This window comes from Microbulbifer halophilus (genome assembly GCF_026183675.1).
Lineage (GTDB): Bacteria > Pseudomonadota > Gammaproteobacteria > Pseudomonadales > Cellvibrionaceae > Microbulbifer > Microbulbifer halophilus.
This window is the reverse complement of sequence record NZ_JAPIVK010000032.1, coordinates 1-51,371: the sequence shown is the minus strand read 5'-3', so window position 1 is coordinate 51,371 and position 51,371 is coordinate 1. Positions and strand designations below refer to the sequence as shown.

Annotated in this window: 40 protein-coding genes, 5 tRNA genes and 2 pseudogenes; 35 read left to right on the top strand and 12 right to left on the bottom strand. The window is 58.5% G+C overall.

Annotated features, from left to right (window positions below; genetic code table 11):
* Nucleotides 1–122: 122 nt before the first annotated feature.
* Nucleotides 123–2,738, bottom strand: a complete 2,616-nt coding sequence (gene acnB, locus OQE62_RS15560; protein ID WP_265722959.1) for a bifunctional aconitate hydratase 2/2-methylisocitrate dehydratase — start codon at nt 2,736–2,738, stop codon at nt 123–125.
* Between the two features lie 315 nt (nt 2,739–3,053).
* Between acnB and OQE62_RS15555 the strand changes: the two genes are divergently transcribed.
* On the top strand, nt 3,054–3,509 hold the full coding sequence (locus OQE62_RS15555; protein ID WP_265722958.1) for a DUF1289 domain-containing protein: 456 nt from the start codon (nt 3,054–3,056) through the stop codon (nt 3,507–3,509).
* Between the two features lie 89 nt (nt 3,510–3,598).
* Here the strand turns inward: OQE62_RS15555 and OQE62_RS15550 are convergent, their stop codons facing one another.
* Nucleotides 3,599–4,525, bottom strand: a complete 927-nt coding sequence (locus OQE62_RS15550; protein WP_265722957.1) for a hypothetical protein — start codon at nt 4,523–4,525, stop codon at nt 3,599–3,601.
* 216 nt (nt 4,526–4,741) lie between these two features.
* On the opposite strand from OQE62_RS15550, the gene OQE62_RS15545 reads away from it, so the two are divergent.
* A complete protein-coding gene (locus OQE62_RS15545) occupies nt 4,742–5,491 on the top strand; it encodes an iron-containing redox enzyme family protein (RefSeq protein ID WP_265722956.1) in 750 nt (249 codons plus the stop codon).
* Between the two features lie 221 nt (nt 5,492–5,712).
* The gene (miaE, locus tag OQE62_RS15540) at nt 5,713–6,333 is read left to right on the top strand and encodes a tRNA-(ms[2]io[6]A)-hydroxylase (protein WP_265722955.1); all 621 of its coding nucleotides are present in this window, start codon (nt 5,713–5,715) and stop codon (nt 6,331–6,333) included.
* A gap of 96 nt (nt 6,334–6,429) precedes the next feature.
* Here miaE and OQE62_RS15535 read toward each other — a convergent pair whose 3' ends face one another.
* The gene (locus OQE62_RS15535; RefSeq protein ID WP_265722954.1) at nt 6,430–6,690 is read right to left on the bottom strand and encodes a DUF3081 family protein; all 261 of its coding nucleotides are present in this window, start codon (nt 6,688–6,690) and stop codon (nt 6,430–6,432) included.
* 75 nt (nt 6,691–6,765) lie between these two features.
* Here OQE62_RS15535 and OQE62_RS15530 point away from each other — a divergent pair, with 75 nt between their 5' ends.
* On the top strand, nt 6,766–7,398 hold the full coding sequence (locus tag OQE62_RS15530; protein WP_265722953.1) for a malonic semialdehyde reductase: 633 nt from the start codon (nt 6,766–6,768) through the stop codon (nt 7,396–7,398).
* Nucleotides 7,399–7,563: 165 nt separating this feature from the next.
* Here the strand turns inward: OQE62_RS15530 and OQE62_RS15525 are convergent, their stop codons facing one another.
* Nucleotides 7,564–8,022: a DUF2269 domain-containing protein gene (locus OQE62_RS15525; protein ID WP_265722952.1), complete on the bottom strand. Its 459-nt coding sequence runs from the start codon at nt 8,020–8,022 to the stop codon at nt 7,564–7,566.
* A 463-nt stretch (nt 8,023–8,485) separates the two neighbouring features.
* Nucleotides 8,486–9,430: a hydrogen peroxide-inducible genes activator gene (locus OQE62_RS15520; protein ID WP_265722951.1), complete on the bottom strand. Its 945-nt coding sequence runs from the start codon at nt 9,428–9,430 to the stop codon at nt 8,486–8,488.
* Nucleotides 9,431–9,561: 131 nt separating this feature from the next.
* On the opposite strand from OQE62_RS15520, the gene OQE62_RS15515 reads away from it, so the two are divergent.
* Both OQE62_RS15515 and OQE62_RS15510 read left to right on the top strand, forming a co-directional pair.
* Nucleotides 9,562–10,227 (top strand): carbonic anhydrase, encoded by a 666-nt coding sequence (locus tag OQE62_RS15515; protein ID WP_265722950.1) that lies wholly within the window; start codon nt 9,562–9,564, stop codon nt 10,225–10,227.
* A 1-nt stretch (nt 10,228) separates the two neighbouring features.
* The gene (locus OQE62_RS15510) at nt 10,229–11,863 is read left to right on the top strand and encodes a SulP family inorganic anion transporter (protein ID WP_265722949.1); all 1,635 of its coding nucleotides are present in this window, start codon (nt 10,229–10,231) and stop codon (nt 11,861–11,863) included.
* Nucleotides 11,864–11,982: 119 nt separating this feature from the next.
* On the opposite strand, the gene OQE62_RS15505 is transcribed toward OQE62_RS15510, so the two are convergent.
* The 3 genes and pseudogenes from OQE62_RS15505 to OQE62_RS15495 all read right to left on the bottom strand — a co-directional run bounded on the left by OQE62_RS15505 (nt 11,983) and on the right by OQE62_RS15495 (nt 14,527).
* On the bottom strand, nt 11,983–13,140 hold the full coding sequence (locus OQE62_RS15505; RefSeq protein WP_265722948.1) for a saccharopine dehydrogenase family protein: 1,158 nt from the start codon (nt 13,138–13,140) through the stop codon (nt 11,983–11,985).
* 112 nt (nt 13,141–13,252) lie between these two features.
* Nucleotides 13,253–13,978 (bottom strand): UDP-2,3-diacylglucosamine diphosphatase, encoded by a 726-nt coding sequence (locus OQE62_RS15500; RefSeq protein ID WP_265722947.1) that lies wholly within the window; start codon nt 13,976–13,978, stop codon nt 13,253–13,255.
* A 55-nt stretch (nt 13,979–14,033) separates the two neighbouring features.
* Nucleotides 14,034–14,527: pseudogene (locus tag OQE62_RS15495) on the bottom strand (peptidylprolyl isomerase).
* A 126-nt stretch (nt 14,528–14,653) separates the two neighbouring features.
* Between OQE62_RS15495 and OQE62_RS15490 the strand changes: the two are divergent.
* The 11 genes from OQE62_RS15490 (at nt 14,654) to OQE62_RS15440 (ending at nt 28,087) form a co-directional block, all read left to right on the top strand.
* Nucleotides 14,654–16,327: a glutamine--tRNA ligase/YqeY domain fusion protein gene (locus OQE62_RS15490; protein ID WP_265722946.1), complete on the top strand. Its 1,674-nt coding sequence runs from the start codon at nt 14,654–14,656 to the stop codon at nt 16,325–16,327.
* Between the two features lie 92 nt (nt 16,328–16,419).
* Nucleotides 16,420–17,802: a cysteine--tRNA ligase gene (cysS, locus tag OQE62_RS15485; RefSeq protein ID WP_265722961.1), complete on the top strand. Its 1,383-nt coding sequence runs from the start codon at nt 16,420–16,422 to the stop codon at nt 17,800–17,802.
* Nucleotides 17,803–17,943: 141 nt separating this feature from the next.
* The gene (locus OQE62_RS15480) at nt 17,944–18,135 is read left to right on the top strand and encodes a DUF3012 domain-containing protein (protein ID WP_265722945.1); all 192 of its coding nucleotides are present in this window, start codon (nt 17,944–17,946) and stop codon (nt 18,133–18,135) included.
* A 15-nt stretch (nt 18,136–18,150) separates the two neighbouring features.
* Nucleotides 18,151–19,593 carry a Wadjet anti-phage system protein JetA family protein gene (locus OQE62_RS15475; protein ID WP_265722944.1) on the top strand — a complete coding sequence of 481 codons (1,443 nt, stop codon included), beginning with the start codon at nt 18,151–18,153 and terminating at the stop codon, nt 19,591–19,593.
* A gap of 61 nt (nt 19,594–19,654) precedes the next feature.
* Entirely contained in the window at nt 19,655–20,374 is a 720-nt protein-coding gene (locus OQE62_RS15470) for a DUF4194 domain-containing protein (RefSeq protein WP_265722943.1), read from the top strand.
* A 135-nt stretch (nt 20,375–20,509) separates the two neighbouring features.
* On the top strand, nt 20,510–24,133 hold the full coding sequence (locus OQE62_RS15465) for an ATP-binding protein (protein ID WP_265722942.1): 3,624 nt from the start codon (nt 20,510–20,512) through the stop codon (nt 24,131–24,133).
* Between the two features lie 259 nt (nt 24,134–24,392).
* Nucleotides 24,393–25,607, top strand: a complete 1,215-nt coding sequence (locus OQE62_RS15460) for a Wadjet anti-phage system protein JetD domain-containing protein (protein ID WP_265722941.1) — start codon at nt 24,393–24,395, stop codon at nt 25,605–25,607.
* A 138-nt stretch (nt 25,608–25,745) separates the two neighbouring features.
* Complete coding sequence (locus OQE62_RS15455) at nt 25,746–26,201, top strand: hypothetical protein (protein WP_265722940.1); 456 nt, start codon at nt 25,746–25,748, stop codon at nt 26,199–26,201.
* 129 nt (nt 26,202–26,330) lie between these two features.
* Nucleotides 26,331–26,810 carry a GAF domain-containing protein gene (locus OQE62_RS15450; protein ID WP_265722939.1) on the top strand — a complete coding sequence of 160 codons (480 nt, stop codon included), beginning with the start codon at nt 26,331–26,333 and terminating at the stop codon, nt 26,808–26,810.
* Complete coding sequence (locus OQE62_RS15445) at nt 26,801–27,547, top strand: methyltransferase domain-containing protein (protein ID WP_265722938.1); 747 nt, start codon at nt 26,801–26,803, stop codon at nt 27,545–27,547. Before OQE62_RS15450 ends, OQE62_RS15445 begins: the two co-directional genes overlap by 10 nt.
* 84 nt (nt 27,548–27,631) lie before the next feature.
* Nucleotides 27,632–28,087 (top strand): hypothetical protein, encoded by a 456-nt coding sequence (locus OQE62_RS15440; protein WP_265722937.1) that lies wholly within the window; start codon nt 27,632–27,634, stop codon nt 28,085–28,087.
* A gap of 269 nt (nt 28,088–28,356) precedes the next feature.
* Here the strand turns inward: OQE62_RS15440 and OQE62_RS15435 are convergent, their stop codons facing one another.
* The 3 genes from OQE62_RS15435 to folD all read right to left on the bottom strand — a co-directional run bounded on the left by OQE62_RS15435 (nt 28,357) and on the right by folD (nt 31,184).
* Entirely contained in the window at nt 28,357–29,379 is a 1,023-nt protein-coding gene (locus tag OQE62_RS15435) for a class I SAM-dependent methyltransferase (protein ID WP_265722936.1), read from the bottom strand.
* 17 nt (nt 29,380–29,396) lie between these two features.
* Nucleotides 29,397–30,089, bottom strand: coding sequence for a 16S rRNA pseudouridine(516) synthase RsuA (rsuA, locus tag OQE62_RS15430; protein WP_265722935.1), 693 nt, complete (start codon nt 30,087–30,089; stop codon nt 29,397–29,399).
* A gap of 246 nt (nt 30,090–30,335) precedes the next feature.
* Nucleotides 30,336–31,184 carry a bifunctional methylenetetrahydrofolate dehydrogenase/methenyltetrahydrofolate cyclohydrolase FolD gene (folD, locus tag OQE62_RS15425; RefSeq protein WP_265722934.1) on the bottom strand — a complete coding sequence of 283 codons (849 nt, stop codon included), beginning with the start codon at nt 31,182–31,184 and terminating at the stop codon, nt 30,336–30,338.
* A gap of 315 nt (nt 31,185–31,499) precedes the next feature.
* On the opposite strand from folD, the gene OQE62_RS15420 reads away from it, so the two are divergent.
* The 8 genes from OQE62_RS15420 to OQE62_RS15385 all read left to right on the top strand — a co-directional run bounded on the left by OQE62_RS15420 (nt 31,500) and on the right by OQE62_RS15385 (nt 37,052).
* Nucleotides 31,500–31,576: transfer RNA gene (locus OQE62_RS15420), tRNA-Pro, on the top strand.
* Nucleotides 31,577–31,595: 19 nt separating this feature from the next.
* Nucleotides 31,596–31,672, top strand: a tRNA-Arg gene (locus tag OQE62_RS15415).
* Between the two features lie 216 nt (nt 31,673–31,888).
* Nucleotides 31,889–31,964: transfer RNA gene (locus OQE62_RS15410), tRNA-His, on the top strand.
* Between the two features lie 207 nt (nt 31,965–32,171).
* Nucleotides 32,172–32,795, top strand: a complete 624-nt coding sequence (gene cysC / locus OQE62_RS15405; RefSeq protein WP_265722933.1) for an adenylyl-sulfate kinase — start codon at nt 32,172–32,174, stop codon at nt 32,793–32,795.
* 337 nt (nt 32,796–33,132) lie between these two features.
* Nucleotides 33,133–35,514 carry a DUF6351 family protein gene (locus tag OQE62_RS15400; RefSeq protein WP_265722932.1) on the top strand — a complete coding sequence of 794 codons (2,382 nt, stop codon included), beginning with the start codon at nt 33,133–33,135 and terminating at the stop codon, nt 35,512–35,514.
* 96 nt (nt 35,515–35,610) lie between these two features.
* Nucleotides 35,611–35,686, top strand: a tRNA-Val gene (locus tag OQE62_RS15395).
* Nucleotides 35,687–35,711: 25 nt separating this feature from the next.
* Nucleotides 35,712–35,788, top strand: a tRNA-Asp gene (locus OQE62_RS15390).
* 772 nt (nt 35,789–36,560) lie between these two features.
* A complete protein-coding gene (locus OQE62_RS15385) occupies nt 36,561–37,052 on the top strand; it encodes a reverse transcriptase domain-containing protein (RefSeq protein ID WP_265722931.1) in 492 nt (163 codons plus the stop codon).
* Here the strand turns inward: OQE62_RS15385 and OQE62_RS15380 are convergent.
* Nucleotides 37,006–37,991 (bottom strand): annotated as a pseudogene (locus tag OQE62_RS15380) (IS3 family transposase); the annotation flags it as partial. The gene OQE62_RS15385 and the pseudogene OQE62_RS15380 overlap by 47 nt on opposite strands.
* An 81-nt stretch (nt 37,992–38,072) precedes the next feature.
* Here OQE62_RS15380 and OQE62_RS15375 point away from each other — a divergent pair.
* The 10 genes from OQE62_RS15375 to OQE62_RS15330 all read left to right on the top strand — a co-directional run.
* Nucleotides 38,073–39,119 (top strand): 1-aminocyclopropane-1-carboxylate deaminase/D-cysteine desulfhydrase, encoded by a 1,047-nt coding sequence (locus tag OQE62_RS15375; protein ID WP_265722930.1) that lies wholly within the window; start codon nt 38,073–38,075, stop codon nt 39,117–39,119.
* A 162-nt stretch (nt 39,120–39,281) separates the two neighbouring features.
* A complete protein-coding gene (locus tag OQE62_RS15370; RefSeq protein WP_265722929.1) occupies nt 39,282–40,151 on the top strand; it encodes an NAD(+) kinase in 870 nt (289 codons plus the stop codon).
* Nucleotides 40,152–40,376: 225 nt separating this feature from the next.
* A complete protein-coding gene (locus tag OQE62_RS15365; protein WP_265722928.1) occupies nt 40,377–42,383 on the top strand; it encodes a GumC domain-containing protein in 2,007 nt (668 codons plus the stop codon).
* Nucleotides 42,384–42,411: 28 nt separating this feature from the next.
* Nucleotides 42,412–44,469 carry a glycosyltransferase family 2 protein gene (locus tag OQE62_RS15360; RefSeq protein ID WP_265722927.1) on the top strand — a complete coding sequence of 686 codons (2,058 nt, stop codon included), beginning with the start codon at nt 42,412–42,414 and terminating at the stop codon, nt 44,467–44,469.
* Nucleotides 44,470–44,550: 81 nt separating this feature from the next.
* Nucleotides 44,551–45,714, top strand: a complete 1,164-nt coding sequence (locus OQE62_RS15355; protein ID WP_265722926.1) for a polysaccharide pyruvyl transferase family protein — start codon at nt 44,551–44,553, stop codon at nt 45,712–45,714.
* A gap of 143 nt (nt 45,715–45,857) precedes the next feature.
* The gene (locus OQE62_RS15350) at nt 45,858–46,763 is read left to right on the top strand and encodes a glycosyltransferase family 2 protein (RefSeq protein WP_265722925.1); all 906 of its coding nucleotides are present in this window, start codon (nt 45,858–45,860) and stop codon (nt 46,761–46,763) included.
* Nucleotides 46,764–47,046: 283 nt separating this feature from the next.
* Nucleotides 47,047–48,711 (top strand): hypothetical protein, encoded by a 1,665-nt coding sequence (locus tag OQE62_RS15345; protein ID WP_265722924.1) that lies wholly within the window; start codon nt 47,047–47,049, stop codon nt 48,709–48,711.
* A 187-nt stretch (nt 48,712–48,898) separates the two neighbouring features.
* On the top strand, nt 48,899–49,768 hold the full coding sequence (locus OQE62_RS15340; RefSeq protein WP_265722923.1) for a glycosyltransferase family 2 protein: 870 nt from the start codon (nt 48,899–48,901) through the stop codon (nt 49,766–49,768).
* 61 nt (nt 49,769–49,829) lie between these two features.
* Nucleotides 49,830–50,597, top strand: coding sequence for a glycosyltransferase family 2 protein (locus tag OQE62_RS15335; protein ID WP_265722922.1), 768 nt, complete (start codon nt 49,830–49,832; stop codon nt 50,595–50,597).
* Nucleotides 50,594–51,371 (top strand): NAD-dependent epimerase/dehydratase family protein (locus tag OQE62_RS15330; protein WP_322746587.1); only part of this gene is annotated, 778 nt, incomplete at its 3' end. The genes OQE62_RS15335 and OQE62_RS15330, both read left to right, overlap by 4 nt.

Below are 51,371 nucleotides of genomic sequence, written 5' to 3'. Positions count from 1 at the left end.
TAAGGGAAAAAGAACCGCCGTTCTTATTTTGGTGAAATATTCAGGTTAGGCCACTGCATAAAGAAACAAAAAAGCCCCGCCGGCAAGGGCGGGGCTTTTCAGTCCGAGTCAGGCTGTCGCGCTTAAACCGCCACTTCCTGAATCTCGGTTGCGGCAATCCGCTTGCCGTCTTCGGCCGATTTCTGGAATTCCTCAATCTGGTCGAAGTTCATGTAGCGGTAGATTTCCGCGGCCATGGAGTTGATGTTTTGCGCATACTCCAGGTATTCGGCCGGGGTGGGCAGTTTGCCGAGGATGGCGCCCACGGAGGCCAGTTCCGCTGAAGTCAGGTACACGTTGGCACCGTCGCCCAGGCGGTTGGGGAAGTTGCGGGTGGAGGTGGACAGTACGGTACTGTTGGCCGCCACCCGCGCCTGGTTGCCCATGCACAGGGAGCAGCCGGGCATTTCGGTGCGGGCACCGGAGGCGCCGTAGATGTTGTAGTAGCCTTCCTCCATCAACTGGTGCTCGTCCATTTTGGTGGGCGGGGCGATCCACATGCGGGTGGGGATGTTGCCCTTGTGCTGGTCGAGCAGTTTTCCGGCGGCGCGGAAGTGGCCGATGTTGGTCATGCAGGAGCCCAGGAAGACTTCGTCGACCTTGTCGCCGGCCACCTCGGACAGCAGGCGGGCGTCGTCCGGGTCGTTCGGGGCGCAGACGATCGGCTCCTTGATTTCCGCCAGGTCGATCTCGATCACCTCGGTGTACTCGGCGTCCTTGTCCGCTTCCATCAGCTCCGGGTTTTCCAGCCACTCTTCCATGGCGCGCGCGCGACGCTCCAGGGTGCGGGTGGAGCCGTAGCCCTCGGCGATCATCCAGCGCAGCAGGGTAATGTTGGAGCGCAGGTACTCGGCCATGGTCTCTTCGGAGAGCTTGATGGTGCAGCCGGCACAGGAGCGCTCGGCGGAGGCGTCGGACAGTTCGAACGCCTGCTCCACGGTCAGGTTTTCCAGGCCCTCGATCTCGAGGATGCGGCCGGAGAAGGCGTTCTTCTTGCCTTTCTTTTCCACGGTCAACAGGCCGTTCTGGATGGCGTAGTAGGGGATGGCATGCACCAGGTCGCGCAGGGTGATGCCCGGCTGCATTTCACCCTTGAAGCGCACCAGCACGGATTCCGGCATATCCAGCGGCATGACGCCGGTGGCGGCGGCGAAGGCCACCAGGCCGGAACCGGCCGGGAAGGAGATGCCCATGGGGAAGCGGGTGTGGGAGTCGCCGCCGGTGCCCACGGTGTCGGGCAGCAGCATGCGGTTCAGCCAGCTGTGGATGATGCCGTCCGCCGGGCGCAGGGAGACGCCGCCGCGGTTCATGATGAAGTCCGGCAGTTTGTGCTGGGTGTCGATGTCCACCGGCTTGGGATAGGCCGCAGTGTGGCAGAAGGACTGCATCACCAGGTCGGTCTGGAAGCCGAGGCAGGCGAGATCTTTCAGCTCGTCGCGGGTCATGGGGCCGGTGGTGTCCTGGGAGCCCACGGTGGTCATCTTCGGCTCGCAGTAAGTGCCCGGGCGAATGCCTTCCACACCGCAGGCCTTGCCCACCATCTTCTGGGCCAGGGTGTAGCCCTTGCCGGTGTCGTTGGGCTGCTCCGGCTTGCGGAACAGGTCGGAGGGGGGGAGACCGAGAGATTCGCGGGCCTTGGTAGTGAGGCCGCGGCCGACGATCAGGTTGATGCGGCCACCGGCCTGCACTTCGTCCAGCAGTACCTGGGAGCGCAGTTCGAACTCGCTCAGTACCTTGCCGTCCTCACTCAGGATCTTGCCGTCGTAGGGGCGGATCTCGATCACGTCGCCCATATTCAGGTCGTCCACCGGCGCCTCGAAGACCAGCGCGCCGGCATCTTCCATGGTGTTGAAGAAGATGGGGGCGACCTTGCCGCCGATGCAGATGGCGCCGCCTTTCTTGTTGGGGACGCCCGGCAGGTCTTCACCGAAGAACCAGAGTACGGAGTTGGTGGCGGATTTGCGCGAGGAGCCGGTGCCGACGACGTCGCCGACGAAGGCCACCGGGTAGCCCTTGGCCTTCACTTCCTCGACCTGCTTCATCGGACCCTTGACGCCCGGCTCTTCCGGCTCCAGGCCGTCGCGCTTCATCTTGTACATGGCCTGTGCGTGCAGCGGAATATCCGGGCGGGACCAGGCGTCCGGGGCGGGGGACAGGTCGTCGGTGTTGGTCTCACCGGTGACCTTGAACACGGCGACCTTGATGCTTTCCGACACCTTGTCGCGCTTGGTGAACCACTCGCCGTCGGCCCAGGACTGGATCACTTCCTTGGCCTTTTCGTTGCCGGCCTTGGCTTTCTCTTCCACGTCGTGGAAGGCGTCGAACATCAGCAGGGTGCCCTTGAGCTGCTCGGCGGCCAGGTCGGCCAGTTCTTTATCGTCCAGCAGTTCCACCAGGGTGACGATGTTGTAGCCGCCGAGCATCATGCCCAGCAGTTTGGTGGCATGTTCGCGGTCGATCAGCGGGGACTCCGCCTCGCCCTTGACGATGGCGGACAGGAAACCGGCTTTCACGTAAGCGGCTTCGTCCACACCCGGCGGTACGCGGTGGGTCAGGAGATCGACCAGTTCCTGTTCTTCACCGGCGGGGGGATTTTTCAGCAGCTCTACCAGGCCGGCCACTTGCTCGGCATCTAGCGGCTTGGGCGGAATACCCTGTTCGGCGCGTTCGGCGACGTGTTTGCGATAGGCTTCAAGCACGGATAAGTCCCTCTTCGTATGTGGGGTGGCACCAACAGCTGGCGAATTCCCGGTCCCTGATATTCACCATCGGAATATTCCTCGGCCGGGATTGTTGCATTCGTGCCGCTGGAGGCGGGGTCGCGAATTCTACAGGAAAAGCCCTGATGCTGTTAAGTTTATTGAAAAATCAATAAGTTAGGCGAATTACCACTATTTGTTTTGCAAATAGTGGTGGGCCACCGGGGGCTTTCCTCCGGAATCCAAACAACATAGTCTACGCGCCACCTTATTTCAGACCGCTGACAGCTTTGTTTCGGCAGATTTGGTTATCCGATGTACAAGAAAGTGCGTACCCCCTGCATTGGCGTTTGCTCCACCGGTATCGGCGACGATGTCTGCCGCGGCTGCAAGCGCTTTGCCCACGAAGTGATCGACTGGAACGCTTACACCGAGGATCAGCGCCGCGTGATCGCCGAACGCCGCGAGGGCTACCTGGTGAATGCGGTGCGCAGCCAGCTGGAGATCGTGGACCGCAACCTGTTGCTGGCCCAGCTGCGCCACCAGCAGATCCGTATTGACGAGGAGCAGAATCCCTACTGCTGGGTGTTTGAGCTGCTGCGCGCCGGCGCCAGCCAGATAGCGGATCCGGCCCAGTATGGCCTGAAGCGGACGCCCCAGGCCCGGGGTGTTTCCCTGGTGGAGTTGCGCCGGCGGATCGATGAGGATTTTTATGCGCTGTCGGTGGCTTACTACCAGCGCTTTGTGGTGCCCGGGTTGCAGAAGACCTGACGCCGGGAGCGTCGAGCCCCAGCTCGGCAGGTGGGCCGCAGGCACGACATTTGCCGCGCCCAACGGCCGATCCCAATCGATTACCCTTCCTATCCCTCCCGCAAAAACACCCGCAGCGCCGGCAAGAGCGGCTCCTTCGATAGCGCCAGATCCCGCCGTTGCCGCCGCCGGCTCTGCGGTGGTTCGTGATCCACGCGGGTAAATTCCGGCAGCCGGCCGCTGGCGTCACCCCGCACCAGCACCGGCATGGCCGCATAGCCCACCTGCCGGTAAGTTTCGCCCTCCCGCGTGCGGAAGATTTCCGCCACCTGCAGGTTCGGCCGGCTCTGCACCTGCACCTGGCGCAGGTCGTCGTGCTGGCTTCTGTGCAGGCCGGCGAGCAACTGGCGCTGGTACTGGATGCCGGTGTCCCCGCCCAGCGGATCCAGCTGTACCAGCTTCTTCTCGCACCATTCCACCGTCACCTTGCGAATCGACTTGCGTGCCTTGATCCAGGACAGGGCGATGGCATCGGGCCTTTCCGGGCACAGCAGCACCTGGCGATAACACTGGCGCAGGTGTGCCCGCGGGTGACCGGCTTCCGCCAGGATATCCCGCAGGCGTTGATCGCGTTCCGGGGCAGGGCGCCCGGACAGTGCGGCCTTGAAGGCCGCCACCGCCTCCGCGAAGGCCTCCTTGTCGCGATTGAGTCGGTGGGCGAGATTGATCGCCTCCGCAGGAACGCTGAGCAGGCCGGGAATTTGCAGTGTGGCGCGCGCGTCGCTGCCCGTATCCATCGGCGAGTCGCCATAATCCAGCCGCGCCATCAGCGCAGCAGCCAGCGCGTAGGGTTGCTCGAAACTGCCGTCCAGCCGCTCCGCGGTGTCGATGGCAAAGTGCGGCTGCAGCAGGTACGGCTGCCAGGCCTTGGGCGATTCCTGAAGCACCTCCAGCGATCGCCGCAGTGCCGCGGCGCTGGCGTGAAGCTGTTCCAGCAATGGCGGGATGGCCGCAGCCAGCCGGTGTTGTTCTGTCATCTGTCGTCTATCCGATGCAATACGGCATCAAATATTAAGCCACTTAATAAGTCGTTATCAAATGACGTTTACTCTACGTCCAGCAAGCCCCGCTGCGCCATCGTCAGGTTGATCAGGGAAGGGGGCTGCCTGTAGGAGCCTGCCCCACCGGCGATTGAGGGCTTGCCGGCGGTCCCGGCTCCCGGAAGGACACTCATCGGCCTACCATTGGCCGGTATGAATCGATCGGAATTCAAAGACGGATTGCTGCGGGTCATGGAGCGCAAGGTCCACTGGGCCTGGCCGGCCTTTACCGCGGGTATGGTGCCGAAGGAACTGCTGCATATTCACCTGGAGCAGGAGTACGCCGTCTATGTGCGGGATTTTCCCGTGTTGCTGGGGCGGGCCTATATCCAGTGCCCGATTGCCCGTGTGCGGCAGGAGCTGGCGGAGAATATCTACGAGGAGGAGACCGGCCGCTTGAGCGACAGCGCCCCGCATCCGCAACTGTTCCTGGAGTACCCGCGCGGGCTGGGGATGAACCTGGACCGCTTCAAACACGTGGAACTGCTGCCGGAGGCGGCCCGATACCGATCGCTGCTCGATGAAGCCACCGGCCACCACGGCTGGGAGGTAGCGACAGCCGTGACCACCCTGTTTCTGGAGGGTACTGAATACGAGCGCGGCGAACTGGATCCCGGTCAGCCGCGGCGCCCCGAGCCGCGCCCGGCGGAACACCCACTGGTGAAACACTACGGCCTGCCGGTGGAGTGCCTGGCGCTGCACCGGGTGCATGCAAAGGTCGAGGGCAGTCACCGCAAGGCGGCTTGGCACCTGATGCTGGACTATGTAGACGAGGGCGCGCGCCCGGCGGTGTTGCGCTGGATGGGGCAGGTGCTGCACGGCTGGCTCGACTACCGAGACGAAGTGGCAGAACACTGTGGCCTGACGCAGATCGCGCAGCATCAGCGGGGCAGGGCGGTGTAATCTCCGGGTGAACGATTCGGGGCAGGCGCGGGCTCCGCCGGTGCGCACGGCGCGCCCTACAGCGGTGGGAGCCTGCAGGCGGCCTCCTACCGATCCGTGCCGTGTAGGGTACGCCGCGCGCACCGTTCCGATGTCGACGCCGGCTGAGGCGCTCTGCCAATCCCGCCCCGACACCGCTATAATCCCGCGCTCTCAGTCACCAGCGATCGCCCGTGTCCCCTATGAGTTCAACCGTTCCCGATCTTCCCGCCATCCACGAATTCCTGCTCTGCCCGACCCCGGACGCCTGGGTGCAGGCGGCGCTGGCCGAACCGGAAATGCTGCTGGTGGATCACGCCAACTGCGAGAAGAAGGCTGCCGGCACGGCACTGAACCTGATGTTCCGCTACCTGGACGATTTCGAACTGCTCAACAAGATGTCGCGCCTGGCGCGGGAGGAGCTGCGCCACTTCGAGCAGGTGCTGGCGATCATGGAAAAGCGCGGTATCGACTACCCGCACATCGGCGCCTCCCGCTATGCGGCGGGTCTGCGGGAACAGGTGCGCTCTAACGAGCCGGGCCGCCTGGTGGACACCCTCATCTGCGGCGCCATCATCGAGGCACGCTCCTGCGAGCGCTTCGCCTGTATCGCCCCGCACCTGGACGATGAACTGCAGAAATTCTACCAGTCGCTACTGAAATCCGAGGCGCGTCACTTCCGCGATTATCTGGCGCTGGCCGGGAAGGCGGCGAATGAGGATATCCAGCCGCGGGTGCAGAAGCTGCTGGAGGTGGAGCGGGAGCTGGTCGAGGGCGGCGACGGCGAATTCCGCTTTCACAGCGGTGTACCGCAACAGCACTGAGTTTTCGAGGGCACCGGGATAAGCCGGATCCCCCTATAGGATGGGCAAAGCGCAGCGTGCCCATCAATGCGGTGGGCCGTCGCAATCACCCGCGCTTCAGTTTCGGTCGATTTTATCCAGCAGATCCACAAACTCCTGCAGATCGTGGGCTTTGCCGTAGTCCACCGTGTATTTGTTGTGAAAAAGGATGGTCAGCTGGACCTTGGGTGTATTGATCATCACCGTGTAGCCGTCGAAGTCGGTGCTCGCGGTAATACCCCGGTAGTGCCAGCCGTCCTCTCTCTTTTCGCCTTTCCGGGTCGCCTTGTCGAACACGCGCAGCGCCTGCTTGATGTCGATTTTGTGCTCTTGTTCCACGCTTCTACCCTTTGGCTGTTGCTGAACACACTATAGTGTCAGACTGCTACCCATATTGTCTGCAAGGAGACCGCCATGGGCGATAATCTGTCCGAATCGTCGCTGAAACAGCTGTTCACCGAAGCGCGAACTCACAGTCACTGGCTGGATAAACCGGTTGGGGACGACATCCTCAAACAGTTGTACGACCTGATGAAAATGGGCCCCACCAGCGCCAACTGCTGCCCGGCGCGGGTCGCCTTCATCAAGAGCAGGGAGGCCAAGGAGCGCCTGAAGCCGGCGCTCAACGGGGGCAATGTGGAAAAAACCATGGCCGCGCCCGTGACCGCGATCATTGCCCACGATCTGAAGTTTTACGAATACCTGCCCAAATTGTTCCCTCACTCCCCGGCGCGGGACTGGTTTGTCGATAACGCCGAGCTGGCGGCCAGTACGGCATTTCGCAACGGCTCCCTGCAGGGTGGTTACTTTATCCTCGCCGCGCGCTCCCTGGGGCTAGACTGTGGCCCCATGTCCGGTTTCGATAATGCCGCGGTGGATCGCGAATTCTTCGGCGAAAACTGCTCCGACCCGGCTTTCCAGCAGGAGCACTCCCCGGAGAGCCATATCAAGTCGAACTTCCTCTGCAACCTCGGCTACGGCGACCCCGACATGCTGCACCCCCGCAGCCCGCGATTCGATTTTGACGAGGTCTGCAGGATTCTCTGAGCCGCCGTATCCCCCGGGGAGGAGGCCATATATGGAGTGAACTCCGCGAAATCCAACAGGGGCGGCCCGGGTTGTTGGACTTCGCGGAGTTCACTCCACCTACGCCCGAGGACTGCAGGGGAAGAGGGAGGCGACCTGCCACCGGCCCGCTTCTCATCGGGCAGGTCACCAGAGAACCGGCTTCGCCACCATCAGAAAAATAATGGCCAGCATCAACGGAAAAGCGATGGCGCCGAGCAGGCACCAGAGCTTCATGATACGCCGGATGGGTGCCGGATCCTCCCCGATGTGTGCGTGGTGACGCAGCCGGTACTGCAGAAAAACCACCGGCAGCCAGAGCAAAAACACCGCGCCGGTCAGTCCGACCGCAATCTGCAGCCAGGCCTGCTGCAGCCACGTTGGATTGATGGCCAGCATTCCACCGGCGCTACCGAGCAGTACAACGATGGCACTGCCGGTAAAAAACCAGTCGGCGGCGACGGTTTCCGCACTGATCCAGCGCATCACGCGCGGATCGCCGCTCAGCCATCCGCGCAATGTGTACCAGGCGATGCCGATACCAGTGCCGAGCACAACGACAGCGCTGATAACGTGCAGGGTCTTCAATAGCAAGTAAATCGACATGAGTGGGGCTGCGTTTTCCTGTATGTGCCGTAGATTGGAGTGAGCGCCGCGAAGTCCAACAGGGGCCTCCCCAGGGATTGTCGGCTTTCGCGGCGCTCATTTCAGTCTACCCCTGTGGATATTGCATGGATTGCAGCTAGTGTGCCGTACGGGAAGTTCGCAAACAGTTCGCTGCGCCAAAACGCCCAGCTCTGCGTTGAGAAAGCTTGAAATAACGCTGCTATTCCAGCGCTTTCTCGCCTTGATCTGAGCGCTTTGGCTGTGCTCCTTTGTTCGCGAACTTCCCGCACGGCACACTAGTGGTCCATGCGGTAAATTCAGTAACACTATTTCTTCGCCACAGGCCCCAGTGCTGCGTTGAAAGAGCTTGAATTAGCGCTGCTAGTCCTGCGCTTTTTCGCCTTGCCCTGGAACCTGTGGCTGTGAGGTAGAGTCACCGAATTTACCGCATGAACCACTAGAATCAATTGCCGGAAACGGCCACCACATCCCCCAGCCGCTGCCTGATCGTTTCCCGCAGGTACGCCGCCAGGTCGCGAAACAGGCGCCGGCCCGGGGCGCTGGCGCGCCATACCAGGCCGTGTTGGCGGAAGATGGGGTTGGCCTTGAGTTCGCTGACATGAAGCGCCTCGGGTTTGTGCATCTCAGAGTGCACATAGAGACCCGGCAGGAAAGCCACGCCCAGGCCCATCACCACCATCTGCCGCAGGGTGTCCAGGCTGGTGCCCTCGTAGTCCCGCTGCAGTTGTGCCCCGAGTTGCTGGCATATTTCCTGCACCTCGTGATGAAAGTGATGCTGCTCCTCCAGTGTCAGTACTTTCTCGCCGCGCAGTTGCGACGGCGTCACCTCGGCCTTTCCCGCCAGCCGGTGGTCCGATGGCACCACGAATTTCAGCGGCTCGGTGAACAGTGGTTCCACTGCCAGCCCGTCGGCGGCCACCGGCAGGGGCAGAATGGCCAGGTCGTAGGCGCCCTCGGCCAGCTCCCGCTGCAGAAGCCGCGGCGGCGCCTCGCGCACATAGAGTTTCAGGTCGCTGTAGCGGGCGTGCAGTTCCGGCAGCACATTGGGTAGCAGGTAGGGGCCCACCGTGGGCGGCACGCCCAGTTTGTAGGTGGCGCCGTGGCCCTGGGCGATGACATCCGCACTGGCGCGGAATTCCCGCATGGCCAGCAGTATCTGGCGCGCCGGATCCAGCAGGTCGCGGCCCTCCGGCGTCAGCAGGGTGCCGGCGCGGGAGCGCTCGAACAGGGAAACCCCCAGAGCGGATTCCAGTGCCGCGATCTGGGTGGTCAGGGCCGGCTGGCTGACCCCCAGTTCCTCCGCCGCGCGGCGGTAGCTGGCCCTGTTGGCAATGGCTGCAAAGTACTGCAGTTGCTTGAGCGTAGGGGTCGATTGAGTGGAAACCACGGCTGCTCCAGAGTCATGAAAGGCTGCTTGATAACTCCAGGTTATCAGCAAATGGTATTTTTTCTTATTGAACTATCAAAAAATAATGATTTCCACTAAATTCAGATCGGTCAATTCACAGAGGAGTTTCCATGGAGCACGTGATTTCAGGGGTGGCCAGGTTCCAGAAGGAGGTCTACCCGGCCAAGAAGGAGCGCTTTCAGAAACTGGCCGACGGCCAGAATCCGGAGGTGTTGTTCATCACCTGTGCGGATTCCCGCATCGATCCCAGCATGGTCACCCAGACCGAGCCGGGGGAGCTGTTTATCTGCCGCAATGCCGGCAATGTGGTGCCGCCCCACAGCAACGAGACCGGCGGCATGACCGCTTCCATTGAGTTCGCCGTGGCGGCGCTGGGCATTTCCCATATCGTGATCTGTGGCCACACCGACTGCGGCGCCATGAAGGGCGCCATCGGGCCGGAGAAGCTCGACAGCCTTCCCCATGTGAAAGAGTGGCTGGGCCACTGCCGTTCCGCTACCGAGGTGGTGCGCGACCGGCACGGCGCGTTGGGGATGGAGCACCTGGACGAGGTGACCTGCGAGAACGTGGTGCAGCAGCTGCAGCACCTGCGCACCCACCCGGCGGTGGCCTCCGGCCTCGCTGCGGGGCGTATCCAGCTGCACGGCTGGATGTACGATATCGGCAAGGGCGAGGTGCTCTACTTCGACGAAGAGAGCCGCAGCTTCAAGCCGATGGACGACGATTACCGGGCCGCCTTCGAGGCCCGTTCCGCAGTGGTGGCCGGGGAGTCCTGAGATGAAGTTTGATCTGTCCAACCTGCGGGGCGACATCACCGGCGGTATCACCGCCGGCGTAGTGGCGCTGCCGCTGGCCCTGGCGCTGGGGGTGGCCTCCGGGCTGGGGCCCATGGCGGGCATGTACGGCGCGATCGTGGTCGGTTTTTTTGCCGCCCTGTTCGGCGGTACCGGTCCGCAGATCTCCGGGCCCACCGGCCCCATGGTGGTGGTGCTGGCGGGGCTCTTCGCGAGTCTTTCCGGCGATGCGGCCCTGATTTTTACCGCGGTGATGCTCGCCGGCGTGATCCAGGTGGCCTTCGGCCTCTTCGGCCTGGGGCACTATATCCGGCTGGTGCCGTACCCGGTGATCTCCGGGTTCATGACCGGTATCGGCGTCATCATCATCATCCTGCAGCTCAACCCGCTGCTGGGGCACGATTCCCCCAGTGGTACCCTCGGAGCCCTCGGCTACCTGCCCACGGCGCTGTCGGACGTGCACGTCATCAACCTGCTGTTGGGGCTGGGCACGCTGGCGCTGGTTTACAGCTGGCCGGCCCGTTTCGGCCGCTACCTGCCGGCGCCGTTGGCGGCACTGATTGCGGGCACGCTGGTGGCCTACTTCGCGCTGGATGTACCGGTGCTGGGCGATATCCCCACGGGTCTGCCGGAACTGCACCTGCCGACATTCAGCGGCGACCAGATGCTCCTGGTGGTGGAGGCCGCGGTGATCCTGGCGGTGCTGGGCTCCCTCGACAGCCTGCTGACCTCGCTGGTGGCGGACAACATGACCCGCGACCGGCACCACAGCAACCGCGAGCTGGTGGGGCAGGGTATCGGCAACACCGCCGCCGGCCTGCTCGGCGGCATCGCCGGGGCCGGGGCCACCATGCGCACCGTGGTCAATATCCGCTCCGGCGGCCGCGGCCGGGTGTCGGGCATGACGCACGCGCTGGTTCTGCTGGCGGTGGCGCTGGGTCTGGGACCGCTGGCCTCCAATATTCCCATGGCGGTACTGGCCGGGATCCTGGTGAAAGTCGGCCTGGATATCATCGACTGGAGCTACCTGAAGCGCGCCCACCAGGGACCGCGCTGGGACCTGATCCTGATGGCGATGGTACTGCTGCTGACCATTTTCGTGGACCTGATCACCGCCGTGGCGGCCGGGGTGGTGCTGGCGGCGCTGAGCTTCGTCAAGCAGGTGGCTAGCCTGCAGATCGAGCGGCTGCGCAACCTGCCGGAGCACCTGGATTCCGACGATGACAAGGCCATCCTCGAGCGCAACGGCGATACCATCGCGCTGTTCGAGTTCAGCGGCCCGCTGAGTTTCGGCGCCGCCGCGGACCTGGGGCACCATGTGCGGGAGCACAGCGAGCCCGGCTCGCGGATCCTGATCCTGGATTTCTCCTCCATGCCTTTCCTGGACCTGTCCGCAGCGCTGGCGGTGGAGACCATTGCCACGGATGCCCGGGACAGCGGCAAGCTGCTCTATCTCGCCGGCATGAACGACGAGGTGCGCACGGTGCTGGAGAAGTTGAACGGCGGGCTGCCGGGGGATGGTCGCTTCCGCGATCGCAGCGAGGCGCTGCGGGTGGCGGAAACGGCCCTCGAGCGGCGCGACGGCGATGCCGGCGGAGCACTGCCGGCGGGCGCCTGATCCGGCATTCGTCCTGTAGGAGCCAGCCCCGCTGGCGATTGGTGCCCGGCCACCCCGGCCGGGCGCTTCCACAGCAGCGCGGGAGCCGGCCCGCCGCCGGGTGACGGGGCTGCAGAGCCTCAGCCCGCAGCCACAACCGGCGCCGAATGCTGTTCACTCGCTACCGGCTCCATTGCGGTGACGATGGCGTGGGGACTCAGCTCGGCGAGTATCTCGTCCAGTGTCAGCAGTTGCCAGCAGGCGCTGGCGCCGATTTTCGTATAATTCCCTTTCAGCATCTTGCGCGCCATGGCGGCCGCGGGCGCCGCGGGGATCTGGGGGCCGTCGCCGTTCAGGCCCAGGATCTGCCAGCGAAAACCCGCCAGGTCGCCGTGCGCATCGGTGCCCTCCAGCCGTATCTGCATACCGCCGTGATCGCTGCCTCCGGGCCAGTGGGCCGCCAGTTTGTGCCCCAGGTCGGCGAGCCAGGGCCGGGTGGCGGGCAGCTGCAGGCGCGCCAGCCGCGCGCAGAGCGCCAGCCCCAACTGCAACAGGCGCGGCTGCACGCCGGTGCCGAAGCGGGCCGTCTGCAGGCCGGGCAGGGCGCGGGGAAACAGTTCCAGGTCCGGTACATCGAAGTTGCACAGCCAGCGCTCGCCCACCGGGTGGGCGATCTGCGCCCGGCGCAGCTGGTCGCCGGCAAAGGTCTCGCGCCACTGGCCGTCCTGCAGCATCGGGAAACCGTCACCGAGGGATTCGAAACCGGCGCGCACCGTGGCCAGGCCGCGGTCGATGCGGTGGGCCGGGGCGATATCCAGTTCCACCGAGTGCACCCGCGGCAGTTGCCCGCTCAGCTCCGCCAGTACCGCGGAGCTGAGCGCCGGCAGGCTGCTGGCGCCGGACACCAGCGGGATTCCCGCCGCCTCGGCGGCCGGCGACAGCCGGTTGAAGTCGCAGACGAAGCGGCGCGCATCGGCGATATCGATATAGGGGGTGCCGGACTCGATGCAGGCGTGGGCCACGCGGTAGTCCTGGTGCTGGAAGGGGCCGGCGCAGTGGATCAGCAGGTCCAGGTGCAGCGCCCTGAGTTGCGCGGCCAGGTTGACGGCGTCGCGATCCAGCCGCAGCCCCTCGGCGAGGCCGGGCAGGCGGGAGGCGCCCAGTTCGGCCTTGAACTTGTCGCGCCCGGCGACAATCAACTGCACATCCGGCTCGCAAGCGAGCATTCGCGCGATGCGTGCACCGAAAGTGCCGTAGCCGCCGAGAATCAGTACGCGTTTTCTGTAGTTCTTGACCATCCTGGTTTTAACCCCGATCCCCGGTAGGGTGCGCCGTGGCAGAAAGTTGCTCCATGCATTTTCTGCATTTCCGCCATCCATGGCGGTCACGCACCGTTAGTCGTCGACGGAATCATGCTATAGGCCAGTGTCGCAATTCAAGGGAATCCTTGTCGGCCTCGATACACCAGCCGGATTCGCCCCAGTCGCCGAGCACGATGCGCTCCGCCGGTTCGCCGTCGAGGGTGAAGGTGTGGCGATCCGGCCTGTGGGTGTGGCCGTGGATCAGGGTGTGGACGCCGTGTTGGCGCATGGCCTTTTCCACTTCTTCCGGTGTCACATCCATGATGTCCTCGGCCTTGCGGCTGTTCATGGACTTGGACGCGGCGCGGATCTGGGCGGCGATCTGGCGGCGCTCGTCGAGCGGCTTGGCCAGCAATGCCTCCTGCCAGTTCGGGTCCCGGGCCTGTTCGCGGAAGGCCATATATTCCTCGTCGCGGGTGCAGAGGCTGTCGCCGTGCATCAGCAGTACCCTCTGCCCGGCGAGCGTCACCAGGCTCGGGTCCGGCAGCAGTGTGGCGCCGGCCCGGTGGGCAAAGTCCCGGCCCAGCAGGAAATCCCGGTTGCCGTGCATCAGGTAGAGCTCCACGCCGCTGCCGCTGTAGCGGCGCAGTTCGTCGGCGACTTCCCGCGCCAGCGGCGCGTCGTCATCGTCGCCAATCCAGACCTCGAAGAAGTCGCCCAGGATGTACAGCGCCCCGGCGCCGGCGGCCGGGCCGCGCAGGAAATCGAAAAACGCCCGGGTGATCTCGGGGCGGTTCTCGTCCAGGTGCAGGTCGGAGATCAGGTAGCTGGTCACGGTACTCTTATCCTGGCCGTCTGGGTACGCGGAGCTGGAGCCTCCAGGGCCCGGCTCACTCCTCGATGGTGACGCCGGTAATCTCGATGGTCTCCAGCGGCACGTCCTGGTGGAAGCCCTTGCTGCCGGTCTTTACGTTCTTGATCTTGTTGACGACGTCCATGCCGTCGACCACCTTGCCGAACACACAGTAGCCCCAGCCCTGCGGGTCCTTGGCTCGGAAGTTGAGGAAATCGTTGTCCTTGACGTTGATGAAGAACTGGGAGCTGGCGGAGTGCGGGTCCATGGTGCGGGCCATGGCCAGGGTGCCGGTGTCGTTCTTGAGGCCGTTGTCGGCTTCGTTCTCGATCGGGTCGCGGGTGGGCTTCTGCTCCATCTCCGGCGTCATGCCGCCGCCCTGGACCATGAAATTGTCGATCACCCGGTGAAAGATGGTGCCGGTGTAGAAACCGTCGCGGCAGTACTGCAGGAAGTTGGCCGCGGTCTTGGGGCCTTGTCAAAGTCCAGTTCGATGGCGATATCGCCGTGAGTGGTATGCAGGCTGATCATAAAACATCCTATTCGGGGTAGTTATGGACGCGGATGATACTCTCTGGCCGCAGTAGTGCAAATTGGACCCGCTGCTAAGCTATAATCCGCCGCTTTGCCGAGCTGTACACAGATATAGAGAATCCTATGACATCCGAGAGCAAGCCCGCTCACTTCCTGCAGAACATCATCCGCGAAGACCTGGCCGAGGGCCGGGTCTCCCGGCTGGCCACCCGTTTCCCGCCGGAGCCCAACGGCTACCTGCATATCGGCCACGCCAAGTCCATCTGCCTGAACTTCGGCCTGGCCGAGGAGTTCGGCGGTGTCTGCAACCTGCGCTTCGACGACACCAACCCGGCCAAGGAAGAGGAGGAGTATGTCGACTCCATCAAGCGCGATGTGACCTGGCTGGGATTCCGGTGGGCCGGCGACATCAAGTACACCTCGGATTACTTCGACCAGCTTCACGACTGGGCCCTGCACCTGATCCGGGAGGGCAAGGCCTACGTCTGCGACCTGTCGCCGGAAGATGCGCGCCACTACCGCGGCACCCTGAAAGAGCCGGGTAAAAACAGCCCCTACCGGGACCGCAGTGTCGACGAGAACCTCGAGCTGTTCGAAAAGATGAAGAACGGCGAGTTCGAAGAGGGCCAGTGCAGTCTGCGCGCTAAAATCGATATGGCCGCGCCCAATATCAACCTGCGCGACCCGGTGATCTATCGCATCAAGAAGATGGCCCATCACCAGACCGGCGGCAAGTGGTGCATCTACCCCAGCTACGATTTCGCCCACGGCCAATCGGACGCGATCGAGGGCATCAGCCACTCCATCTGCACCCTGGAGTTCGAGGATCACAGGCCCCTGTACGACTGGTTTATCGAAAACCTGCCGGTGCCGGCGCAGCCGCGCCAGTACGAGTTCGCGCGCCTGAACCTGAACTACACCGTGGTTTCCAAGCGCAAGCTCAAGCAACTGGTGGACGAGGGCCTCGTGGACGGCTGGGACGATCCGCGCATGCCCACCCTGTCCGGCCAGCGTCGCCGCGGCGTGACGCCGGCGGCGATCCGCAATTTCTGTGAAATGATCGGCGTGACCCGCTCCGACTCGGTGGTAGACGTAGGCATGCTCGACTACAGCATCCGCGACGACCTGGACAAGAATGCGCCGCGGGCCATGTGCGTGCTGGAACCGCTCAAGGTCACCCTGAAGAATTACCCGGAAGGCAAGCGGGAAGTCCTGAGTGCACCCGGCCACCCAGTGCGCGACGACCTGCCGGCCCGCGAACTGCCGTTTACCGGTACCGTGTATATCGAAAAAGCGGATTTCCGCGAGGAAGCCAACAAGAAATACAAGCGCCTGGTGCTGGGCAAAAAGGTGCGCCTGCGCAACGCCTATGTGATCCAGGCGGAGGATGTGGTCAAGAACGATGCCGGCGAGATAGTAGAAGTGATCTGCTCCGTGGACCTGGATACCCTAGGCGAGAACCCGGCGGACGGCGTCAAGCCCAAGGGTGTGATCCATTGGGTGAGTGCCGACGAAAACCTCGACTGCGAAGTGCGTCTCTACGACCGCCTGTTCGACGACCCGGCGCCGGATGCCGGTGGCAAGAACTTCCTCGAGCACGTCAACCCGGACAACCTGCAGGTGCTGAGCGGCTGCAAGGCGGAAATCGGCCTCGCCAAGGCGGAGCCGGAAAAGGGCTACCAGTTCGAGCGCCAGGGCTACTTCTGCCGCGACAGCCACTACGGCAGCGCGGACAAGCCGGTGTTCAACCGCACGATTGGCCTGCGGGATAGTTGGGCCAAGGAACAGAACAAGTAGCCGAACCATGCGGTGCGCGCGGCGCACCCTGGCTGGCAGTATTGAAATTCGACGTAGGGTGCGCCGTGCGCACCAAAAAATTGTGGGAAGAAATGGCTCTACAGCTCTACAACACACTCTCCGGAAAGAAAGAACCGTTTAAGCCCCTGGTGGAAGACCGCGTGCGCATGTACGTCTGCGGCCCCACCGTCTACAACCGCGTGCATATCGGCAACGCGCGCCCGGCGGTGGTATTCGATACCCTCTACCGCCTGCTGAAGCGCAACTACAGCGATGTGATCTACGCGCGCAATATCACCGATATCGACGACAAGATCATGAAAGCGGCGCGGGATCAGGGCGAGGAAATCGGCGCGCTTTCCGCGCGTTTCTCGCAGGCCTACTTCGAGGATATGGCCGCGCTCCACAACCTGGAGCCGGATATCATCCCCTACGCCACCCAGCACCTGCCGGAAATGATCGCCCTGATCGAGCGGCTGATCGAAAAGGGCCACGCCTACGCGGCCGAGGGCCATGTGCTCTTCGCGGTGGAATCCATGAAAGGGTACGGCGAACTCTCCGGGCGCTCCCTGGACGACATGCTCGCCGGCGCGCGGGTCGAAGTTGCCCCCTACAAAAAATACGCCGGCGATTTCGTGCTCTGGAAACCGTCCAGCGACGAAGAGCCCGGCTGGGACAGCCCCTGGGGGCGCGGCCGCCCCGGCTGGCATCTGGAGTGCTCGGCCATGATCCAGAAGCATCTGGGTGAGACCATCGATATTCACGGCGGCGGCCGCGACCTGACCTTCCCGCATCACGAAAACGAGCGCGCCCAGAGCTGCTGTGCCAACGGTACCGACTTCGTGCGCTACTGGATGCACAATGGTTACGTGAACATCGATGGCGAGAAGATGTCCAAGTCCCTGGGCAACTTCCGCATGGTCAACGACCTGCTGGGGCAGTACCCGGGCGAGGTGCTGCGCTTCGCGCTGCTGTCCGCCCACTACCGCTCGGAACTGAACTTCAGTGCCGACCTGCTGGACCAGTCCCAGCGCACCCTGGACACCCTCTACGGCGCCCTGCGGGAGACGGAATCCGTCGCCGCCGCGGAGGCCGACCTGGGCGGCTCCGCGTTTATCGCCGCGCTGGAAGACGACCTGAACACGCCCATCGCCATCAGTGAACTGCACCAGATCGCCAGGGACCTGAACAAGGCCGATGCCGGCGACAGGCCGCAGCTCAAGGCCACACTGCTCGCCGCCGGCGAAATGCTGGGTATACTGCAACAGGATCCGGAAGCCTGGTTCCAGCGGGCTCGCGGCGGCGACGCGGACGAAGCGATCAGCGCGGATGAAATCGAGCAACTGATCGCCGAGCGCGCCCAGAGCAAAAAAGACAAGAACTTCGTCCGCGCCGACGCCATCCGCGAGGAACTGAAAGAAAAGGGTGTAGTGCTGGAAGATAGCCGCGAAGGCACCAAGTGGCGCCGGGAGTAAATACGGCTCCTACAGGCACAATTCCCCCTCTCCCTCCGGGAGAGGGCCGGGGAGAGGGGCGGCCGCCGAAGCCCCCCTCTCCCTAACCCTCTCCCGGTGGGAGAGGGAACTGACCGTCAACCAACAAGAATCCGATACACCATGAAAAAACTCTTCACCCTCACCGTCGCCATCCTCGCCCTGACAACCCTCACCGCTTGCGAACCCGAGCGCGGCTCCGAGGCCTGGTGCAAGAAAATGGACGAGACCCCGAAAGGCGACTGGACCATGAGCGATGCCGGCGACTACACCAAGTACTGCGTGCTGAACCAGAAGCCCGAAGAAAAACAATAAGCGGATTTTATCCCGTTGTTTTTCGATGACCGCTACCAGCACTTCTTCCGCCCCCTCACCGGCAAGTACCGGGAGCAGGTGGTGGAATGCCTGCGCCTGCTCTACGAGCGCCTCTATACCGCCAAGGCGGACTATGGCGAGTCGCTGGCGCGGGAGCAGATACTGGAGATTTTCGGCGAGGCCCTGACCCGCGCGCCGCAGCTGGAAAGCGAGGATGGCGAGGTCGAGCAGAAAGAGGGGCGTTTCCGCAATCTGCGCGAGCAGGCGGTCTGGGTGCTCAATAGCCTGGTGGAATACGGCTGGCTGGAAAAGCTGGTCGACACCGCCACCCTGTCGGTGTCCTATCCCTTCAGCCGCCGCGGCCGCCTGTTAACCCAGCCGCTGGTGGAATTGAACAGCACTCGCGTGCGCACCCGCCACCGCAACACTCGCAATACCCTCAATGCGCTGGAGGCCTTCGGCGGCCGCGGTGAAGTCTACGACCTGATCGACGCCTGGGAATACTCTGAGCGCATCGTCGCCGACTTCACCGATATGATCGCCGAGCTGGAAGAGCGCAAGCGCGAACTGGTGCGGGAAGTGGAGGCGCAGATCCTGGTGCAGCAGGCCACCGACGAGTTCTTCACCTTTATGGAGAGCCGCTTCCAGCCGGACCTCGCCATCCGCCTGTCCGCCGACAGCGTGGAAAAACACCGCGACGCCATCGACCGGGTGATCGCGCAGATCCGGCGCAAGAAGAATACCCAGAAGGCGGACTGGGAGCGCCGCCTGCGCCAGCTGCTGCCGGAGCTGGCGGTGGAGGGGCAATCGATCCTGTGGATGATGCTCGATACCATCGAGGACCGCATGCGCCGTGCCTGTGAAGTCAAACTGCCGGCCCTGCGCCAGGCGCTGCACGGCTTTACCAAACGCGCCGAGATCATCATCCGCCAGCTCAGCTATCTACAGAGCAGCAGCGAGGGCACCTTTTCCGAATGGTGCCAGGAACTCGGCAGCGCCGACGACCGGCGCGAGCTGCTGGAAAAACTGGGCCGGGAAATGTCCACTTTCCAGTTGCGCCTGTTCGACCCCAGGCAGGTGCAACTGTGGCAGCGCAGCCGGCGCCAGCCGGTCAATACCCGGGTGGAAGAGAGCGCGCCGCTGGAGGCGGAAAACCGCCGCGCCATCCTGCTGCAACAGCTGCTCGACCAGGCCTTCAACTTCAACGGCAGCGACCTGCGCGACTACCTGCAGAAGGCCCTCGGCCGCGGCCAGCGTGTCAGCAGCCGCGACCTGCCGCTGGACGACGCCCGCGACCTGCTGGCCATGAGCCACGCTCTGGAAGCGGCCGCGGTCAACCAGAGTGGCGAGGCGCCGGCATTGCGCGTGGCGTTTACCGGCGAGGTGGTTGAAAAGGAAAATGACTACTTCGACAAATTTGACGAGTACTACCTCGAGCTGAACGAAGGCGATTCGTAGGGTGCGCCGTACGCACCGACCGAAAGGGGTAGTTCTGCTTTGTGGTTAGAGAAACAGAATAGTGATTGAACAGGCATTGGAAGAGGCGCTGGCACAGTGCCGTACAACACGCAGTGAGTTCTCCGAACTGCTGGTGCGACTGCTGGACTACGGCGTAATCTGCCGCGACGAGAGCAATGTGGAAACCCTGCTCTACGACCGCTTCCAGCGCTGCGAGCAGCTGCTGCGGGAGTGGCTGCAACCGCTGGGCGTGCGGCTGCAGCACGATTCGCGCTTTCGTTTTATCCGCGTTTACCCGCCGGGTTCGGAAGTGCCGGGCATGCCGGACCAGGAGGACCCGCACCACGGCGGTTTCCGCGCGCGCCTGTCGCAGCAGGAAGTGGCCGCCATCCTGGTGCTGCGGGTGGAATACGACAAATGCCTGCGCGAGGGGCAGGTGGACGAGCAGGGCTGTGTGGCGCTGTCGCTTGAAGCACTGGAGCTGGGCCTGCGCAACCTGCTGAAAATGTCGCTGCCGGAAAAGCTGGCGGAGCGCAAACAGCTGCTGAAAAAACTGCGCCAGCTGCGCCTGATCCAGTTCGCCGGTGAAGACAGCGAGGCCGCGGCGGAGACGCTGCTGCGGGTGCGCCCGACCATTGCCCGGTTTGTCACCGAGGCCACACTGCAGCAGCTGCTAAATCGGGAGCTGGGCGAGCGCGCAGAAGAGGAAAACGAAGAGCAGGAACGAATAACGCCGGACAGCGAGGACCACAGCCTCTTCGCTGAAACCGAAACCGGATAATCGATACGATTAATCACTCAAACGTATCTTGATGTATAGGATTTCGTCATTCCGGCGCATGCCGGAATCCAGGGGGCACTGAACTGGATGCCGGCCTTCGCCGGCATGACGAGTCGACTGGCGCCAGATAAGAATATGTTTCTAAAAAAACTGATCCTGATCAACTGGGGCAATATTCCACAACTGGAATACGACTTCGGCCCCATCAACCTGTTTTCCGGCGGCAACGGCTCCGGCAAGACCACGGCGGCGGATGCCATCCAGACGCTGATGACCGCCGCTCACGACAACCTGTTTACCTTCAACCCGGGGCAGGACGAAACCACCCAGCGCGGCCGCGGCGGCAAGCAGGTGCGTACCCTGGCTTCCTATGTGCTCGGCTGCGACGACGGCAGCTATGCGCGCCTGCAACCCACCGACTGCTATATCGTGGGCGTGTTCTTTCCCACCGAGGGCGAGGACGGCGAGCCGTTTACCGCGGTGATGGGCATCCGCGCCCACCTGGACAGCGGCAGCAAGCCGGCCCAGGCGCGCCAGGATGCGCTGAAATTCTTCGTGATCCCTGGCGAACAGTTGGCGATGAAGGATTTCATCAAGGAATACCGGGATGGCAAACACCTGCTGCCGCTGGACAAGTTCTACAGCGTGGCCGGCAAGCAGTTCGAGAAGGTCGAGCAGTACGACAAGAAAAAGGCCTACCTGCGCCGCCTCTACGGCGCACTGCGCGGGCGCCGCGACGCGGTGCCGGACCGCGAGGCCATGCACGCGGCGCGCACCTTTTCCAACTTCATGGCCTACAAGCCGGTCAAGAGCATCAACGATTTCGTGGCCCAGGAAGTGCTGGAGAAGCGCGACCTGGGCGACGCCATCCGCTCCGTGTCGGAGCTGATGAAAACCATTCACGGCATGGAGCAGGAGGCGCGGGAAATCGTCGAGCGCGTCGATTCCCTGCAACGCATCGCCGAATCCGCCGATCTCTACACCGAACAGTGGAAACAGTTGCGGGTGCAGGAGTACCTGCAGGCCAAACACCAGCAGCTTCAGGTGCAGAAAACCTACCTGGAAGGCAAGAACCGGCAGAAGGAATCGCGCGCGGAGCTGGAGCACAGCAGCCGCGAAATCCGGCTGGCGGAACAGCGCAGCCGCGAACTGAGCGAGCAACTGGTGTCCGTGGAAGCCCAGCGCAAGGGTATCCCCGCGCTGCGCACCAAGGACGAGCTGGACCGCAATATCGCCGACGCCAACCGCGCCCTGGCGGCGCTGGCCAACCCGCTGTCGACACAGCAGAAGACCTTTGCCGCCAACCGCACGGCGGCGGCAGACCTGCTCGAGCTGATCAACACGACCTCGGTGGGCGCGGAAATTCCGGCCTTTGCCGACAAGGGCCTGCTCAAGGCAGTCAAGTCCGCGGCCCGCGCGGAGGACCTGCCGGATCTCCAGAACCTGCTGGGCCACGACTGGATCGACCTGTCCGCGCAGGAATCCCTGCGCGAGCAGGTGGCCGCGGCGGAGTCCCTGCAAAACCGGCTGGTAGAACAGCTGGGCGGACCCGCTTCCGGCGATGGCTCCCTGCGCGAACAGGTCACCGAGCTGGTATCCCGCGGTGAGTTGCGGGTGCAGCAATTGCAGAAGCAGTTGCACCAGCAGGAGAGCCGCATCCACCACCTGCAATCCAACCGCGTGCGCTACCCGCATTCGGTGGAGCAGGCGCTGGCGGCGATCCGCGAGCAGTGCCCGCAGGCGGAGCCGCAGGTGCTGTGCGACTTTGTCGAGGTGCTGGACGAGCGCTGGCAGATGGCCGTGGAGGGCTACCTGGGCGGCGCGCGCTTTTCGATCATTGTCGAGCCGGCGTTCGAGGCCGAGGCGATCCGCATCGTGCGCAGCATGTCCGGCCGCAACAATCGCGCCCGGGTGATCCAGGGAGACAAGGCGCGGCGCGATGCGGAGCGCATGGAGCCGCCAGCGAAGTCGATCGTGGAATTGATGTCCTTCTCCCACAAGACCGCCGAGTACTACCTGCGCGCCTCCTATGGCACCGTGCTGCAGGTGCGCGACGCGGAGGAGCTGCGCGGCACCCGCCGCGGCCTGACCGCCGAGGGCCTCGCCAGCGGCAACTACAGTATGTGGCGCTGCGATATCGACGAGGGAGACCTGGTGTTCGGTCAGGGCGCTCGCGCCCGCGCGCTGGTGGCGCAGCAACAGGCGCTGGAGCAGCTGCTGCTGGAGGCCTCCCAGGTCAACGATCACCAGCGACAGTTGCGCCGCGTCGGTGACGCCGTGCGCGCGCTGGCACCGCTGAAGTTACTGGAATCCGTCGACGCGGCGCTGTCCGCCCAGCGGGAACTGCGCGGCGCCGAGCAGGCGCTGGCCAACCTGGACCTGGACGACGGTATCGAGCTGGAGCGGCAGGCGTCGGAGTTGCACGACAAACTGGAAGCCGAGCGGGAATCCCAGGCCGGCCTGCAGAAGCAGGTGGGCAAGTTGGAGCGGGACCTGGAAAACATCGAGAAACAGCTCAGAGGTTTGTCGACGCAGCTGGATACGCTCGAGGAAACACTGGCCGATTGCGAGGCGGCGGTGCAGCGCATCGTTTCGATCAACCCGGGTTTCGATGCGGAGACCACGCTGCAGAATGCGGATAACCAGGCGGCGCAGGCGGGCCGCGGTTTCGATTTCTCGGAGGATATCGAGGAGTGGCAGGGGCTGCTGCAGAAATACCAGAACCAGTTACTGAACGGCGTGCGGGATTACAACAGCAACTGTAGCACCGGCGACACCCTGGCGTTTGATCCGGATTTTTCCGCCGGCCACAACGAGGGCCAGTTCAAGCTGGTGTGCCAGCTGGTGGAACAGGTGTCGGCGCTGCGCAACCGGCTGAAGAACAACCTGTTGGTGGACCGCCACGAACAGCTCACCGGCCTGAAAAAGTCCTTCAACACCACCTTCGTCACCCACCTGTGTCACGCGATCTACCAGTCGATCAACGACGGCAAGCGGGTGCTGGACGACCTGAACCGGGAGCTGGAGCACCACCGCTTCGGCGCCGACCGCGAGCGCTTCCGCTTCGATTACAAGTGGGTGCCGGAATTCCGCGAGTACTGGAATTTCTTCAAGGCGGTGATCGAACTGCCCAACCTGGGCGAGGAAGAGAGCCTGTTCGACGCGCAGCTCAGTGGTGAGCAGGCGAAGGTGCGCGACAGGCTGCTGAATATGTTGCTGTCCGACGACGAACAACTGGCGCGGCGCGAGCTGGATCGCATCAGCGACTACCGCAATTACCGCAACTACGAGATCTACAAGGAGCCCGAGGGCAAGGAGCCGATCGCGCTCAGCCAGTACGGCACCGGCTCCGGCGGCCAGCTGGAAACGCCGGCCTATATCATCCGCTCGGCGGCGGTGACCTCGGCCTTCCGCTTCAACGAGGGCAGCACCCACCTGCAGATGGTGCTGGTGGACGAGGCCTTCTCGAAGATGGACGAATCCCGCTCGCGGGAAGTGATCCGCTACCTGACCGAAACCCTTGGCCTGCAGCTATTATTCATCATGCCGTCGAGCAAGTCCGGGCCCTTTATGGACCTGATCTCCAACCAGTTCGTATTCAGCAAGTGCCCGAGTGCGACGCCCATCGGCGAGCTGAACACCCGCGTCTACGTGGACCGCAAGGTCTGCAATCGCGACAAAATTGCCGAACTCTGGGCCAATCACCGTCGCACCATCCGCCAGCAGGCATCGCTGGAGTTTATGGATATGGTGGAGTAGCTTCACAATGGTCGGTTTTTTTCGGGGCTCCCCAAGGTGGTGCCCATTAGAGAGCTTTGGGCGGGCCTGCTGCCGGTAGCTGTTTGCGGGAGACGCCGTGAATACATCCCTGTAGGCTTGTCTGCGAGGTCCCTCTCGCAGACACTCCCGCAAACAGCTACCGGCAGCAGGCCCTTCGCATCGACTGTGGAGTTTTTATCCGCCGAGGGGAACGCAAGGTTCGCCTCTACGGAAACCGGAAGGGAGCAGGGAGGAAAGAATGGCAATACAAATCCCCGAACTGGCCGCGGCCAATCCGGTGATCATGGGGCTGCTGGAGTATGTGCTCGACCGGCGCGATCGCCAGCTCCTCACCGGCGAGGACAAACCCATTGCCCTGACCCTCGACCCGAAGAATGCGCCCCGCGACCTGCGCGCGGCACTGGCGCCATTTACCGACCCCCTCTACGACGACAGCGAACTCTGGGACGAGCTCCAGTGGCTGGCCAACGATTACCGCTGCTTCTCCATCAAGCCGCCCAGGCGCTCCGGTGCCGGCGCCGCGCCCTGGGAGGGGGCGCGGCTGTATTTCAACGACCGGCGCGAACAGCTGGTTCGCGAGTGGCTGGACCGCCCGCGCCCGGCGCGGGTGGATCCCGCCTGGCAGGCGGCACTGACCGGCTTCGCGGCGCAGTTCGAGAACCCCGATGCCTTCCCGCCCGGAGGGCTGGAGCTGGATCCGGGGTTCGAGAGTTTTGAACAGCTGCTCGGCTGCTGGGCTTCCGTGGGCGGGGAGCTCGGCCGCGGGGAGGCCCTGTCCTGGCGCCAGCTGTCGGCACGGTGTTTCCTCGGCGATTCGAAGTACCTGGACGCCGAAGCCCGCCAGGCGCTGGTACGCATGCTGTTTCCGGGCCTGTGCAACCGCATTCGCGAGCGACCGCTGCTGATGCACCTGTACCTGCCGGAGGAACTGGCGGGGGTGCTGCTGGTGGAAAACCAGGATTCCTTCCTGGCGCTGGCGGACTGCCGGCCCGAAAACACGGCGCTGGTCTATATCGAGGGCTACCGCGGCGGCGCCGCGCGGGTGAGGGCACCCGGTGTGGCCCGTTTCAGCACCCTAAACCAGGCGTCGCTGCCGCTGCGGCGGGATTTCCTGCAGTGGTGGCAGGAGCAGGGCGAGGAAAACCTGCCGGTCCATTTCTGGGGCGATCTCGACTACGAGGGCATGCAGATTGCCGCGGCCCTGAAGCGCAGCTTCGCCGGCCTGGACTGCTGGCAACCGGGGTATGAATTGTTGCTGGAGCGACTGAACTCGGAGCGGGGCCACCGGCCGCGGCAGGCCGGGAAAGCCGGCCAGCGGGTTATCGACAGCACCGACTGCGACTATGCCGACAGGGTCCTGCTCCCGGCCTTGCGGAGTCTCCGCCGCAGCGTGGACCAGGAAGCGGTCGCGCCATCGGAACTGCAGGAGCTGGTAGCCCAACGGCGTTTGTAGTTCCGGGCCCGAGTGATGCTGTCTGTCTTTGCGGTCACGATTAGTGCTTGCGATTTATGCACCGGTTCGCAGAAGATGGCCGCTGATTCTTGAATAATTGGAAGTTATTGTTGAAAAGGGAATTTAGCGGAGAGTGCTATGCGCCAGTTTTCCATCCTGGTTATCTTTGTTTTGGCTTTTGGCGGCGCGGCGGTGCTGTATGAAAAGGAGAGCCGCAAGGTCAAGGGAGTCCTGACCCAGATTACCGAACTGCAGGCTCAGGTGGGGGACCTGCAGGCGGAGGTCAAGCGCCTCAACGGGGAGTTGGAAGCGGTAAAGCTGGCGGAGCGCCGCCGTCCCAACCTGAGAACCATTGCCAATCGCGTGCGCCGCGATCGTCGAACCGACCGGGGCGATGCGTCGAATGGGCAGCGCCGCAATCCCGGGCGGGAGATAATGGCCTCCGATGTCACCAGCTCGTCGCCGGCGATTCGCAGTCGCGCGGATGAGGAATCGGAAGCTGAATGGAACAGGCCCACGGTGGATGCCGAACAGTACCGGGCGGAGCCGCCCGGCGATGAGAGAGACGAGCTGGTGGTGGATCCCTATCAGTGATCGGCAGATGCCGCGTAGGGTGCGCCGTGCGCACCGGTGGGGCCCATGCGGGTGCCCTCCGAGTCGGTGAGTGCGGCGCCCAGGGTCTGCCCGCCATTTTGAGCACTACGAATACGCAGTGAGAGATTCATGTCGAGCGGTAATTTTTACGACTCCCTGAGCGAACAACTGGCCGGCCTGCTCTCCGGCGAGCGCGACTGGCTGGCCAACACGGCCAATGCCAGTGCGCTGCTGTTTATGGAGCTGGCGGATACCAACTGGGCCGGTTTCTATTTCCTGTACGGCGACGAGCTGCGCCTGGGGCCCTTTCAGGGCAAGGCGGCCTGTACCCGCATCCCGGTGGGGGAGGGCGTCTGCGGCACTGCGGTGTCGACCGGCGAAGCGCAACTGGTGGAAGACGTGCACGAATTTCCCGGCCACATCGCCTGCGATGCAGTGTCCGCGTCGGAAGTGGTGATTCCGCTCTACCGCGGCGAGCGCTGTCTCGGTGTGCTGGATGTCGATAGCCCCACCGTGGCCCGCTTTACCGCCGAAGACCTGGCTGGCCTGCAGGCGTTTGCAGAGGTGTTGCTGGAGCATTCGGACGCGCCCGACGTCCAATGGCGCTGATCTGGCAGAAGCGGGTCGGCGACAACCGCTACCAGGTGCGCAGCCACGGTGCCAGTGTGCGCCTCTTCAGCAACGGTGTTTTCCACTCGCAGTGGAATCCACGCGACCCGCTGAAAGGTTCTCTCTGGGAGCTGTTGCTGTTACCCGCCTTCTTCCTGCCCCCTGGACAGATCCGCTCGGTGCTGCTGCTGGGTGTCGGCGGCGGCGCCCTGATCCGGTTGTTGCAGCGGTATGTTTCGCCGCAGCGGATAGTGGGAGTGGACCTGGATCCGGTGCACCTGGATGTCGCCCGCCGCTTTTTCGGCGTGCGGGATGCGGAGCTGGTCTGCGCCGATGCGCGGGATTATGTCGCGGCCGAACTCTCCGGAAAGAAACCGGGTTCCTTCGACCTGGTTATCGATGATCTTTTCGGCCATACAGACGGCGAGGCGGAGCGCGCAGTTGCCGCCGATCCGGAATGGGCCCGCTCCCTCTCCCGGTTGCTTCGCGATCGCGGACTGCTGGTCAGCAATTTCGGCAGCCGCCGCGAACTGCTGGCCAGTGGCTGGCGCCGCCCGGCGATACGGGCGGATTTCCCGCGCAGCTGGACCGCCGATCTGCCCACCTATGAGAATTGCGTGCTGGCCACCAGCCGGCAGCCGCTTTTCCGCAGGCAACTGGTCGCCGGGACCCCCGCGGCCATCAACCCGAACAACCCCGCCCGGCGCCTGGACTGCCGCCTGCGGCGCCTGGACTGACGGCTGTCTCCCGAGACGAAGTTGGCGTCGTTTGACACTGCGTGCCTATACTGGAAAAGAGGGCAGTTTTTTCGGGATCGATCGATGCGCTACAAGACCGTCGAGGATGTCATCGAGGAGGGAAGGGTATTTCACGTCCAGCTGGGTGAAAAGTATAGCGAGTACGAGCAGTTGGCCAGTGACAAACGCATAGAACTGTTGCTGGACCAGCTCAAGCGGCGGGAAGACTCGATGGCTCACTCGTTGGAAAACTTCCACGACGACCTGACGCCGGGGGCCCTGCACACCTGGGTCCAGTTCGCCCCGGAGGGGCGCGAGAAGGAGTTTCTGCAAAGGTTGAGCAGGATCGATATCGGCGACCTGGACGCCATTTCCCGCCTGGCGATGGATATCGAAATGTACCTCGCCGACCAGTACCGCGACCTGGCCCAGGGCGCCGAGACACCGTCGGCGCGGGATGCATTCGAGCGGTTGCGGGACCTGGAGGAGCTGGAAGAGCACACCCTGACGATGAATCTGTTCAACCTGCGGGATTACTGAGAGAGGTGTAGGAACACCGCCGTAGGATGGGCAAAGCGAAGCGTGCCCATCAGCAGTCATTGATGGGCACGTCGCTGCGCTCCTTTGCCCATCCTACAAAACACGGTCACCGCATTGCCGTATGAGCATGCTTGCAGGGCAAAATTGCGCGTATAACGAGTATACTCGTTGCGCAATTTTGCGACCGGCCATGGATGGCCGGGCCGGCGGCTGCTCCAGGGATGGCTGCTCGGGCATGAGTTTCCCCGAAGCCACCGCCATTCGCTCCTCTACAGCGGGCCGCCGAGACAGTAAACGCGGAAACCTTTGTCCCCGGCGATCGGTTCCACTTCCGAAAAATACGCCTGCGCCTTGCGCGCCAGCGGAATAAATTCATTGACCACAAACAGCGCCCGGCCGCCGGGTTTCAGGATTTTCGCGGCGTTATTCAGAAAGCGGTCGGTCAGGTCGCCCTCGACCTGGAATCCCTGGTGAAACGGCGGGTTGCAGATTACCCGCTCGGCGCTGTCGCTCTCCAGCCTGTCGCCCGCGTCGGAGGGCGTGACCTCTCCCGGGATTTCCAGTTCGGCAAAGTTCCTGGCACAGGCGGCGAGCGCGGCGGCGTTGTTGTCGGTGGCGATAAGGCGGTAGTTCCCGAGCGCTGCCAGTTGGCTGCCGAGATAGCCGTAGCCGCAGCCCAGATCGACCACCCGGGCGCCGCTTTCCGGCAGGTGGTCCCGGAACTGGCGCGCGAGCAGTTCGCTGCCGGTGTCGATCTTGTTCCAGCCGAACAGGCCGGGCTTGCTGTAGAGGCCGCCCAGCGCATCCAGGGGGCGCAACTCTTCATAATCGCTGTCATCCAGGGAAGGGCCCCGGGCGCCTGTCGCCGGTAAGGGGTTGATACTCAGGTAGTCCTGCCCGGATTTTCGCAGTGTTTTTGCGCAGTCGAAATATTCAGCCGTCTTGCCGGCGTAGGTCTTGATGCCGCTGTTTTTTGGTCCGCAGAGGATCAGTTCGCCGTTCTCTTCGAGGATCTCCGGCGCGCGGTTGATGGCGTGGTGAACCACGGCCTTTTCCTTGGACACGGGAAAGACGATGCGCCGGTAACGTTTCCCCAGTTCGCTGAAATCGAAATCGCCGAAATGGGTATGGGCGACCTTGTCACGGGCCAGCTGCGCCATATCCCAGCGGTTTGTCAGCAGGTCGCCGGCAAACGCGAAGCCCGGGACCAGCAGGGCTTTGCTGTTTTCATCGGCGATCCACAGGGTGTTGCCGGGATCTTCTTCGAGTAGCTGTTGGAGTAGGGCGGTCATATCCGTGGTTTGCCGTGTTATTGAACGGAGGCGATTTCCTCTTCGGTCAGGAAGCGGTAGTCGCCCGGTTCCAGTTCTTCGTCGAGTTCGATATCGCCGATACGCTCGCGGTGCAGTTCCAGTACCCGGTTTCCCAGCGCGGCAAACATCCGCTTGACCTGGTGATAGCGGCCTTCATTGATGGTGACGCGCACCTCGTTGGCGTAGAGGATCTCCAGCCTGGCCGGCCTGGTTCTCTTTTTCTCGTTGTCGAGCCAGATACCTTTGGCGAATTTTTCCACTGCGTTATCACTGATTCGTTCTGCCAAGTGGGCGTAATAGGTTTTATCGCAATGGTGGCGCGGGGAGGTGATCCGGTGGGACCACTGGCCGTCGTCGGTGAGCAGCACCAGGCCGGTGGTATCAATATCGAGGCGCCCCGCGACATGGAGTTTATGCTTGTTCGGCTCGTCGATCAGGTCCAGTACCGTGGGGTGTTCGCTGTCCCTGCTGGCGCTGACATGGCCCAGGGGCTTGTGCAGCATGATGTAGCGCGGGCCCGGCTCCGCCAGCGGTTCGCCGTCCAGGCAGATGGCATCGGCATCGCTGATCTTGGCCGCGGGATTGGTGGTTATCTTATCGTTGACGGTAATCCGCTCGGCTTTGGCTGCCTTCTTGACGTCGGAGCGGGATAGGTCGGTGACCTGGCTTACGGCTTTGTCTAGGCGCATGGGTGTTTCCGATGGTGAGTGGGGGCTTCGATAGGCAGCCCTCTCCCTAACCCTCTCCCGGGGGGAGAGGGGACTTGTATGGGGCTTGATAAAATTCGGCGGATTGATTTACCCCAATGTTTTCGACTGAGCTCCCCTCTCCCTCCGGGACAAATCGGCAGGACTGCCGATTTGGACAGCTTTAGCTGGCCGAAGGCCGTGCGCCAGGGAAGGCGCACGTCAGTGGGGCCGGGGGAGAGGGCCGACCTAGCCCCCGATCTTGCGCTCGCCAGAATCCACAGACTGATAGATCAGCGTATTGATGGTCATCGGCCCCACACCGCCCGGCACTGGCGTATAGGCGGCCACGCGATCCTTGAGCGGTTCCAGCTCGATATCGCCAATGCCGCCGGGGTGGTAGCCGGCATCGACGACTACCGCATCGTCGCGGATCCATTCGGCCTTGATAAATTCCGGGCGGCCCACGGCGCCGATGACGATATCGGCGCGGCCGATATGTTCCGCCAGGTCCCGGGTGCGGGAGTGGCAGATGGTCACTGTGGCGTTGGCGTTCAGCAGCATGGCAGCCATGGGTTTGCCGAGGATGGGGCTGCGGCCGACCACCACGGCGTGCTTGCCGGCAATATCGATTTCGTAGGCTTCCAGCAGGCGCATGATGCCTTTCGGTGTGGCGCAGCCGTAGGCTTCTTCGCCCATGGCCATGCGACCGAAACCGAGACAGGTGACGCCGTCCACGTCTTTGTCAAGCTCGATGGCGTCGAAGCAGGCGCGCTCGTCGACCTGTTCCGGTACCGGGTGCTGCAGCAGTATGCCGTGTACATTCGGATTGGCGTTCAGCTCCTCGATCTTGGCCAGGAGTTCCTCCGTGGTGATGGAGGAGGGCAGTTCCACCTGCATGGAATCCATGCCGACGCGGCGGCAGGCGTTGCCTTTCATCCTGACATAGGTGGCGGAGGCCGGATCGTCGCCCACCAGGATGGTGGCGAGAATCGGCGTCTGGCCGCCACTCTTTTCCTTCAGCGCCGCCACGCGGGTTGAGAGTTCCTCTTCCGTTTTCTTTGCCAGGGCTTTGCCGTCCAGAACCAGTGCAGACATAGGTGCTATCTCAAACAAATAGAAAGTCGTAGACTGAAGGGCCGGATCGGTGGGCGCCCTGGGGCGCGGTTGTCGACCGCCCGGCCGGAATTGTGAAGCGGGCTATTTTCGCACAGCCGGGGAATAATTTCCGCACCCGGTCACTGTCTATGCTGGTCGGGTAAATTACTTCAAAAAGAATAGCTTAGCGGCGTTGACTCCCTCCGGGGGTGTCAGTATTATGCGCGCTCTCTCGGGGGCGGCGACAGCTGACCGGCCGAGATGCGGGGAATATGTACAGAACCCCGCTGCCAGATCCTGGGATTTGGCCTTTAACGGGGCATAGCGCAGTCTGGTAGCGCGCCTGCTTTGGGAGCAGGATGTCGGGGGTTCGAATCCCTCTGCCCCGACCAGATTTTTCCGGGTTGTCATGCACCCGTAGCTCAGTTGGATAGAGCATCCGCCTTCTAAGCGGATGGCCGCAGGTTCGAGTCCTGCCGGGTGCGCCATACTTTGATGGCGACTGATAGCTCGGCGGTTTCGATTCTGTCCGCTGCCAGCTTGGAGTCGCAGGACTATTCCGGCCCATCAGCGAAGCTGATGGGCGCCAGGACGAACGCGAAGCGGTGCTTCGCAAACGTTCGCCCTGGCCCTGCCGGGTGCTGTGCCGGTAGGAGATTCAGTACAGCGTCGCCACAAGGCGCTGTAACATAGCACTTTCAATGGTGGCCGTAGCTCAGTTGGTAGAGCACAGGATTGTGGCTCCTGAGGTCGCGGGTTCGATCCCCGTCGGCCACCCCATTTCTTCAGCCTGCCCTGCAGGCTTCGAGAACCCGGCCCAGTGCCGGGTTTTTTCGTTCCGGTCCGCAGGTTTTGGCCGAGCGCGCTTTACGCTGCGCATTTAATGATCGATAATTTGTAACCGCCTGAATTTCAATAGCTTTTGGTTATAAGCCAATGCCATTGAAGGGCACTGAATCGAGTGATGAAAGTTCTGGGGGAGATAAGGTGACAGAGACAGTGGAACGCAAAGCGACAAATATTCATTGGCACGAAGGCGACGTGACCCGCGAGGATCGCGCCAGGATGCTCGGTCACAAGGGCGTTACCCTGTGGTTCACCGGCCTGTCCGGCTCCGGCAAGAGCACCGTGGCCGTGGCGCTGGAGAAGGCGCTGGCGGCGCGCGGTATCCTGAGCTACCGCCTGGATGGCGACAATATCCGCCACGGCATCAACTCCAACCTGGGCTTCTCCGCCGAGGACCGCACCGAGAATATCCGCCGTGTGGGCGAGATCTCCAAACTGTTTGCCGACAGCGGCGTGGTGGTGCTGAGCAGTTTTATCAGCCCTTACCGCGAGGATCGCGAGATTGTGCGTCGCATGCACGATGAGGGCGAGCTGCCGTATCTGGAGGTATTCGTGGACTGCTCGTTGGAAGCGGCCGAATCCCGCGACCCGAAGGGTCTCTACAAGAAAGCCCGCGCCGGCGAGATCCGTGGCTTTACCGGTATCGACGATCCCTACGAGGCTCCCACCGCGCCGGAACTGCATCTGCATACCGACCAGATGACGCTGGAAGAAGAGGTGGAAATGATCCTGTCCAATCTCCAGCAGCGCGGCATTATCAGTTGATCCTGTAGGAGCCTGCCCCGGACCTGCCCGGGGCAGGCTCCTGCGGCGTCCAAATCGGCAGTCTTGCCGATTTGGGCCCACCCTCCCGCGATATTCTCACCTGTTGGGACCTGCCATGCAGGCAATCGTCCTATTCCCGCCACCAGCGGTTATTGGCGCCATCCCGGCCAGTGGAGCGCAACGCCTTCCCGGCAGTTAATTCCCTGTCGGCACTCCTTCCGCTGCCGCCTCTTCGCGATTCTCAGCACTTGGGCCACATTGTGCGCCAAACGCCGGTGGGCCTGCGCATCCGTACATATACTCAATGCAGTACCAGGTAAGCAGTGTGGAGGCGGAGATGTCGCGTTGGAGAGCAAGGATACTCTCTGGTATCGGGCTTGCGTTGGCTGTTGTACTCGGTGTGGGGGCCTGGGTGGGCTACCAGAAACTGCCGAGAATTCCCGAAACCCCGGATGCGCCGGTGGTCGGGGTGCCCGAGGGAGCGCTGGACCACCAGCCGCGCCCCGCCTATTCCGGCCCCCATCCCAGAGTGATGGAGCGGCCGCCGGAGTACTTTCCCTTTCCCATTGAGGTCGGCGAAGTGGGGCCCTCGGAAACCCTGTTTGCGGGACCGTCCACCTATCCTTTTTACTGCGACGAGAACAAGGTCACCAATCGACAGCCGCTGGTGGACAACCAAGAGGGCGAGGGCGTGCCGGTGTTCGCACTCGATGAAGAGGGCGAGCGCACCGAGGAGGTGATCGGCTACAGCCGCAACTGCAGTCATGCCACCTCGGTGGACTACTACTACCGCAGCACGGTCGACGACGGCTTCCATCCGCTCGAGGAAGCGAACGGCGATATCGACCAGGTGACGGTCAACGGCCGCACCACGGACTTTATCGTGCGCCTCGAGACCGGCACCATCAACCGGTTCTTCTACGCCATCGCGGTGCTGAAAGGAGAGGGCGAGACCGCCAGCAACCCCAGCCCCAGCAACTGGAACCGGCGATTGATCTACCAGCTCCGCGGCGGCGTCGGTATCGGTCGGCGTCAGGGGGATATCAGCAAGGGCGATATCGTGAACCGGCGCGCCGACCAGTTGGCGCGGGGCTATGGAATCGTCTACTCCACCGCCAACCAGACCAGCAACCACTACGATATCTGGCTCGCTGAGGACACGGCCCGGCGGCTGAAGAAGCAGTTTACCGCGCTCTACGGCGATCCGCTCTATACCGTCGGCCTGGGCGGTTCCGGCGGCGCCATCCAGCAGTACCTCTTCGCACAGAATGCGCCGGGACTGCTGGACGCCGCACTGCCGCTCTACTCCTATCCGGATATGGTCAGCCAGACCATCTATGTCTTCGACTGCGAGCCGCTGGAGTATTTCTTCGACGTGGTCGAAGCCGACAATCCGCGCTGGCGGGATGCGGGTGAGCGCTCTGCCATCGAGGGATTGTCCGCCAGCAGGGAGGTGGAAAGCCGTTTCGGCGTACTGAAGACGGCGGCTGCGCTGTTCGACGGCCGCTATCGCGACGGCACGGAGGGGGCCACCGAGTGCACCCAGGGCTGGCGGGGCCTGGTGCCGCTGGTCAACAACCCGCGTTTCGTGCATTTCAGCAAAAATTACGACGACGACATCGCCAGCCGCACCCACTGGTCCCACTGGGAAGACCTGCGGCGTTTCTATGGCGCCGACGACACCGGCTTTGCCAACAGTGCCTGGGATAACGAGGGCGTCCAGTACGGCCTGGAAGCGCTGGTGAGCGGTGATATTTCCATCGACACCTTCCTGCGCCTGAATGCCACCATCGGTGGCTGGAAGGCGCCGCTGAACCAGAATGACGAGCGCCTGTGGTTCCTCAACGGCGAGCTATTCCCGGTGCAGCTGTCCGTCTGGAGCGAGCAGAACATGAACCTGGGCAACCTCGACAACCCGGCCCCGCGCACCCGCGCCAGCCGTGAAGCGATCGAGGGCATCTACCGCTCCGGCCATGTTTTCCTCGGCGACGTGGAAATTCCCATCATCGACCTGCGCCACTACCTGGACGAAGAACTGGACATGCATCACGCCTCCGCGTCCTTCTCCTCGCGCGAGCGTATCCGCCGCGCCCGAGGGCACGCCGACAACCAGCTGATCTGGGTCAGCCACAAGGACTACACGCCCCTGGATGAGGCTCTGGACACCATCGACCGCTGGATGCGGAACATTGATGAAAATCCGGAAGCCGGTGTGGCCGCCAATCGTCCGGTGGATGCCAGCGACCGGTGTTTCGACAGCGACGGCAATGTGATGGCGGCGGGCGCCGGTGTCTGGAACGGTGCCTGGAACAGCCGCCCCACCGGCCCCTGCATGCGGGAATACCCCATCTACAGTACGCCGAGGCAGGTGGCCGGCGGGCCGATTACCGGCGACGTCTTCAAGTGTGCCCTGCAGCCGATCGCGCGCGCGGTCGCCAAAGGCACCTATGGGCCGCATACCCGGGAGATCGCCGATCATATCGAGGAAATGGAGCGGATTTTCCCCACCGGCGTGTGCAACTACAACCAGCCGGATATCGCCCGCCCGTTGGACGACCTGATTCCCGGTGAAGCGCCGGTACGGATCGCCGGCCACCCGATAGCCCCGGACTACCGCCAGCCAGGTGAACGGCTGGCCGACGAGCCGGCGGAAGGTGTCACAGAAGCCGAGCGACCGGTTCCGGTATCGCTGCCACAGGGGCAGAGGGCAAGTGATTGAAAATAATTGAGTTTTTGGCGCTGAATTTGTTGACACCCGAACCCAGTCCGGTATGATTCGCGTCGCTCGAGGGGCACAGCCCAGAGCGGAAAAGAAGGGTGGTTAGCTCAGTTGGGAGAGCGACGGCCTTACAAGCCGGAGGTCACAGGTTCGACCCCTGTACCACCCACCACTCCCTCACGGAGTGCGTCTACCGCGGACCGGTAGTTCAGTTGGTTAGAATGCCGGCCTGTCACGCCGGAGGTCGCGGGTTCGAGTCCCGTCCGGTCCGCCATATACAAAAAAGCCCCGCTCTTTCGAGCGGGGCTTTTTTGTTTGCCCTGCGAAGCAGGCAAACCCGGCCTTCTGCAAGAAGAAGGCGTCACCCCGACCGAGGGGAAGACAATCCGACTGGCAAGGGCACTGCTGGTAACGGCAGGGTCTGAAGGAAGCCATAGGAAGTAAGCGACACATAGCGCCAGCGAACCTGGGCCGGCGCCACCGGGGCGGTAAGCCTGCGAAATACGGCAAAGCCCGATACTCGGTCAGACCGGTGGTGTGCTGCAGGATGGCGTTGCTTACCGGGAGCCTGTAGAAACGGGGGAAGCCTTGCACCATCTCTCGGCCCAAGTCGAGATCCGCTCCGTAAGAGGAGACTCGAGCGCGGTGGGGGTGTGAGGTGGCAGATGAGCTCGTAGTAGTGATGAAGTCCCGGCCGATGAAGCCTGGTAACAGTGTGGAGGAGAAAACCGGGGCGACCGCTGGCGGAGGTTCAGCGGATCCAATGCGGCCAAAAGCCGTGTTGGAATGCGAAGGGGCGAAGTAAACGACCAAGCGTCATCGGAAAGGCAAATCGCCTCCATGGGATGTACGAGCCGCCCGACGGGGTGGGGTCTTCCCGCGCCGGAGTCCCGGGGACGGGCACTCTGAGCGAGGAAACTGCATCATGGGAGTAGAGCGGGCAGTGCAGCAGATTGCCTCAGTGCTAGCACACTGCGTTGTCAGCTTGAAACAGACCACCATGGAAGCCGAAGCACCGGACGGATGACCACAGACACAGGCAGGCCATGAGGAAATACTACAGCCTCTACGGGCGGCTGCTCTCCAAGCGAGCACTGCTCGAGGCGTTCAGACACGTCAAACGCAACCGAGGCGCGGCCGGAACTGATGGGCAGAGCCTGGAAGCGTTTGCGGCGAATCTGGACGCAGAGCTGTCGAGCCTGCAGCTCGAACTGAAGGAAAAGCGCTACCGAGCGCACCCGGTACGACGCGTCGCCATCCCCAAAGAGGGAGGGGGCCAACGCAAACTGGGCATTCCCACGGTTCGGGACCGCGTCGTGCAACAGGCGCTGCGCAACCTACTGGAACCGATCTTCGATCCGCAGTTCCACCCCTTGAGCTACGGCTATCGAAAGGGTCGGGGCTGCCACCACGCCATCGGTAAGGCAGAACTGTTCATTCGCCGCTACCGCCGGCAATGGGTGGTGGATATGGACCTGTCGAAATGCTTTAGAACCGCTCTGTCGGGGCGTTATCCCAGCAATTCCCTCGACGACTGAGACTCTGTCGCATCTGATATCGCCAGAGCAGCTGTCGGAAGACCAGACTGGTGTACTGGCAACCCTGGTCCGAATGAAACATGACTTCCGGTGGCTCGCCACGCGATTCATAGGCCATCGTTAACGCCTTCTTTACCAGTTCCGTATTCGGAGACAAGGACAACGCCCAGCCTACGGGTTTGCGGGAAAACAAATCGATTACCACTGCCAGGTAAGCCCAGCGCGCCCCTGTCCAGATATAGGTGATATCGCCGGTCCAGACCTGATTAGGCTCCTTTACACCGAACTCTCGATCAAGAAGGTTCGGGATATCCAGGTGCGGCTGTTCAGCCTTCTTGTAAACGTGGCTTGGCGGTTGTGTGCTCACCAGCCCCAACTGTTTCATTCGTCTTCTGGCACGATATCGGCTCAGCGGCGTTCCGGCCTGCGTTACCATTTTTGCAATGCTGCGAGCGCCGGCAGAGCCGTTACTGGCTTCGTGCGCCTCGACAACCTGATCCAGCAGCTTCTTCTCTGCCTCGGAGGGCCTCCTGTCCCGGCGACGCCAAGCGCGGTAGCTACTGCGATGCACCCCAAACACCTGACACAAGTGCTGCACCGCATAGCTCTCTTCAAGTCGCTCGATTATCGAGAATTGCTCAGGGAGTCCGACATCAAGAGAGCGGTAGCCTTTTTTAGTATCTCCTTTTCTTCCTCCACCCGCCGTAGCTTCCGCTTCAGTTCTTGAAGCTCACGCTGTTCCGGCGTCAGCGCCTCACCTTTTTGTGGTGCCTTGCCTGATCGCTCGGCTCGGAGCCGGCGCACCCAATACTCCATGGTGGACTTGCCAACGCCCATGGCTTCGCAGGCCGCTTTCACTGTGTAGCCCTGATCAACCACAAGCTGGGCCGCCTCCAGACGGAATTCCGGGCTGAAGTTTCTCTTTTTAGTGTTGGTCATTATTTCACCTGACTTATACTGAGTGTGATAATATCACTCAAAGTCAGGTGGCCAAATTCACTATGCCACTACAACCGAGCTATGCCACCCCGCTATCTGACAAGCTTAAATCTCCGGGATTTCATCCAATCTGCCCACGAAGTCCCCTACCAGAAAATCGACAGCGACCTTTTCCCGGGCATCGAACTCTGGATCCGTCGCGACGACCTCCTCGACCCGCTGATCTCCGGCAACAAGGCCTACAAGCTGATCTACAACCTGATTGAGGCTAGAGAGCAGGGTGCCGATACCCTGATCACCTGTGGCGGTGCCTGGTCAAATCATATCTATGCCACGGCGGCCGCCGGAGCCCGCTTCGGATTCAAGACCCAGGGCATTATCCACGGCGAGCGCCCGCCGGTATTGAGTGCGACGCTTCGGGATGCCGAACGCTTTGGTATGCAGCTTAGGTTTGTCACCCGCGAGCAATACCGTTTGCGCCATTGCGCCGACTTTCTAGAACGGTTGGAGATTGATCGCTCTGGTGCGACCTACATTCCCGAAGGTGGCTCCAACCTGGCGGGTGCCAGAGGGGTAGCCCTATTGGGAAAAGTGATCGAAGCGGCGAGTCCGATTGATTTCGATCAGGTCTGGCTCGCCTGCGGGACAGGGGTCACCCTGGCCGGATTGCTGTCGACCGCCGGCCGGTATTGTTCAGTTCACGGCATTGAGGTCCTGAAAGCCGGCGATTTGATTCGTCGCGATACACAGCATTGGCTGAAAGCGATTCAAAGGCCCGAATGCCCAAAAGCAAGCAAGCCTCTCCCTCCGGGAGAGGGGCCGGGGGAGGGGGCTCAAGGGGCGCCCGAACAGTTCATGCACAGCAACTACCACTGTGGCGGCTACGCCAAGTGTCCGGACTACCTGCGCCGCTTCCAGCGAACCTTCGAGCGACAAACCGGAGTCCCGCTCGACCCGGTGTATACCGCCAAGCTCCTGTATGGTTTACAGCGGGCGGTAGACTCCGGTCGGATACCTCCCGGCAGTAGGGTTCTCGCTTTGCACTCCGGAGGACTCCAGGGGGGGGGGCGCGGATATCAACAATTAAAGCGATCAAAAATAGCCATTCTTGATTCGTTTCTCCTCTGAACTTTCCGAATCTGGTTCGACTCAAACTCTCTGCTCAGGCATAATCGCCTGTCACATTTTTTGGGGATAACTCCCCTGAGGTGCGCAAAAATTGAACTGTCGCACCCGCAAGAAGAGCATCAACAATCGCCGGGCCCAGAATTCGGGCACCTTGGGGGAGCGGTGTCGGAATTTCACAATATCGGCCTGATCGGCCGCACAGAAAGTGACAGTGCAGTCCTCTCGCTCAAACGCCTGATGGCGTTCCTGGAGCGGGAGGGCTTCGCTGTGGTGCTGGAAGAGGAAACTGCCGGCGCCGCCCCCAGCCACCACGCCCGTGTGGCGCCCAAAGACAAATTGGGCGAGCTCTGCGACTTGGTCATCGTAGTAGGCGGCGACGGCAGCCTCCTCGCTGCCGCCCGAGCCCTGGCCAAATTCAGCGTACCCCTCCTGGGTATCAACCGCGGCCGACTCGGCTTCCTTACCGATATCACCCCCGATGAAATCGAACAAAAAGTAGGCGAAGTGCTGGCTGGCAAATATATGGCTGAGAGCCGCTTTCTGCTGGATATGTCCGTTACTCGGGACGGTAAGTCCATCGGCAAGGGATCTGCGCTGAATGATGTGGTACTTCATCCTGGCGAATTCATCCGAATGATCGAATTCGACCTTTATATTGACAGTCAGTTCGTATATACCCAGCGCTCGGACGGCCTGATCATATCTACCCCCACTGGCTCCACGGCATATGCGTTATCTGGCGGTGGACCAATTATGCATCCCAAACTGGACGCCATAGTGCTTGTCCCGTTGAACCCACACACCCTCAGTAGCCGCCCGATCGTTGTGGAGGGCAGTAGTGAGTTCAAGATTATCGTTGGGGAGCACAATGTGGCCAGGCCACATGTGACTTGTGATGGGCATCACCAAGTGGTCACAGAGCTCGGTGACATTGTGCGAATCCACAAGAAGCCCCATAAGCTAACCTTAATTCACCCCATAGATCATAATTTTTATGAGACATGCCGGTCGAAGTTAGGCTGGCTTATATAAGTAGTGCGAGCGATTCTTTTGACGGTAATATCTAAGAACAAAGCAACAGGCTTCACTGTCAGAATAGCGAATGGTGAAGTAAGCTGTTTAAGTCTAGCTTGGATTCTATCAAGCGCTGGGCTTAATTCATTCATTCGGCAAGTTTGGTTTCCTTTGAGGTGTATACCTGCTAGGAACTAAACGTATTAAAAGTATATAGCTTAATATCTAAGGAACGGTTTCCAAATGTCTCTAATCATTGGTGCACTGCCTAACAGTCAATGGCAACGCCTTAGCCCTCTTTTGAATAGCCTAGGTTGGCAATTAAATAGTGCTGAGGACCCTGAGAGCTGGTATCAAAATAGAAAGTCAGAGAGTAAGTTTAGTGGTGACGTATATATCTTATTTTTTACTCACCCTGAAGTGGCTGCTTCTGATGCGATGCGAGAGAAGGAAGATCCAGTAACTGCGATAGAGATATGGAGCAATAGCGCCTCCAAGATGCTGGAGTTCCACAAGTCTAATCTCGAGTGTTCTATCCTTGTGGATGTTGCCGAAGCTCTTCGAGAGCCGAAGAAATTTTTCGATAAGGTGGTAGAGAAGCTGGATTTAGTAGAAGTCGAAGATATTCCTGAGTTAAAGGAGGAGGGTGATGCTCCAGGACTGTACAAAGTATTGGCGAGTCAGCTTGTAGATCAGATTCCAGCATTGAACGAGCTGCGGGAAGATTTTCTAAGAAGCTGTATTTCTTTAAGCTCGAATGGCTCTCCGATGTCAGTGTTTGATGTTGGCAAATTGTACGAGGAACAGTTAGTCCAGCAGAAGGCGTTGCAAGAGAAGGAAATGGAAGTAAAGGCGCTTAGTGAAGAAAATGAAATGGCACTCAGGCAACTATTCCATTTGCAGGAAAGCCTTGAAAAAATGTTTCTAAAGCAAAGCCAAAAGGGAGGCGTGAAGAAATACCAGAGCCAAAGTCGAAGCCGATCAAAGGTTAGTGAGAGAACATTATCGGAAAGGTTAGCAGCAAAGATAAAGAGGAATAGATTTCTCTGGAAAGCCTCTGCCCCTGCCAGGATAGTAAGTAGGCCTTTTCGCCGAGTCTTGTCAAGGAAAGTTGGGCTTAGTGTGGCTCTAGCTAGGGCAAGCAAAGAGTTGTCAGACATAAAGCCGCGTTATCAAACGCAGGAGAAAAAAATCGCTGAGCTTGAAGGTGAACGCAAATCTCTGGGGCGTGAGTTGAAGGGCTGTCAGGCGGAGTTGACGGAGCTGAGAAAAGAGTCTAAGTCTTTGAAGGAATGTGTTGAGCGTCTGGAAAACTTGCTTGACCACGCCGCGAGGTTAAACGTGGCTGAAAGAGAGTATGTTAAAGGCATTGAGTCGTTGCTCGGCAGGGAGAATGATTCTCTAAAGGAAAAAATAGATTCCTTGCAGAAAAATGAAAAAAGTCTTGACTTGCTTGAGTCAAGACTCTGCAATGCGATTAATAGTGGTTTGGTCAATAATTTTTTGCAGATTGAATCATATATTGCAGTTCAGAATTACTTGATCCATGGAGAGTTGGCAATGGACTTCCATGGTTGGCCCATTAGTCCGGATATAGCTAGCTATCTAATCAGTAGAATCGAGAAAAATAATTATGATTTGATAGTCGAATTTGGCAGCGGCACGTCGACACAGTTGTTTGCAAAGGCAGTTCAGAATAATTCGCTACTCTGCGAAAAAAAGGCAAGAAAGGCTGCGGCTGTCGAAACCATTGATGAGGGTGGTTCTGATCATGATGTGCAAAAGAATGCTTCTGCAGAAGTTAGGCGTGTAATTTCTTTTGAGCACAATGAGCAATACTACGATCAGACTAAGAAAGAGTTGGAGCGGAAAGGCTTGGATTCTTTAGTTTATCTTGCATGCACACCTTTAATAAAGTATCAATATGCTCAGAAAAGCTTTAATTATTATTCTTGTGATGGAGTCCTTGAGCAGGCCTCTCAAGCAGTAGGTACGGGTGCGCGAATTCTAGTGTTGGTTGATGGTCCTCCTGGGAACTTGGGTCCTCTTTCGAGATTTCCCGCTCTCCCCAAATTGTTAAGTTACTTCTCGAATTGTACTATAGATATAGTTCTAGACGACTTCAACAGGCCGGAGGAAAAGGCTGTGGTTGCTGAGTGGAAGAGACTTCTGGATGAAAGAAATATAGCGTATTACGAAGAAAAACCCAAAGTTGAAAAAGGTGCGATCTGCCTTTCTGTGATTAGCTGAAGTATCTTCGAATTTAGAGAGTAAGTGAATGTCAATCCTTAAAGAAGCAAATTCTCTATTCCTTAAAGGTGCATATCCCGAGGCTTTGAGGTTATATAAGCAAGCCAGTCTGCTCTATGGTAGTAAGGTAGTTGAATACAATATTGAGCTTTGTGAGAAGGCTATAGGTGGAAGTGCGGGAAGTGTTGCATTAGCCTCAGCATTGGATCCAATTTCGAAAATATTACTTTCAAATGATGGCGAGTACCCTATTTCCCCAGAGGAAAGGCTGGCGTGCTTAGGACGCTATAATGAGTTGAAAAAGACCCAGTCCGAGAAAGCCCAAGTAAGCAGTGTAGATCCTCTCCCCTTGGATTGGCCTGAGGAGTTGACGCTGGCTCCTTTGCCAGAAGGTCCGAATGACTTTTTGTGGCACAGAAGCCGAAAGAGCACCGTTAATCTTTCTAAAAAAAATGTTGGAATTAGTGTAATTGTTCCAACATACAATCGAACCCGTATATTGGATGTCACTCTAGCATGTTTGGTAAAGCAGGTTACCGATTATGAATACGAGGTGATAGTTGCTGATGATGGCAGTGCTGAAGATCTGACGCCTTTAATCCGAAAATATGAGCGTTATTTAGATATTAAATTTGTTCGTCAGCGTGACTATGGCTATCAGTTGTGTGCGGTGCGCAATTTGGGTTTAAGAACTGCTAAACATGACTTTGTTGCGATTCTTGATTGTGATATGGCTCCAAACCCATACTGGGTTCAGTCGTACGTGGAGTTACTGCTGGAGGACCCAGATGTTGCACTTATCGGCCCGCGTAAGTATGTCGACACCCACGGAATATCATCTGATGATATTTTCAATAGTGAGGACTTTTTGTCTAAATTGCCTGAAGTAGTAACCAATAGTGAAGTGGGGAATAGTGTCAAGAAGGGGATATCAGTAGATTGGCGGTTAGAGCACTTTCGAGCAACCGAAAATCTGCGGTTGTGTGATGCACCATTCCGATTTTTTAGTGGGGGAAACGTTGCATTTGCCAAAATCTGGTTGGATATCGCTGGTTACTTTGACGAAGAGTTCACAGACTGGGGCGGAGAGGATAACGAGTTTGGTTACCGTTTGTACCGTGAAGGTTGTTTTTTTCGGGCAGTTGAAGGTGGCCTAGCATATCATCAGGAGCCTCCTGGACGAGAGAATGAGACAGATAGGTCGGCAGGTAAAGCTGTAACAATTGAAATTGTCCAGGAAAAGGTTCCTTTCTTCTATCGTAAGTATGAACCGATTACGTCGGCCACAATCAAGAAAGTACCATTAGTATCGATATATATCCCCGCCTTCAACTGTAAGAAATATATTGAGCGCTGTGTGAACAGTGCTCTAAATCAAACAGTTACCGATCTAGAGGTTTGCATCTGTGACGATGGGTCCACGGATGGCACTTTTGAATTAATAAATCGGCTCTATGGAAGTAATCCAAGGGTGCAATTAATTACGCAGGAAAATGGGGGAATAGGTTCTGCCTCTAATTCTGCTGTAAGGAATTGCCGCGGGTACTACGTAGGGCAGTTAGACTCAGATGATTATTTGGAGCCTGATGCAGTAGAGTTGTGTCTGAAAAAGTTCATGGATGATCAAAAATTGGTGTGCGTATACACTACCAATAGGAATGTCAACCCTGATGGAAGCTTGATTCAAAATGGTTATAACTGGCCAAAGTACTCTCGCGAAAAATTAACTACGACAATGATTTGTCATCATTTCAGGATGTTTACCATGCGCGCCTGGAATTTGACATCAGGTTTTTCAGAAGAAATTGAAAATGCAGTTGACTATGATATGTATCTTAAGTTGAGTGAAGTCGGGCCTTTCAAACATATCAATAGAATTTGTTATAACCGTGTTCTACATGGAGATAACACCTCAATTAAAAAACTTGCTGTGCAAAAAGAGAACCATTTCAAGGTTGTTAATGAATCACTAAAAAGGCAAAACATTGATGCGTGGCATTACAAGCCTTTGACTGATGATGATGCATGCCGGAAGTATGTGCTTGATAATTCTCTGTTTATAGAGGATCAGGAAGTAAGTCAGTGAAGTTCTCTATGCGAACTTGAGGTTTCTCTGTCGGAATATTTTAGATAAAGGCTTACTGATTTACGAGCAATAGGAGTTATTGTGTATATAGGTGTAATGAACTGCTTGCCAGAGTTGCCGGCAAAGTTCCCGCTGGAAATGCGTGAAAACGCAGGCAATATGATACATGCGAATGCGCCGCTGGAGCTCTATAGCTATGCAGTCCATTCTACAGATAATAGCTTTAAGTTTTCAGGTGAGAAAAGTTTTAGGGGTTTTGTAAATAATAAATGCTCTCACCTTATAGTGACTTTGGCGAATACTCTTTCATTGGATAAGCCAGATGGCGAAAGATATTCACGGTTTAAGCGCGCATTAGAACAATACGAGGTACCGATAGTAGTTTTTGGCCTTGGAATACAGGCTAAAGATAGTGATCTTGAACAAGCATCACTTTGTCCAGAGGCTGTAGAGCTTTTGCAGTATTTGTCGCATCGTGCAGAGGCTCTGGGTGTGAGAGGGGAGTTTACTAAAAGAGTTATTGAAAAGTGTTGCAGTGTTAAGAATGTATTTGTGACTGGTTGTCCTTCTCTGTTTTCCAGACCTGAAGAGCTATTAAAGCTACAAGAAAACTCTAAGTTCGAAAATATGCATGGTCGCCCTAGTTTCAATGTCACGAATATGGCAAGAAAAGAAGAGCGGTTGTTGTTGGCGAGAGGCATCAATAGTAGCCATTTTCTTGTGGAGCCTGTATCAAAGGCAATGCACATGTTCCATTTGAAGTTGATGGCAGGTGACAATCAAGAGCCCCCTGAGCTGCCCCGTTTCTTGAGCAGGATTTTAAAGAATAGATACTACAGGATCGTGAAGAATAAATACCGTATTGTCGACTCTGCTGAAAAAATATACGATTTCTATCAAAAGTACTATAGGTTATTTCGAAGTACAAAAGAATGGTACACCTTCAATAAAGAATGTGTTGCCTACACTTATGGTACTCGGTTTCATGTGAATATGGCATCTATTTTAAGTGGTAAGCCTGCTTTGTGGTTGACACATGATGCGCGAACAAGAGAGTTGGTAGAGTTCTGTCATTTGCCATCTATTTCTCTTTCTGAGTTTGCTGCATCCAAGGAAGATGAAATTGTCCAGCATATCGACTATTCAGACTTTTTTAATAACATTGGCGGCCTTTTTGAAAATTTTAATGAGTATTTGAGTATTAATGGGCTTGAAAAGATCAAGCATGAATTCACTTCTCATTGACTAGGTTTTGCACGGGATTGAGTTAATTATTTTGTCCAAGCTGGCGCGCTGTGAACAATGTTAGATGTGTCATGGTTCGTATGTTTGGATGTTCGATACTATTTTTGAGGTCTCGTGCAGAAGCTTCAAATGGTTTTTGAATTGTGGAAAATGCTTCTTTTAAAAATTATTCAGGAGGGAGGGAGTTGAAGTTTACAGTTGTCGTCCCTGTTTGTGATCATTGGCACCTTGTTGAAGATTTGCTGAATTGTCTTGAGCGACAAACGGTATCTCAAGATGAATTTGAGATACTTTTGATAGAAAATGGATCCAAAATTTTCTACTCGCCCAAAACTAGACTCAAGAATGTAAGAATTCTTACTTGCCGGAAACTTGGTTCCTATGCGTCGAGGAACTTAGGGGTTGCAGCTGCGAAAGGTGAGTGGTTGGTATTCACAGATGCGGACTGTTTGCCCGAGCATGATTGGTTAGAAAGAATTACTTGTGAAGTGGATCGCTGCGACGATGAATTCCATCTCTTTGCTGGCGGAATTACTGTGGTTTCTGAGAGTTCCTCTCCAAACTTTTACGAAATCTATGATGTCCTTAAGGGTATCCCCCAGTTTCGATATGTTAAGCAAGGGTACGCTGCAACGGCAAACCTGACGGTTCATAGAAAACTGTTTGATAGGTTAGGCGGATTTGGGGAGCAGTTATTTTCTGGGGGCGATGCAGATTTTTGTCGTAGAGCGGCCGGACGTGGCGCTCAGCTAATGTATCTGCCGCATGCAGTAGTTAAACATCGTGCACGTACAACGTGGCAGGAGGTGGCGACAAAAGCTCGACGAATTAAGGGTGGCAAAATTTGCGTGAGATCACGTAGAAAGCGCATTGTGGCAGTCATAAGATCTTTGCTGCCACCAATAATCGCGATATATCGTTTCGCCATAGATGGCGGCTATCCGTGGCGCTATAGGGGAGTTGCCATAAGCGTCCAGCTCAGATTGTGGCTTGTCGAGCTTAAGGAGCTTGCTAGGCTGACTTGTAATGGCGAAGCGGAGAGGCGTTAGCATATCTCATATGCACTTTCCAAAAAGCTTTAAACGCATCGAGTTATCGTGAATCAAAGAGTTTCTGCAAGTAAGAGAGAGGGTAGGTTTTGGTGTTTTTGAGCAGCGATGAATGTTTTTTTTCTCTGCCTAGAACTGAGGCAACTTTTGAGTCAGGCAGGTGGCCTGCAGTCGGTGGGTTTTAGCTATGATGTCTGGGGTGTTGGGTTCTATTCGATGGAGCATATCCTTAGCCGCTAAACTCGCTCGTGTGGAGTCGTGGCGAACGTCGATAATAATTATCTTGACAGTCGTTTCCCAGATTTCGATGTTATTGGCGTCATTTTTACCACTAAAAGTTGCGATATTGCTTGGCTCTAAGAGTCTGCCTGTATATTTTCCGGAGGAATTGAGCTCGTTCGGTCGGGATACATTGATCGTCGGGCTGAGTGGGGTAGCTGTCGGCTTCTTTTTGATTCACATTTTGTCCCAGCGGTTAACTAGCATGATTACGCAGAAAGCTTCTGGGGATTTGCTACGAAAGAATCAAAAGATGGTTCTCTTTGAGAATCAAGATGAAGTTGCTGCCATCACATATCAACGCTTTTCCCGAGCTCTATCGGACGGGGTTTTTTCCAGTGTCGCACTTTTAGCGCTTATACTTCTTTACCCGGATATGTCAGTGGCTCTGCTTGGCTATCTCGGTTTTATATCAATAGTTCTGTTCTCAATAAGTTTTTTTATTGAGAGTTTTCAGGAGGTTGTGAGGAAAAGTCTGGATAAAACTGTAAAGCTTTTCGCTGGTTTCGGTTTTTTTACAGTTTTTTCTTTTCTGGTTGCTGATTTTATTGTATTTAGGCCACCCTCAGTTGTTGTTGCAATAGTGTCATTGCTTTTGGCGAGACAGCTTTTGAACAGGCTTTCCTCTCTTGTTCAGGATATTGCGTCGCTCTATAAGCAACGCGCAAGAATCAATGCATTATTTTTTCATGGCAAAGTCCTGATAAAAGGGGGGGCGGCGGCGGAAAAGGGTATCTGGCCTTTGTTGATGCCTGATTCTCGTTCTGATTGGGGTGCAGAGCTGCTAAGTAGAGTCGTCCCTGGGTGGGAGGGGGCGAAGCGATTTGAATGGCACTTCTCGAGCAATGGCAATGCGGGTGTATTGAAGGCGGTGAGTCTATCTGGCGAGAAAGATTACTTACTCAAGCTCTTTGATGGAGGGCGCAAATCTGTTGCTATCCATGAGTCTACGCTGCTGAGCGAGGCTCCGGAAGCTATGCCGGCTCCGCGCTTTCTAGGGGCAGTTGATGTTAGCGATTTTATATGTTTAGTGTATCAGATCCCAAAAGCCGTAACGCTTCCAAGCGGCAGAGATCTACAGCTGCAGTTGAATAGATTGCGCGGTTCGCTACTGGCTCTCGAGCCGTCTGTTGCTCTCGTACAGAGATATCGCCGCTCGAAACCTCTCTTGTGGCAGCGGCTCGAACCAAATTTGTTAAAGCGATTGTTAGTTGCTGTCGATACGGTCGAGCAGGAGCGTCAGGTGGCTAGGCTTATAGATCATCTGCCCGCTATGAAGCAGTATTTGAAATCTCTGCCGTTGGTGGTTACGAACTCTGAATTTGGGGAGGGAAGTATCCTGGTAGACCAGAAGAAAAATGAGCCCTTAATGTTGAACTGGGGGCGATGGTCTCTTGAGCCTGTCGGTTCTGGTTGGCCAGTTAGAACCGGGGCTTGGCGCTCGAAAGATCAGCTTTATAAATTGTCAGATGCCTTGCAAGTGGCCGCTGGCACGCGTTCATCGTTGGCTGGTGTTCGAGTGGAGCTGGCTGAACTTGCAGCTTTGTTGGCTGCTCTGGAGGAGCGCTGTCTTCGGCAGCAATTTATAAATGGGCTAGAGATTGTTGATCGTATCATGAAGCTTATAGATTCATTCGCTGAGCAGCAGTCTATAGTCAGCATCTCATAACATGACGGTATTGGTGCGCAATTTCCACATTTTTTGGGTAATGTCAATTCTGATGGGCATGGGTACATGCGGCTAATTTAGAATTTTAGTGAAGGGTTGCCCTTTACTTTTGAATGGCTGGATGCGGTTTTTATGCTGGTAACTACGGGTTGGCCTGTAGATATGGATAGAAAGTTGGTTATGTAAGATGGATATTCATGTGTCTGTCATCGTCCCTGTCTTTGAGCAATGGGCAATGATTCCCAGGCTGCTGGATTGCTTAAAGGCTCAGTCATACCCGCGAGAACTCTTTGATGTTCTTTTAGTTGATAATGGCTCTAGTGAAATCGTTCTGCCAAATCAAGTGGAGCCAAATGTGCGAGTGTTGCATTGCGAGAAAAAAGGTGCATATGCTGCTCGTAATTATGGGGTCGCGCACGCCCGAGGGGATTGGCTTGTTTTTACAGATGCTGATTGTTTACCTGCTGTAGATTGGATTAGTGAAATTATATGCGTAGGGAAGGTGGAGGCGTCCAGAAAATTTTTCTTGGCTGGCAGAGTAGACTCGGTAACTGAAGAGGATCAACCCTCTGCATGTGAAATTTATGATCTTGTCCGAGGTATTCCGCAATCACACTATGTCAATAGGGGCTATGCCGCAACAGCGAATCTAGCGGTTCCTCGAGCTTTAATTCAGGAGGTTGGCGGTTTCAATGAGCAGCTTTTCTCCGGTGGCGATGCAGATTTCTGTCGTCGTGCAACGCATAAAGGCTTTAGAATCGCATACGCTGATTCTGCCGTTGTAGGACATCGTACGAGAGCAAGTTGGAGGGCGATTGCGACTAAAGCCCGTCGAGTTAAGGGAGGGCAGTTAACCTTTAAATCACGCCGTCACAAGTTGTGGATATATATTCGCACTATATTGTCGCCAGGAATAACATCAATTCGTTTTTTCCGAAGTCGACAATTTCCCTTGAGGTATCGGTTTATTGCAAGTTTTGTTTACTTGAGGGTCTGGGGCGTTGAGTTATTAGAGCTGCTTCGTGTGAGTTCAGGTGGTGAACCCGAACGCCGGTAATTCTTTATTTATTTGTAAATTTAATTGATTTTGTTTGGTCGATTTTTGGTGGGATAGTTAGATGTCAACGGAACTTGATAATCGAGTCAGCGTAGTAATGCCCGCTTTCAATGTTGCCCCCTTTATACAGATGTCAATTGAGTCAGTGCTGAATCAGAGTCATTCAAAATTAGAGTTGATAGTTGTTGATGATTGCTCTACAGATCGGACGAGTGAGCTTATCAATAGGTTTGTTTCTATTGATCCGAGAGTTCGAGTGCTCAACAGCAAAGAGAATTTGGGAGGAGCAGGTGCGCGTAATTTAGGCTTGGAAGTCGCGCAGTATCGTTACGTTGCGTTTATCGATGGAGATGATCTGTGGCACCAAGAGAAATTAAGACGGCAGATCGATGCTATAACGGCTCAACGAGCACAGATTTCATACACAGCGATTCAGAAGGTTGATTCTAAAGGCAGGCCGTTTGGTGCCACTCAGTGCGTGCAGCTTGAAGTGGACTATAATGCCTTACTTGCTAATCCTCTAATTGCTTGCTCCAGCGTACTCCTTGATTACGATGCAGTTGGTAGGCCGCTGATGCCCGATATCAGGAAGCGTCAGGATTTTGCGTTTTGGCTAAAGTTACTTCGTGAGGGAGCTGTTGCTCGAGGAATAGATGACCCTTTGACTTATTACAGAGTAAGGCCGGGTTCACTTTCTGCGAACAAATTAAGCGCAGCAGTATATACGTGGCGTGTATATCGGTCATTTGAGTCGTTACCTCTCAAAAAAGCTCTGCCCTCGTTTATTTCCTATGCTTGGCGCGGCTCAATGAAAAGGTTGAACCGATGATGAATGATCGAGTACTTGTTACTGGAGCTACCGGAATGATCGGTAGCGCACTAGTTAGCCATTTGAAGTCTACGGGAGTTTCCGTTTCTGCGGTGGGGAGAGCCCCCAAAGCTGGGGCTGACGTGGATCACTGTTGGAGGCTCGGAGAGAAGATGGGGTCTCCATTGAATGATGTAGACACATTGATTCACCTAGCAGCCAAAGTGCATATTAGGGGTAAGGGGTTTTCGGATACCAGTGGCTTCAATCGAGATAACGCTGACTATGCATTGATGCTGGCAAAAGAAGCTCATTCTCGTGGAGTTAAGAGATTTGTTTTTGCAAGCTCAATCGGTGTGCTGGGAGCCAGTTCTGTATCCCCTCTGAATGAGAACCATGAACGCTCTCCGCATAATGCCTATACATTATCCAAGAGCTTGGCCGAAGAAAAACTTAAAGCGTTTTCTGATACTGCGGGTTTAGAGTTAGTAATATTGCGTTTTCCTGCTGTTATCGGTGATGGTGTTAAGGGTAATGTCGACAGCCTGATTCATGCTGTCAAAATGCAAGTTCCATTGCCCTTTTCGTGGATCAATAACCAGCGTCAGCTTATAACCCTTGGAAATCTGGTTGATGGAATATCTCTGGCATCGCATCATAGTATGGCTGCGGGGGAAATATTTCATCTCGCGAATCCTGAGCGTGTTTCAACTTTGGAGTTGTGTAATATCATTGCTGATGAGCTTGGCATTAATTGCGACATGAAGTCGTATAAATTTCTGTTACACACTCTGA

Excerpts from the sequence above, each read along its gene's own strand:
- OQE62_RS15555 (WP_265722958.1), top strand. The coding sequence starts at position 3,054 with ATGTACAAGAAAGTGCGTACCCCCTGCATTGGCGTTTGCTCCACCGGT.
- OQE62_RS15550 (WP_265722957.1), bottom strand. The coding sequence starts at position 4,525 with ATGACAGAACAACACCGGCTGGCTGCGGCCATCCCGCCATTGCTGGAA.
- OQE62_RS15545 (WP_265722956.1), top strand. The coding sequence starts at position 4,742 with ATGAATCGATCGGAATTCAAAGACGGATTGCTGCGGGTCATGGAGCGC.
- miaE (WP_265722955.1), top strand. The coding sequence starts at position 5,713 with ATGAGTTCAACCGTTCCCGATCTTCCCGCCATCCACGAATTCCTGCTC.
- OQE62_RS15530 (WP_265722953.1), top strand. The coding sequence starts at position 6,766 with ATGGGCGATAATCTGTCCGAATCGTCGCTGAAACAGCTGTTCACCGAA.
- OQE62_RS15525 (WP_265722952.1), bottom strand. The coding sequence starts at position 8,022 with ATGTCGATTTACTTGCTATTGAAGACCCTGCACGTTATCAGCGCTGTC.
- OQE62_RS15515 (WP_265722950.1), top strand. The coding sequence starts at position 9,562 with ATGGAGCACGTGATTTCAGGGGTGGCCAGGTTCCAGAAGGAGGTCTAC.
- OQE62_RS15510 (WP_265722949.1), top strand. The coding sequence starts at position 10,229 with ATGAAGTTTGATCTGTCCAACCTGCGGGGCGACATCACCGGCGGTATC.
- OQE62_RS15505 (WP_265722948.1), bottom strand. The coding sequence starts at position 13,140 with ATGGTCAAGAACTACAGAAAACGCGTACTGATTCTCGGCGGCTACGGC.
- OQE62_RS15490 (WP_265722946.1), top strand. The coding sequence starts at position 14,654 with ATGACATCCGAGAGCAAGCCCGCTCACTTCCTGCAGAACATCATCCGC.
- cysS (WP_265722961.1), top strand. The coding sequence starts at position 16,420 with ATGGCTCTACAGCTCTACAACACACTCTCCGGAAAGAAAGAACCGTTT.
- OQE62_RS15480 (WP_265722945.1), top strand. The coding sequence starts at position 17,944 with ATGAAAAAACTCTTCACCCTCACCGTCGCCATCCTCGCCCTGACAACC.
- OQE62_RS15465 (WP_265722942.1), top strand. The coding sequence starts at position 20,510 with ATGTTTCTAAAAAAACTGATCCTGATCAACTGGGGCAATATTCCACAA.
- OQE62_RS15460 (WP_265722941.1), top strand. The coding sequence starts at position 24,393 with ATGGCAATACAAATCCCCGAACTGGCCGCGGCCAATCCGGTGATCATG.
- OQE62_RS15455 (WP_265722940.1), top strand. The coding sequence starts at position 25,746 with ATGCGCCAGTTTTCCATCCTGGTTATCTTTGTTTTGGCTTTTGGCGGC.
- OQE62_RS15450 (WP_265722939.1), top strand. The coding sequence starts at position 26,331 with ATGTCGAGCGGTAATTTTTACGACTCCCTGAGCGAACAACTGGCCGGC.
- OQE62_RS15445 (WP_265722938.1), top strand. The coding sequence starts at position 26,801 with ATGGCGCTGATCTGGCAGAAGCGGGTCGGCGACAACCGCTACCAGGTG.
- OQE62_RS15440 (WP_265722937.1), top strand. The coding sequence starts at position 27,632 with ATGCGCTACAAGACCGTCGAGGATGTCATCGAGGAGGGAAGGGTATTT.
- OQE62_RS15435 (WP_265722936.1), bottom strand. The coding sequence starts at position 29,379 with ATGACCGCCCTACTCCAACAGCTACTCGAAGAAGATCCCGGCAACACC.
- rsuA (WP_265722935.1), bottom strand. The coding sequence starts at position 30,089 with ATGCGCCTAGACAAAGCCGTAAGCCAGGTCACCGACCTATCCCGCTCC.
- folD (WP_265722934.1), bottom strand. The coding sequence starts at position 31,184 with ATGTCTGCACTGGTTCTGGACGGCAAAGCCCTGGCAAAGAAAACGGAA.
- OQE62_RS15400 (WP_265722932.1), top strand. The coding sequence starts at position 33,133 with ATGTCGCGTTGGAGAGCAAGGATACTCTCTGGTATCGGGCTTGCGTTG.
- OQE62_RS15385 (WP_265722931.1), top strand. The coding sequence starts at position 36,561 with ATGAGGAAATACTACAGCCTCTACGGGCGGCTGCTCTCCAAGCGAGCA.
- OQE62_RS15375 (WP_265722930.1), top strand. The coding sequence starts at position 38,073 with ATGCCACCCCGCTATCTGACAAGCTTAAATCTCCGGGATTTCATCCAA.
- OQE62_RS15365 (WP_265722928.1), top strand. The coding sequence starts at position 40,377 with ATGTCTCTAATCATTGGTGCACTGCCTAACAGTCAATGGCAACGCCTT.
- OQE62_RS15360 (WP_265722927.1), top strand. The coding sequence starts at position 42,412 with ATGTCAATCCTTAAAGAAGCAAATTCTCTATTCCTTAAAGGTGCATAT.
- OQE62_RS15340 (WP_265722923.1), top strand. The coding sequence starts at position 48,899 with ATGGATATTCATGTGTCTGTCATCGTCCCTGTCTTTGAGCAATGGGCA.
- OQE62_RS15335 (WP_265722922.1), top strand. The coding sequence starts at position 49,830 with ATGTCAACGGAACTTGATAATCGAGTCAGCGTAGTAATGCCCGCTTTC.